At 65.8% G+C, this 55,924-nt stretch carries 58 protein-coding genes (1 of these 58 cut by a window edge); 27 read left to right on the top strand and 31 right to left on the bottom strand.

Going from position 1 to position 55,924, the window contains the following annotated elements; all coding sequences use genetic code 11:
• Together AC5Y4N_RS17525 and AC5Y4N_RS17520 are read left to right on the top strand one after the other, a co-directional pair.
• A protein-coding gene (locus tag AC5Y4N_RS17525) for a precorrin-2 C(20)-methyltransferase (RefSeq protein ID WP_499908142.1) crosses the window boundary here: on the top strand, positions 1-343 show its 3' portion. It extends 1,127 nt beyond the left edge of the window; 343 of the gene's 1,470 nt are visible here — the last part of the coding sequence; the start codon falls outside the window, past its left edge; the stop codon is at positions 341-343.
• A gap of 245 nt (positions 344-588) precedes the next feature.
• Positions 589-1,680 carry a GGDEF domain-containing protein gene (locus AC5Y4N_RS17520; protein ID WP_499908141.1) on the top strand — a complete coding sequence of 364 codons (1,092 nt, stop codon included), beginning with the start codon at positions 589-591 and terminating at the stop codon, positions 1,678-1,680.
• A 344-nt stretch (positions 1,681-2,024) separates the two neighbouring features.
• Here AC5Y4N_RS17520 and AC5Y4N_RS17515 read toward each other — a convergent pair whose 3' ends face one another.
• The 4 genes from AC5Y4N_RS17515 to dprE2 are packed head-to-tail and all read right to left on the bottom strand — an operon-like array spanning position 2,025 to position 5,414.
• Positions 2,025-2,762 (bottom strand): cobalt-precorrin-6A reductase, encoded by a 738-nt coding sequence (locus AC5Y4N_RS17515; RefSeq protein ID WP_499908140.1) that lies wholly within the window; start codon positions 2,760-2,762, stop codon positions 2,025-2,027.
• Entirely contained in the window at positions 2,762-3,514 is a 753-nt protein-coding gene (gene cobM, locus AC5Y4N_RS17510) for a precorrin-4 C(11)-methyltransferase (RefSeq protein WP_499908685.1), read from the bottom strand. The genes AC5Y4N_RS17515 and cobM overlap by 1 nt, the downstream gene beginning before the upstream one ends.
• Positions 3,511-4,674, bottom strand: a complete 1,164-nt coding sequence (cbiE, locus tag AC5Y4N_RS17505) for a precorrin-6y C5,15-methyltransferase (decarboxylating) subunit CbiE (RefSeq protein WP_499908683.1) — start codon at positions 4,672-4,674, stop codon at positions 3,511-3,513. The genes cobM and cbiE overlap by 4 nt, the downstream gene beginning before the upstream one ends.
• A complete protein-coding gene (gene dprE2 / locus AC5Y4N_RS17500) occupies positions 4,671-5,414 on the bottom strand; it encodes a decaprenylphospho-beta-D-erythro-pentofuranosid-2-ulose 2-reductase (protein WP_499908139.1) in 744 nt (247 codons plus the stop codon). Before dprE2 ends, cbiE begins: the two co-directional genes overlap by 4 nt.
• 36 nt (positions 5,415-5,450) lie before the next feature.
• Between dprE2 and AC5Y4N_RS17495 the strand changes: the two genes are divergently transcribed.
• Complete coding sequence (locus AC5Y4N_RS17495; protein WP_499908138.1) at positions 5,451-5,867, top strand: F420-dependent biliverdin reductase; 417 nt, start codon at positions 5,451-5,453, stop codon at positions 5,865-5,867.
• A gap of 2 nt (positions 5,868-5,869) precedes the next feature.
• Here AC5Y4N_RS17495 and AC5Y4N_RS17490 read toward each other — a convergent pair whose 3' ends face one another.
• Both AC5Y4N_RS17490 and AC5Y4N_RS17485 read right to left on the bottom strand, forming a co-directional pair.
• Entirely contained in the window at positions 5,870-6,988 is a 1,119-nt protein-coding gene (locus tag AC5Y4N_RS17490; protein ID WP_499908137.1) for a M24 family metallopeptidase, read from the bottom strand.
• Between the two features lie 71 nt (positions 6,989-7,059).
• Complete coding sequence (locus AC5Y4N_RS17485) at positions 7,060-7,968, bottom strand: short-chain dehydrogenase/reductase (RefSeq protein ID WP_499908136.1); 909 nt, start codon at positions 7,966-7,968, stop codon at positions 7,060-7,062.
• Between the two features lie 53 nt (positions 7,969-8,021).
• Here AC5Y4N_RS17485 and AC5Y4N_RS17480 point away from each other — a divergent pair, with 53 nt between their 5' ends.
• Positions 8,022-8,981, top strand: a complete 960-nt coding sequence (locus AC5Y4N_RS17480) for a 5'-3' exonuclease (protein ID WP_499908135.1) — start codon at positions 8,022-8,024, stop codon at positions 8,979-8,981.
• Here the strand turns inward: AC5Y4N_RS17480 and AC5Y4N_RS17475 are convergent, their stop codons facing one another.
• Genes AC5Y4N_RS17475 through pafA form a run of 7 tightly spaced genes read right to left on the bottom strand, consistent with a single transcriptional unit; the run spans position 8,982 to position 17,038 of the window.
• Positions 8,982-9,698: a DUF4333 domain-containing protein gene (locus AC5Y4N_RS17475; protein ID WP_499908134.1), complete on the bottom strand. Its 717-nt coding sequence runs from the start codon at positions 9,696-9,698 to the stop codon at positions 8,982-8,984.
• Positions 9,699-9,753: 55 nt separating this feature from the next.
• Positions 9,754-12,489 carry a DEAD/DEAH box helicase gene (locus AC5Y4N_RS17470; RefSeq protein WP_499908133.1) on the bottom strand — a complete coding sequence of 912 codons (2,736 nt, stop codon included), beginning with the start codon at positions 12,487-12,489 and terminating at the stop codon, positions 9,754-9,756.
• Positions 12,479-13,393 (bottom strand): twin-arginine translocase subunit TatC, encoded by a 915-nt coding sequence (gene tatC / locus AC5Y4N_RS17465; protein ID WP_499908132.1) that lies wholly within the window; start codon positions 13,391-13,393, stop codon positions 12,479-12,481. Before tatC ends, AC5Y4N_RS17470 begins: the two co-directional genes overlap by 11 nt.
• A gap of 34 nt (positions 13,394-13,427) precedes the next feature.
• Positions 13,428-13,673: a Sec-independent protein translocase subunit TatA gene (tatA, locus tag AC5Y4N_RS17460; RefSeq protein ID WP_499908131.1), complete on the bottom strand. Its 246-nt coding sequence runs from the start codon at positions 13,671-13,673 to the stop codon at positions 13,428-13,430.
• A 27-nt stretch (positions 13,674-13,700) separates the two neighbouring features.
• Positions 13,701-14,654 (bottom strand): helix-turn-helix transcriptional regulator, encoded by a 954-nt coding sequence (locus AC5Y4N_RS17455; protein ID WP_499908130.1) that lies wholly within the window; start codon positions 14,652-14,654, stop codon positions 13,701-13,703.
• A complete protein-coding gene (locus tag AC5Y4N_RS17450) occupies positions 14,651-15,640 on the bottom strand; it encodes a helix-turn-helix transcriptional regulator (protein WP_499908129.1) in 990 nt (329 codons plus the stop codon). The genes AC5Y4N_RS17455 and AC5Y4N_RS17450 overlap by 4 nt, the downstream gene beginning before the upstream one ends.
• 39 nt (positions 15,641-15,679) lie before the next feature.
• Positions 15,680-17,038, bottom strand: coding sequence for a Pup--protein ligase (gene pafA, locus AC5Y4N_RS17445; protein WP_499908128.1), 1,359 nt, complete (start codon positions 17,036-17,038; stop codon positions 15,680-15,682).
• Between the two features lie 237 nt (positions 17,039-17,275).
• Here pafA and AC5Y4N_RS17440 point away from each other — a divergent pair, with 237 nt between their 5' ends.
• The 7 genes from AC5Y4N_RS17440 (at position 17,276) to AC5Y4N_RS17410 (ending at position 24,824) form a co-directional block, all read left to right on the top strand.
• Entirely contained in the window at positions 17,276-18,793 is a 1,518-nt protein-coding gene (locus AC5Y4N_RS17440; RefSeq protein ID WP_499908127.1) for a type I restriction-modification system subunit M, read from the top strand.
• Positions 18,790-19,986: a restriction endonuclease subunit S gene (locus tag AC5Y4N_RS17435; RefSeq protein WP_499908126.1), complete on the top strand. Its 1,197-nt coding sequence runs from the start codon at positions 18,790-18,792 to the stop codon at positions 19,984-19,986. The genes AC5Y4N_RS17440 and AC5Y4N_RS17435 overlap by 4 nt, the downstream gene beginning before the upstream one ends.
• A gap of 147 nt (positions 19,987-20,133) precedes the next feature.
• Positions 20,134-20,382 carry a type II toxin-antitoxin system Phd/YefM family antitoxin gene (locus AC5Y4N_RS17430; protein WP_499908125.1) on the top strand — a complete coding sequence of 83 codons (249 nt, stop codon included), beginning with the start codon at positions 20,134-20,136 and terminating at the stop codon, positions 20,380-20,382.
• Positions 20,379-20,777 carry a type II toxin-antitoxin system VapC family toxin gene (locus AC5Y4N_RS17425; RefSeq protein ID WP_499908124.1) on the top strand — a complete coding sequence of 133 codons (399 nt, stop codon included), beginning with the start codon at positions 20,379-20,381 and terminating at the stop codon, positions 20,775-20,777. Before AC5Y4N_RS17430 ends, AC5Y4N_RS17425 begins: the two co-directional genes overlap by 4 nt.
• A gap of 82 nt (positions 20,778-20,859) precedes the next feature.
• A complete protein-coding gene (locus AC5Y4N_RS17420) occupies positions 20,860-21,114 on the top strand; it encodes a type II toxin-antitoxin system Phd/YefM family antitoxin (protein WP_499908681.1) in 255 nt (84 codons plus the stop codon).
• On the top strand, positions 21,111-21,368 hold the full coding sequence (locus AC5Y4N_RS17415; RefSeq protein ID WP_499908123.1) for a Txe/YoeB family addiction module toxin: 258 nt from the start codon (positions 21,111-21,113) through the stop codon (positions 21,366-21,368). Before AC5Y4N_RS17420 ends, AC5Y4N_RS17415 begins: the two co-directional genes overlap by 4 nt.
• A gap of 99 nt (positions 21,369-21,467) precedes the next feature.
• Positions 21,468-24,824: a DEAD/DEAH box helicase family protein gene (locus AC5Y4N_RS17410; protein WP_499908122.1), complete on the top strand. Its 3,357-nt coding sequence runs from the start codon at positions 21,468-21,470 to the stop codon at positions 24,822-24,824.
• Here AC5Y4N_RS17410 and AC5Y4N_RS17405 read toward each other — a convergent pair.
• Complete coding sequence (locus AC5Y4N_RS17405; RefSeq protein WP_499908121.1) at positions 24,821-25,594, bottom strand: endonuclease/exonuclease/phosphatase family protein; 774 nt, start codon at positions 25,592-25,594, stop codon at positions 24,821-24,823. The genes AC5Y4N_RS17410 and AC5Y4N_RS17405 overlap by 4 nt on opposite strands.
• Before the next feature lie 115 nt (positions 25,595-25,709).
• On the opposite strand from AC5Y4N_RS17405, the gene AC5Y4N_RS17400 reads away from it, so the two are divergent.
• On the top strand, positions 25,710-27,383 hold the full coding sequence (locus AC5Y4N_RS17400) for an alpha/beta hydrolase (RefSeq protein WP_499908120.1): 1,674 nt from the start codon (positions 25,710-25,712) through the stop codon (positions 27,381-27,383).
• Positions 27,384-27,393: 10 nt separating this feature from the next.
• Here AC5Y4N_RS17400 and prcA read toward each other — a convergent pair whose 3' ends face one another.
• The 6 genes from prcA to arc form a co-directional block, all read right to left on the bottom strand.
• On the bottom strand, positions 27,394-28,113 hold the full coding sequence (gene prcA, locus AC5Y4N_RS17395; protein ID WP_499908119.1) for a proteasome subunit alpha: 720 nt from the start codon (positions 28,111-28,113) through the stop codon (positions 27,394-27,396).
• A complete protein-coding gene (gene prcB / locus AC5Y4N_RS17390; protein ID WP_499908118.1) occupies positions 28,110-29,009 on the bottom strand; it encodes a proteasome subunit beta in 900 nt (299 codons plus the stop codon). Before prcB ends, prcA begins: the two co-directional genes overlap by 4 nt.
• Positions 29,006-29,200, bottom strand: a complete 195-nt coding sequence (locus tag AC5Y4N_RS17385; RefSeq protein WP_499908117.1) for a ubiquitin-like protein Pup — start codon at positions 29,198-29,200, stop codon at positions 29,006-29,008. Before AC5Y4N_RS17385 ends, prcB begins: the two co-directional genes overlap by 4 nt.
• A gap of 86 nt (positions 29,201-29,286) precedes the next feature.
• Positions 29,287-30,798, bottom strand: coding sequence for a pup deamidase/depupylase (gene dop, locus AC5Y4N_RS17380; protein ID WP_499908116.1), 1,512 nt, complete (start codon positions 30,796-30,798; stop codon positions 29,287-29,289).
• 134 nt (positions 30,799-30,932) lie between these two features.
• Positions 30,933-31,745, bottom strand: a complete 813-nt coding sequence (locus AC5Y4N_RS17375; RefSeq protein ID WP_499908115.1) for an SAM-dependent methyltransferase — start codon at positions 31,743-31,745, stop codon at positions 30,933-30,935.
• Positions 31,746-31,747: 2 nt separating this feature from the next.
• Positions 31,748-33,568 carry a proteasome ATPase gene (arc, locus tag AC5Y4N_RS17370; protein ID WP_499908114.1) on the bottom strand — a complete coding sequence of 607 codons (1,821 nt, stop codon included), beginning with the start codon at positions 33,566-33,568 and terminating at the stop codon, positions 31,748-31,750.
• A 146-nt stretch (positions 33,569-33,714) separates the two neighbouring features.
• Between arc and AC5Y4N_RS17365 the strand changes: the two genes are divergently transcribed.
• From AC5Y4N_RS17365 to AC5Y4N_RS17355, 3 genes are read left to right on the top strand one after another with little or no spacing between them, the layout of a single operon-like run.
• Complete coding sequence (locus tag AC5Y4N_RS17365; RefSeq protein WP_499908113.1) at positions 33,715-34,218, top strand: MTB12 family secreted protein; 504 nt, start codon at positions 33,715-33,717, stop codon at positions 34,216-34,218.
• Positions 34,215-34,766 (top strand): lipoprotein LppK, encoded by a 552-nt coding sequence (gene lppK, locus AC5Y4N_RS17360; RefSeq protein ID WP_499908112.1) that lies wholly within the window; start codon positions 34,215-34,217, stop codon positions 34,764-34,766. Before AC5Y4N_RS17365 ends, lppK begins: the two co-directional genes overlap by 4 nt.
• A gap of 7 nt (positions 34,767-34,773) precedes the next feature.
• Positions 34,774-35,070: a DUF503 domain-containing protein gene (locus AC5Y4N_RS17355; RefSeq protein ID WP_499908111.1), complete on the top strand. Its 297-nt coding sequence runs from the start codon at positions 34,774-34,776 to the stop codon at positions 35,068-35,070.
• Positions 35,071-35,080: 10 nt separating this feature from the next.
• On the opposite strand, the gene AC5Y4N_RS17350 is transcribed toward AC5Y4N_RS17355, so the two are convergent.
• On the bottom strand, positions 35,081-35,905 hold the full coding sequence (locus AC5Y4N_RS17350; RefSeq protein ID WP_499908110.1) for a tRNA (adenine-N1)-methyltransferase: 825 nt from the start codon (positions 35,903-35,905) through the stop codon (positions 35,081-35,083).
• A gap of 74 nt (positions 35,906-35,979) precedes the next feature.
• On the opposite strand from AC5Y4N_RS17350, the gene AC5Y4N_RS17345 reads away from it, so the two are divergent.
• From AC5Y4N_RS17345 to AC5Y4N_RS17320, 6 genes are read left to right on the top strand one after another with little or no spacing between them, the layout of a single operon-like run.
• Positions 35,980-36,810 carry a RecB family exonuclease gene (locus AC5Y4N_RS17345; protein WP_499908109.1) on the top strand — a complete coding sequence of 277 codons (831 nt, stop codon included), beginning with the start codon at positions 35,980-35,982 and terminating at the stop codon, positions 36,808-36,810.
• Complete coding sequence (locus AC5Y4N_RS17340) at positions 36,807-37,589, top strand: thioesterase family protein (protein ID WP_499908108.1); 783 nt, start codon at positions 36,807-36,809, stop codon at positions 37,587-37,589. Before AC5Y4N_RS17345 ends, AC5Y4N_RS17340 begins: the two co-directional genes overlap by 4 nt.
• Before the next feature lie 50 nt (positions 37,590-37,639).
• Positions 37,640-37,951: an ArsR/SmtB family transcription factor gene (locus AC5Y4N_RS17335; protein ID WP_499908107.1), complete on the top strand. Its 312-nt coding sequence runs from the start codon at positions 37,640-37,642 to the stop codon at positions 37,949-37,951.
• Positions 37,948-38,454: an SRPBCC family protein gene (locus tag AC5Y4N_RS17330; RefSeq protein ID WP_499908106.1), complete on the top strand. Its 507-nt coding sequence runs from the start codon at positions 37,948-37,950 to the stop codon at positions 38,452-38,454. Before AC5Y4N_RS17335 ends, AC5Y4N_RS17330 begins: the two co-directional genes overlap by 4 nt.
• A complete protein-coding gene (locus AC5Y4N_RS17325; protein ID WP_499908105.1) occupies positions 38,454-39,089 on the top strand; it encodes a flavodoxin family protein in 636 nt (211 codons plus the stop codon). Before AC5Y4N_RS17330 ends, AC5Y4N_RS17325 begins: the two co-directional genes overlap by 1 nt.
• Before the next feature lie 50 nt (positions 39,090-39,139).
• The gene (locus AC5Y4N_RS17320) at positions 39,140-39,649 is read left to right on the top strand and encodes a universal stress protein (protein ID WP_499908104.1); all 510 of its coding nucleotides are present in this window, start codon (positions 39,140-39,142) and stop codon (positions 39,647-39,649) included.
• A gap of 10 nt (positions 39,650-39,659) precedes the next feature.
• On the opposite strand, the gene AC5Y4N_RS17315 is transcribed toward AC5Y4N_RS17320, so the two are convergent.
• The 4 genes from AC5Y4N_RS17315 to AC5Y4N_RS17300 are packed head-to-tail and all read right to left on the bottom strand — an operon-like array spanning position 39,660 to position 42,666.
• A complete protein-coding gene (locus tag AC5Y4N_RS17315) occupies positions 39,660-41,027 on the bottom strand; it encodes an FAD-containing oxidoreductase (RefSeq protein WP_499908103.1) in 1,368 nt (455 codons plus the stop codon).
• Entirely contained in the window at positions 41,024-41,506 is a 483-nt protein-coding gene (locus AC5Y4N_RS17310) for a DUF4126 family protein (protein WP_499908102.1), read from the bottom strand. Before AC5Y4N_RS17310 ends, AC5Y4N_RS17315 begins: the two co-directional genes overlap by 4 nt.
• A 26-nt stretch (positions 41,507-41,532) precedes the next feature.
• Positions 41,533-42,384, bottom strand: coding sequence for an ATP phosphoribosyltransferase (hisG, locus tag AC5Y4N_RS17305; protein ID WP_499908101.1), 852 nt, complete (start codon positions 42,382-42,384; stop codon positions 41,533-41,535).
• Positions 42,385-42,666, bottom strand: a complete 282-nt coding sequence (locus tag AC5Y4N_RS17300) for a phosphoribosyl-ATP diphosphatase (protein WP_499908100.1) — start codon at positions 42,664-42,666, stop codon at positions 42,385-42,387.
• An 88-nt stretch (positions 42,667-42,754) separates the two neighbouring features.
• On the opposite strand from AC5Y4N_RS17300, the gene AC5Y4N_RS17295 reads away from it, so the two are divergent.
• The 3 genes from AC5Y4N_RS17295 (at position 42,755) to AC5Y4N_RS17285 (ending at position 44,589) form a co-directional block, all read left to right on the top strand.
• On the top strand, positions 42,755-43,039 hold the full coding sequence (locus AC5Y4N_RS17295) for a hypothetical protein (protein WP_499908099.1): 285 nt from the start codon (positions 42,755-42,757) through the stop codon (positions 43,037-43,039).
• A gap of 761 nt (positions 43,040-43,800) precedes the next feature.
• On the top strand, positions 43,801-44,025 hold the full coding sequence (locus AC5Y4N_RS17290) for a hypothetical protein (RefSeq protein ID WP_499908098.1): 225 nt from the start codon (positions 43,801-43,803) through the stop codon (positions 44,023-44,025).
• A 12-nt stretch (positions 44,026-44,037) separates the two neighbouring features.
• Positions 44,038-44,589 (top strand): DUF7956 family protein, encoded by a 552-nt coding sequence (locus AC5Y4N_RS17285; RefSeq protein ID WP_499908097.1) that lies wholly within the window; start codon positions 44,038-44,040, stop codon positions 44,587-44,589.
• A 74-nt stretch (positions 44,590-44,663) separates the two neighbouring features.
• Here the strand turns inward: AC5Y4N_RS17285 and AC5Y4N_RS17280 are convergent, their stop codons facing one another.
• Positions 44,664-46,127: a sugar porter family MFS transporter gene (locus AC5Y4N_RS17280; RefSeq protein WP_499908096.1), complete on the bottom strand. Its 1,464-nt coding sequence runs from the start codon at positions 46,125-46,127 to the stop codon at positions 44,664-44,666.
• A 175-nt stretch (positions 46,128-46,302) separates the two neighbouring features.
• On the opposite strand from AC5Y4N_RS17280, the gene AC5Y4N_RS17275 reads away from it, so the two are divergent.
• Positions 46,303-46,653, top strand: coding sequence for a hypothetical protein (locus AC5Y4N_RS17275; protein WP_499913886.1), 351 nt, complete (start codon positions 46,303-46,305; stop codon positions 46,651-46,653).
• 2 nt (positions 46,654-46,655) lie between these two features.
• Here the strand turns inward: AC5Y4N_RS17275 and AC5Y4N_RS17270 are convergent, their stop codons facing one another.
• Positions 46,656-47,339 carry an HAD family hydrolase gene (locus tag AC5Y4N_RS17270; RefSeq protein ID WP_499908094.1) on the bottom strand — a complete coding sequence of 228 codons (684 nt, stop codon included), beginning with the start codon at positions 47,337-47,339 and terminating at the stop codon, positions 46,656-46,658.
• A gap of 7 nt (positions 47,340-47,346) precedes the next feature.
• Positions 47,347-50,907 (bottom strand): methionine synthase, encoded by a 3,561-nt coding sequence (metH, locus tag AC5Y4N_RS17265; protein WP_499908093.1) that lies wholly within the window; start codon positions 50,905-50,907, stop codon positions 47,347-47,349.
• Positions 50,908-50,987: 80 nt separating this feature from the next.
• Between metH and AC5Y4N_RS17260 the strand changes: the two genes are divergently transcribed.
• Entirely contained in the window at positions 50,988-51,860 is an 873-nt protein-coding gene (locus AC5Y4N_RS17260; protein ID WP_499908092.1) for a PAC2 family protein, read from the top strand.
• Positions 51,861-51,863: 3 nt separating this feature from the next.
• Here AC5Y4N_RS17260 and AC5Y4N_RS17255 read toward each other — a convergent pair whose 3' ends face one another.
• From AC5Y4N_RS17255 to AC5Y4N_RS17245, 3 genes are read right to left on the bottom strand one after another with little or no spacing between them, the layout of a single operon-like run.
• Positions 51,864-52,745 carry an SDR family oxidoreductase gene (locus AC5Y4N_RS17255; RefSeq protein WP_499908091.1) on the bottom strand — a complete coding sequence of 294 codons (882 nt, stop codon included), beginning with the start codon at positions 52,743-52,745 and terminating at the stop codon, positions 51,864-51,866.
• A gap of 10 nt (positions 52,746-52,755) precedes the next feature.
• Positions 52,756-53,994 carry a cysteine--1-D-myo-inosityl 2-amino-2-deoxy-alpha-D-glucopyranoside ligase gene (gene mshC, locus AC5Y4N_RS17250; RefSeq protein WP_499908090.1) on the bottom strand — a complete coding sequence of 413 codons (1,239 nt, stop codon included), beginning with the start codon at positions 53,992-53,994 and terminating at the stop codon, positions 52,756-52,758.
• Between the two features lie 24 nt (positions 53,995-54,018).
• A complete protein-coding gene (locus tag AC5Y4N_RS17245; protein WP_499908089.1) occupies positions 54,019-54,777 on the bottom strand; it encodes a 3'(2'),5'-bisphosphate nucleotidase CysQ in 759 nt (252 codons plus the stop codon).
• A 278-nt stretch (positions 54,778-55,055) separates the two neighbouring features.
• Between AC5Y4N_RS17245 and sdhC the strand changes: the two genes are divergently transcribed.
• Entirely contained in the window at positions 55,056-55,871 is an 816-nt protein-coding gene (sdhC, locus tag AC5Y4N_RS17240; protein WP_499908088.1) for a succinate dehydrogenase subunit SdhC, read from the top strand.
• The last annotated feature ends 53 nt before the right edge of the window (positions 55,872-55,924 follow it).

Genomic DNA, 55,924 nt, shown 5'->3' with positions numbered 1-55,924 from the left:
GTCGGACCGGCTCAAGCCGTGGGAGGTGATCGAAGCCCGGCTGATCGCGGCCGCGCAGGCCGACTTGGTGCTGGCGATCTACAACCCGGCGTCGAAAAGCCGCACCTGGCAGGTAGCTGCGATGCGGGATCTGCTGTTGGGCTACCGCGATCCGGGCACACCGGTGGTGGTCGGGCGCGACGTGTCGGGACCGCACGAAGACGTGCGTGTGGTGCAGCTAGCCGACCTCGACCCCGCGTGTGTCGACATGCGCTGCATGCTCATCGTCGGTTCGTCCCAAACCCAGTGGTACTCAAGCGATTCCGGGGATCGGGTGTTCACCCCGCGCCGCTACCCAGCCTGACGCGTACGGGCGACATCATTGCGCGGTCCAAGCCGGGGCGCTCATGTGATTGTTGTCTTGACCGGCGCGGAAGCCACTGAATATGTTGGCTACCTCGATGGTATGCAGCGGTGTAGCCCTGTCTGAGTGAGGCGCGATGGACCATGACCTACGTGGCCAAGGGGTCCGTCAGCTGCCTGGTGAAGGACCGCGCTGGACTGATGGACCCAAGCCGTCGATCTGATTCGGTTGAGAGCGGGCCATCGATGATTCGTCGGTGGGCGAGCGCACCGACGACAGTGGCCTCGGGTCAGGCCACTCAATTCGACTGGGTCACGCAGTTCCTTCGAGAGCGGGGATTGCTGCGGGCCGCGCAGAAAGTCATGGCCGTCGTGAACTCGTCGGCGGCGTTGGTGGCGCTCAGCCTCATGGTCGGCTGGACGCGCAAGAATCCGACCTTGCTCATCTTCGGGGGTTTGGCGCTCGCGTACATCGCGGTCCGGACGGCGTTTTGGCTGACCCGGTGGCCGACGCGCCGACAGTCGGCGACCTTCGTCATCCTCAGCATATTCTGGGTCGCCCTGCTGAGCCTGCTGCAGTGCAAACCCGCTATGGGGGCGTTGGCCTGTACGGCCCTGGCGGTCACTGGCAGCTACATCGCGTTCTTCCACGGCACGAAGGTGTTGACGCTCAACTTCGCGGTGGCCGTCTGCGCCGGCCTGGTCGCCGCGTGGCGGCTGTCCCGTGACTCCGGCTTCGCGACAGCGGCGTGCGCGCTGTGGATGATTTGGTTCCTGAACTTTTCGGTGCCCCTGGCCATCCGGGGTGCGATCAATGCGATGGGCCGGTTCGCCACGCGCTGCGAACAAGACCCCCTCACCGGCCTGCTGAACCGCCGTGGATTCATCGGCACGCTCACTCGCGAGTCGGCTCGCCGCACGATGTCGGACGGTTACCTGACCATGCTGATGGTCGACATCGACAACTTCAAGCGCATCAACGACAGCCATGGCCACGTTGCGGGCGACCGCACTCTGGTGTGCGTCGCCGATACGCTTCGCCGCCATAGTCCATCCGACGCCACGGTCTGCCGGGCCGGCGGCGAAGAATTCCTGATCGCGATCAGAAGCTCCACCCCGGCGGCGACCGAGGTTGCCGCCGACCTCTGCGCCGCCATTGCAGCGCTTCCGCACCGGATCACCGCAAGCATCGGTGCCGCCTGCGTCGATCTGCGCACCTTGCGATACCCAATCACCGGTGCATGCGTCGATCAGCTGATCGCGACAGCGGACTCGGCGATGTACGCCGCCAAACGCAGCGGCGGCAATCGTGCGATGCACACGTCACGCCGTGCCTGAGCCGGTGATGTGAGTGCCCGAAATCGGGTACTCGCATCTGCTGGGCTTTTCACCAGCAGGACCCACCGGGGGTGTGACATGTCATCCAGTCGTCTCACAGCACGCCGAGTTGCTGCAGCCCTTGCGATCGCGGGCGCTGCGGTCGCGGCGCCGGGCGTCGTTACGGGTACCGGCGGCATCGGGGTCGGCCAAGCAGCTCCGGGGTCCGATTGCACCACCGACACGACCCTGGGCGACAACTCGGTGTGATGCGCACCGGAGGCTCCGGCCCCCTCCGGTGCACCGAGCGAACAGGACCTGACCGATTCCTCCGACAACGGCGCCGGGCAAGGGGCGGGCCCGCGCTAGCAGCGTGCCGGTCTGATGTTGCGCAGCCAGGTGAGCGCCTCGTCGACGGTGCCGACGGCAGGCACTCCCGCAGGAAGCGCTGGCCGGTCGATCATCAGAACAGGAATGTAGAGAGCGGCCGCGGCATCTAGTTTGGCGCGCGTGTGGTCACCGCCGCTGTTCTTGGTGACGAGGGCGTGGATGCGGTGCTCGCGCATCAGTGCGAGTTCGTCGTCGTAGTGGTACGGCCCGCGAGACAACAACAGGTGGTGGCGCATGGGCAGCGCATCCGGACGCGGTGCAACGACGACGCGGATCAAAAACCACGCAGTCGAATCCGCGAACGCCGCAATGGTGGAGCGGCCACTGGTGAGGAAAACACGTGAATACCGTTCGCGCTCAATAACTCCAGCCGCTTCGGCCGCCGACGCCACCGATATCGCACCGCTGCAATCCCACGGCGGCCGGGACAGAATCAGATGCGGCAGGCCCAGACCGGCACACACGTCGGCAGTCCGCGCGGTCATCGTGGCGGCGAACGGGTGAGTGGCGTCGACGACCGCGTCGATCCGGTTCTCCAGCAGCCACTGCCGCATCGCCTCGGCCCCACCGAACCCGCCGATGCGCACTTCGCCGGCAGGCAGCGCCGGGTCGGGCACCCGCCCAGCCAGCGAGCTGATCACATCGACGTCGGGATGCAGCCGCTGGGCAAGCGCCCGCGCCTCCGCCGTGCCGCCGAGCAACAGCACCCGCATCAGTGCCTCCCGGTGCGCCGCCGCGCCGGCGAGTAGAGATAGCTGTCGGTGAAACCTTCGGCGGCGAGCACGTCCCCGACGACGATCACCGCCGTGCGGGTGACGCTGGCGGCGCGCATCATCTCGCTGATCCCGCCGAGTGTGCCGTGCAGCGTCTGCTGTTGCGGCCAGCTCGCGAAAGCTACTACGGCACAAGGCGTTTCGCGTCGGTAGCCACCGGCTATCAGCTGCTGCACCACGGTGTCTATCTGCGCGGCGGCCAGATGCAGCACGAGCGTCCCCCGGCCCGACAGACTTGCCAGGTCCTCCCCGGGCGGCATCGCCGTCGACAGCGTGGCCACCCGGGTCAGCGTGACAGTCTGCGCGACGCCGGGGACCGTCAGCTCCCGGCGCAGGACGGCCGCGGCGGCCGCGAACGCCGGTACCCCGGGCACGATCTCGTAGTCGATGGCGAGCGCATCGAGCCGGCGACACTGTTCGGCCACCGCGCTGTAGAGAGAGGGGTCGCCGGAGTGCAGACGGGCGACGTCGTGGCCCGCGGCGTCGGCCGCCGCGAGTTCGTCGACGATCTGGTCGAGGTTCAGCGGACCGGTGTCCACCACGCGGGCGCCCGGCGGGCACTGCGCCAGCAGGTCGTCGGGCATGATCGACCCGGCGTACAGGCACACCGAGCAGCGCTGGAGCAGCCGCAGGCCCCGCACGGTGATCAGATCCGCCGCGCCCGGACCTGCGCCGATGAAATAGACGGTCACCTCTTCGTCACCACCCATTGCGTGATCGGCATCGCCGGTCGCCACCCGGTGAATCTTCCTAGCGGCTCGCCCGCGTAGTGCTGAAACCGCCGCAGCTCGCCGCCAAACTTCGAGTACCAGTGCAGCACAACAGCTTCGGACTCGGCAGTGACTGCGTTGGTAACCAGCCGGCCGCCGCTGAGGAGTCGCTCGAAGCAGGCCTCCACCATTCCCGAGCGGGTCAGCCCGCCGCCGATGAAAATCGCTGACGGGTCGGCGGCACCGTCGAACGCGTCCGGCGCAGCGCCGCGGACCTGGACGTCGACGCCACTGCCGATCGCGTTGAGCTCGACGAACCTGCGGCGCCGCTCGTCGCGCTCGAAAGCGACCGCGGTGCAGTCGGGCCAGCGCAGCGACCACTCGACCGCGATGCTTCCCGAACCGGCGCCGACGTCCCACAACCGCTCCCCCGGCCGCGCCGCCAGCGCCGCCAGCGTGAGCGCCCGGATCGTCTGTTTGGTGATCTGGCCGTCGTGAGCGAAGACGTCGTCGGACAAGGGCGAAATTCGCTCGTCCGGAAGATATTGAATGGCAACGACATTGAGGTCGTCCACGTCTTGGGGGTGGTCGGCCGCCCAGTCCCGGGCGGTGCTGTCGCGGCGGCGTTCCGCGGGACCGCCCAGCTGCTCGAGCACCGTGAACACCGAGTCCCCGCGGCCGCAGGCGTCGAGCCGCGCCGCCAGCTCGAACGGTGTGGTCCTGTCGCGCGACAGCACGACCGCGCGACCACCGCGGCGTACCGCGGTGTGCGGCTCGGCGGTCACAAGGCTGATCACCTCCGTGTCGTGCGCGGTCCAACCCATTCGGGAACAGGCGAGCGCTGCGCTGGACACGTGCGGCAGCACCTTCACCCGCTCAGGACCGAAGAGCCGCATCAGTGTGCCGCCGACGCCGTGCAACATCGGGTCGCCGCTGGCCAGCACATGCACGTCGGCGGGCAATGCCCGCAGCGCCGGCAGCATCGGGGACGGCCAGTGCCGCAGCTGCGCCGTGACGGACGTGTCGAGCAGGTCGAGTTGACGCCGCGACCCGTAGATCGTGTGGGCACGGCGAAGCTCGCCCCGGGCGGCCTCTGACAGGCCGGCCATGCCGTCCGCGCCGATGCCGACGACGACGATCACCTCGGCATTCTCCGCCACACCCACCGCGGCAGCAGCCGCATCCCGAAGAACACCGGCCGTAGCACCCACGGCACCCAGACCTCGCCGCGGCCCTTCGCCAGCGCCCGCACCGTCGCGGCGGCCACCTGCTGCGGTGTACTGGAGAACGGCGCCGGCGTCATGCCCTGCGTCATCCGGCCGATCACGAAGCCGGGCCGCACCACCAGCACGTGCACCCCTGAACCGAACAGCGCGTCGGCCAGCCCTGAGGTGAACCCGTCGAGTCCCGCCTTGGCCGACCCGTAGACGTAGTTGGCTCGACGCACCCGCACGCCCGCCACCGAGGAGAACACCACCAGCCGACCTCGACCGGCCGCACGCATCGCGTTGGCCAGATGCGTCAGCAGGCTGACCTGCGCGACGTAATCGGTGTGCACGATCGCCACCGCATGCGAGGCGTCGCGTTCCGCACGCTGCTGGTCGCCGAGAATGCCGAACGCCAGCACCGCGGTGCCGATCGGACCGTGCTCGGCGACAAGGGATTCCACCACCCGACCGTGGCTGTCGAGGTCGTCGGCGTCGAACTCGACGGTATGCACCGCTTCGGCGCCGGCGGCGGTCAGTGCGTCGCACTGCTCGCGCAGGCGCTGCGGGCCGCGGGCGGCCAGCACCACGGTTGCGCCGGGCGCGAGCCGCACGGCGAGCTCGGTGCCGATCTCGCTGCGGCCGCCGAAGATCACCACCAGGTCCGTGTCGCCCACGCGTGGAGACTATCGCCTGCGCTAGCGTGGTCTGCGATGGCAAACTCGTCGACCACGCGATTGAACGCCGACGCGCTGGCCTTTCTCAGCGAGCGCCATCTGGCCATGCTGACCACACTGCGCGCCGACAATTCGCCGCATGTCGTTGCCGTCGGTTTCACATTCGATCCCAAGACGCACATCGCCCGGGTCATCACGTCAGGTGGATCCCAGAAAGCGGTCAACGCCGAGCGTGGCGGCATCGCGGTGCTGAGTCAGGTCGACGGCGCACGGTGGTTGTCGTTGGAGGGCCGGGCCAAGGTCAATACCGACGCCGACGCGGTCCGCGACGCCGAGCTGCGGTACGCGCAGCGCTACCGCACCCCGCGCGAGAACCCCAAGCGGGTGGTCATCGAAGTACAGGTGGAGCGGGTGCTGGGCTCGTCGAACCTGCTGGACCGCTCCGGCGGGTAGTGCTATACGGGCACGACAGCGAGCTCGTGCGGTCGGTGGTTCACCGGCTCTGCGCCATAGGACGTCACGATCACGATGTCCTCGATGCGCGCGCCCCACCGCCCCGGGAAGTAGATACCGGGCTCGACCGAAAACGCCATCCCCGCCCGTAGCGGTAAGCGGTTGCCGGCCACGATGTAGGGCTCCTCGTGTACCGACAGCCCGATGCCGTGTCCGGTGCGGTGCACGAACGCCTCCCCCAGCCCGGCCTGCGCCAGCACCCCGCGAGCGACGGCGTCCACTTGTTCGGCGGTGACGCCCGGGCGCACCGCGGCGACAGCCGCCTGCTGCGCGCGTTGCAGTACCGAATAACGTTGCGCCACTTCCGGGTCGGGCTCACCGAGGCTGTAGGTGCGGGTGGAGTCGGAGTGGTAGCCCGGTTCGTAGGCGCCGCCGATGTCGACGACCACGATGTCGCCGGCCTGCAACACCCGGTCCGAGCATTCGTGGTGAGGATCAGCACCGTGCGGGCCGGAGCCGACGATGACGAACGCTACCTCCGAATGTCCTTCGGCCACAATCGCTTTTGAAATATCGGCGGCAACGTCGGCCTCGGTGCGCCCCGGCGCCAGGAACTCCGGTACCCGCGCGTGCACGCGGTCGATCGCCGCACCGGCCTGCCGCAGAGCGTCGATCTCACTGTGGTCCTTGATCATCCGCAGCTGGCGTAGCACGTCGGTGGCCAGCACCGGTGTGACCCCGAGCAATCTGGCCAGGGGCAGCAAGTGCAAGGCAGGCATGGATTCAGTGACCGCGGTCGCTGTCTTCGCAGCGCCGAGTGCATCGACCACCAGCGAGTACGGATCCTCGCCGTCGACCCAATCCCGGACCGGCAGGCCGAGTTCGGCGATCGCGGACTCTCTCAGCGACGCCAGCTCGAGCCGCGGCACCACCACGGTCGGCGCGCCGGTGGCGGGCAGCACCAGCGCGGTGAGCCGCTCGAAGGTCTGCGCCCGCGACCCGACGAGATAGCGCAGGTCATAACCCGGAGTGACGATCAGCCCCGCCAATCCGGCCGCCGCGGCGGCGTTGGCGGCGCCGTGCAGGCGGCGGGCGTAGACCTCGGAGCTGAATCGGCTCATGGCGAAAGGCTAGCGCCGCGCGTCCTCCAACTCGGTCAACGACAGCTCGAGTCCGCTCGCCAGCAGATTCGTCATCGTCCGTCGACAGCAGCCGCGACGTCGCGATTGTGCAACAACACATCGTCCATCACCGCGGTCGTCACCGGGCGCATCGCCAGCAGCGGCGCGACCCAGGACGGCGCGGCGACCCAGGCCGCGCGCCGTTCGACTCCATCGAGCACCACAGCGGCGGCGTCGCTGACCGGGATCGGGCGCGACAGGAAGCCGGGAAACGCCTGCCGCACCCTTGCTGCCTTGTCGTGGGAGAACACGTCGGCCGCCAGATCGGTGTCGATGAACCCGAGGTAGGCGATCCCCGATGTCACCCCGTATGGCGCGAGTTCGACGCGCAACGCCCTGCTGAGCTGCTCGACGCCGGCCTTGCTCATCGCGTACGGCGCTGCCAGCACGCCGTTGAAGAACGCATAGATAGAGCCGACGAACATGATGTGCCCGCGCCGCTGCATCAGCGCGTCGACGGTGGCCCGCGCGGTTCGCCACTGGCCCAGCAGGTCGACCTCGACCGTGCGCTCGAATGCCGACGGGTCGATGGTCGCCACCGGCTCTGACGGCGGCGCGATGCCGGCGTTGGCCACCACCACGTCGATGCCGCCGAACTCTGCGACCGCGCCGTCGGCCGCCGCGCGCAACGCCTCCACGTCGGTCACGTCGGCCTCGAACGCAGCGGCACGCGAGCCGAGTTCGTCAGCCAGCTCCTGCAGCGGCGACAGCCGACGGCCCACCAGCGCCACATGCGCACCGCGGGCATGGGCCTGGCGCGAAATCTCGGCGCCCAACCCGCGAGCGGCACCGGTGATGAACACCACCCGCCCGTCGAGGCTGAATTCCGTTGAGCCACCCAATAATCCGCCAACCAAGGGCAGTGATCGCCACAGCCTCGTCACGGTACGTGCCAACAGCCGGGCGGCGTCGTCGATCATGCCCACCTGAGTTGCCGCCTGATGCCATTTCTAACCGCTGGCATGATGACCGCATGCCAGCTCCCCTGCTTCTGCTCGACGGTGCGAGCATGTGGTTCCGCTCGTACTACGGGGTGCCGTCGTCGATCACCTCACCCGACGGCAAACCCGTCAACGCGGTGCGCGGCTTCCTCGACGCGGTGGCGGCGGTGATCACCCGCGAACGCCCGAGCCGGCTGGTGGTGTGCGACGACTGGGACTGGCGCCCGCAGTGGCGCGTCGACCGCATTCCGTCCTACAAGGCACATCGCGTCGCCGAGCCACTGCCGGACGGCGAACCGGACATCGAGGAAGTGCCCGACGACCTGACGCCCCAAGTCGAGTGGATCCTCGAGGTTCTCGACGCGTTCGGCATTCCCACCGCCGGCGCACCCGGCTACGAGGCCGATGACGTGCTCGGCACGCTGGCGGCCCGCGAGCGCCGCGACCCGGTGATCGTGGTGAGCGGTGATCGCGACCTGCTGCAGGTGGTCACCGACGAGCCGGTACCCGTGAAGGTGCTGTACCTGGGCCGCGGACTGGCCAACGCGACGATGTTCGGGCCGGCCGAGGTCGCCGAACGCTATGGTGTGCCTGCCCATCGCGCCGGGCCTGCGTACGCGGAGCTGGCGCTGCTGCGCGGCGACCCGTCCGACGGCCTACCCGGTGTGGCCGGCATCGGCGAGAAGAGCGCGGCGACGCTGCTGTCCCAGTACGGTTCACTGGAGGCGATTCTGGAAGCAGCGGAGGACCCGAAGTCCAAGCTGCCCAAGGCTTTTCGCAAGAAGATCCTGGCGGCCCGCGACTACTTGGAAGCGGCGGGGCCGGTGGTCAGGGTGGCCACGGACGCGCCTGTGCAGTTGTCGACGGACACCGACGAGCTTCCGCTCGCCCCCGTCCACCCGCGAAAGGTGGCGAAGCTGGCCGAGAAGTATGGCATCGGCTCGCCGGTGGGCCGTTTGCAGAACGCGCTCGACGCGCTGCCGGCCAGGTAACTATTTCGGTCGGCCGACCTCGTACGTGCCGCTGTCGTCCTGGAACGTCACGGTCACCTGCTTGTGCTGACCGTCGACGCTCGCGTCGCAGGTGAAGGTGTCGCCCTTCTTCACGGTGGGGTTCTGGCCGTTGTTGCACTTGACGTCGGTGACGTTCTTGACGCCGTAGCCGTTGGTCTGGTCGGTCAGCACCGACTTCACGCCGTCCTGGGCCTTGTTCACGTCGAGTTTGGTGGTGACGAAAAATCCCGGCTTCCAGAAACCCAGGACCAGCACGATGGCCACGACGATCACGGCAAGTACACCGACGACGGTGCCGAGGATGGCCAGCGAACGCTTGGAACCCTTCTGCCCCGGGCCCTCGCCGAAGGTCGCCGGGGCTTCGCCGTACTGCGGTGCACCCGGCGGCGGCGCGTACTGCGGCGGCTGGCCGTAGCCCTGGCCGTACGGCGGGTATTGGCCCGGCTGCGCGTATTGCGTCGGCTGCTGTGCCGCTTGCTCGGTGGGCGAGTACGGCTGCTGGCCATATTCCTGCCCTGGCTGCGAATACTGTTGGGGCGCACCGGGATACGGCTGGGCTTGGGGGTACTGCTGCGGCGAGTACGCGGGCTGCTGCCAGCCCTGTTGAGCGGTCGGCTCCTCAGCGCCCGACGGCTGCTGCTGCTCCGGCCGGCCCGACCATTGCTGATTGGGATCGTATCCCTGGGGTCCGCTCATCGCGCTTCCGTTCTCCTACCTCTCGCAGTAGTTGCCACCGTAGCGGTCACCCACCCTACCCGCCATCAACTGCGACGACGCCGCGCCGGATGTCGTCGATCGCGCGTTTCGCCGAGGTCTGCAAGCCCTTGTCGACGGCGGCGATCCGGATCTGGTCGAGCAGGTCGAGCACCTGGCGGCACCACCGCACGAAGTCGCCGGCGGGCAGCGGCGTTCCGGCGCCGGCCGCGTCAGAGGCCTCGAGCGCCGCGGTCAGATCGCCGGTGGTGGCCCAGCGGTACACCGCGGTGACGAACCCTTCGTCGGGCTCACGGCTCAGCTCGAGTCGGTGCCGCTGCTCGTCGGCGCGCAGCGCCCCGGCCAGTCGCCGTGTCTCGGCCAGCGCTCGCCGCAGCGGCGCGGTGGGTATCTCGGCGGCGCGCGGCGACGGTCCGTCGGCACCGCGGGTTTCGTAGACCACGGCCGACACCACACCCGCGAGTTCGGCGGCATTCAGTCCGTGCCATGCGCCGCTGCGCAGGCACTCCGCGACAAGGAGATCGCTTTCCGAATAGATCCGGGCAAGCAGCCGCCCGTCGTCGGTGACGCGCAGCTTGTCCTGTGTGCCGTTGTCGATGAACCGCCGCTCGGTGAGCAATCCGACGATTCGGTCGAAGGTGCGTGCCAGCGAATGCGTCGCCGTCGCGACCTTGCGGCGCAGCTGCTCGTTGTCCCGCTCGATCCGCAGATACCGTTCGGCGATGCGCATTTTGGCTTCGCGCTCGGGGATCCGATGCGCCGGGTGGTGACGGATTTCGTCGCGAAGCGCGCGCACTGCCGGATCGTCGCGGGGTTCGGTCCGGCGGCGGGCGTTGGCACCGGGCATCTTGAGGCCCGCGGCCGCCGAGCGCAACGCCGACGCCACGTCGCGACGGACCCGCGGCTGACGGTGCTCGACGCGCTTGGGCAGCGTCATCGAACCCAGCGGCGCTGCGGCATCACCGTAGTCCGCCGCGGATATTCTTCCTGCCCAACGGTTTTCGGTGAGAACGAGCGGCCGCGGATCCGTCGCGTCGCGGTCGGCCTCCAGCACCACCGCCAGTCCGCCGCGACGGCCCCGGCTGATCGAGATGATGTCTCCGCGGCGCAACGACGACAGCGCATCGCTGGCCGCCTGCCGGCGCTGCAGCCGAGACGACCGCGCCTGGGCGCGTTCGCGTTCACCCAGCTTGGCCCGCAGCCGCGCATACTCGAGCACCGCCGCGCTGTCTTCGCCGAGTTCCTTCGACAGCTGTTGCATGGTCTTGGTGTTGCGGTTGATCGCATTGACCAGTCCCACCACCGAGCGGTCGGCTTGGTATTGCGCGAACGACCGCTCGAGCAGCGCGTGCGCCTGCTCGGGTCCCATTTGGTGCACCAGGTTGATGGTCATGTTGTAGGACGGCGCGAACGAACTGCGCAGCGGGAAGGTTCGGGTGCTCGCCAGCCCGGCCACCTCGGCGGGGTCGACGTCGGGTTGCCAGAGCACCACCGCGTGGCCCTCGATGTCGATGCCGCGACGGCCGGCCCGTCCCGTCAGCTGCGTGTACTCGCCCGGGGTCAGCGGAAGGTGCTGCTCGCCGTTGAACTTCACCAGCCGCTCCAGCAGCACCGTGCGCGCGGGCATGTTGATGCCCAGCGCCAGCGTCTCGGTGGCGAACACCACCTTGACCAGCCCGGCGGTGAACAGCTCTTCGACGGTGTGCCGGAAGATCGGCAGCATGCCGGCGTGGTGGGCGGCGATGCCGCGCATCAGCGCGTCGCGCCACTCGTGGAAACCCAGTACCAGCAGGTCCGCGTCGGACAGCTCGGCGGTGCGCCGGTCGATCACCTCGGCGATGCGGGGTCGCTCGTCGTCATCGGTCAGCCGAAGCGACGACCGCAGGCATTGACCCACCGCCGCGTCGCACCCGGCGCGGGAGAACACGAACACGATCGCCGGCAGCAGCGCGTCGTGGTCGAGCACCGAGATCACGTCGGGCCGCGACGGCGTCCGGTACAGCCGCGGCCGCGGATTGCGCCCGCGCCCACGCGGCTGGAACTCGAGCAGCCGGTCGGCCTCGCGACGATTCGCGATGTGCTGCAACAACTCCCGGTTCACCAAGGGCGCGCGGCCCGCGTCGTCGGGGCCGCCGCCGCTGGAGTAGTTGAATAGGTCGAACAATCGTCTGCCCACCATCATGTGCTGCCACAGCGGCACCGGGCGGTGTTCGTCGACGACCACCGTGGTGTCACCGCGCACCGTCTTGATCCAGCCGCCGAACTCCTCGGCGTTGGAGACGGTGGCCGACAGGCTCACCACCCGGACCTCCTCGGGCAGGTGCAAGATGACTTCTTCCCAGACCGCGCCGCGCATCCGGTCGGCAAGGAAGTGCACTTCGTCCATGACGACATACGAAAGACCATGCAGCGCAGACGAATCCGCGTACAGCATGTTGCGCAGCACCTCAGTGGTCATCACCACCACCGGCGCGGTGGCGTTTATCGACTGGTCGCCGGTGAGCAACCCGATCTTCTCGGGACCGTAGCGGGATACCAGATCGGTGTGCTTCTGATTGGACAACGCCTTGATCGGGGTGGTGTAGAAGCACTTTCGTCCGGCCTGCAAAGCCAGGTGCACCGCGAACTCCCCCACCACGGTCTTGCCTGCGCCGGTGGGTGCACACACCAGCACACCGTGGCCTGCTTCCAGCGCCGAGCACGCCTTCAGCTGGAACGGGTCCAGCGTGAACGGCAACAGCGCGGAGAACTTCGCCAGCTCACTAACGGTCATGCGACGGCAGCGCCTCCGGCGCTTCTATCGGCGCGGCTTCGTCGTCGGCGACCGCCCAGCCCTCAGCCGCCTCGCGCTTGGCCTTGCGTTTGTCGTGCACGCGGGCGATCTGGATCGCCACCTCGAGCAGCACGGTCAGCGCCAACCCGAGCGCGAGCATGGAGAACGGGTCGGACCCGGGCGTCGCGAATGCCGCGAACACGAAGACGCCGAAGATCAGGCCCCGCCGCCACGACTTCAGCCGGGCGTAGGTGAGCACGCCGATCAAGTTGAGCATGATGATCAGCAGCGGAAACTCGAACCCGACCCCGAACACGAGCAGCAGGTTGATCAGGAAGCCGAAGTAGCGGTCACCCGACAGTGCGGTCACCTGCACGTCGCCGCCGACGGTGAGCAGAAAGTGCAGCGCCTTGGACAGCACGACGTAGGCGAGCACCGCGCCGCTGACGAAGAGCAGCGCCGCGAAGGACACGAACACGACCGCGAACCGGCGCTCGTTGCGGTACAGACCCGGGGTGATGAACGCCCACAGCTCGTACAGCCACACGGGACAGGCCAGCACGATCCCCGCGGTCAGCCCGACCTTCAGCCGGAGCATGAACTGGTCGAACGGGGCGGTCGCGAGCAGCCGGCAACCCCCGTCGGCGCTGATATCGGCACGCGCGGACGGTGGCAGCGAACAGTAGGGCTGGCGCAGGAATTCGCCGAGGCTCTCCAGGCCGAAGACTCCGTGGCCGTACCAGACGAACCCGAAGATCGTGGTGAGCGCGACCGCCGCCACGGAGATCAACAGGCGGGTGCGCAGTTCGCGGATGTGGTCGACCAACGACATCGTGCCGTCGGGATTGACCCGACTACGGCGACGGCGGGGGTCCAGCCGCTTAAGAACGCCGGGAATCTTCACAAGCGGTGATCATGTGCGCCAGACGGCGCGTCGCTCAAGCTGGTCGGCTGTGGTTCTGTTCCGGGGCCGGCGCGTCGACCCGCTCGGACTGCACAGGATTGGGCTGTGACGGGCTCTCCGACTTTCCCTCGTGCTGCAACTCGCGGATCTCTGACTTGAAGATCCGCATCGATTTACCGAGCGAGCGGGCGGCGTCGGGCAGCTTCTTGGCACCGAACAGCAGGACGATCACCGCGACGAGAATGATCAGGTGCCAACCTGTTATGCCGTTTGTCCACATGGGTTGCCTCCAGACGTTGCTTCGATGCTACCGCAGCGACTCGGCCTCATATGCCTGCAGCGCCGCAGCCGCCGCGCTGCGGACCCGCTCGGCCAGAGACGACGGGGCCAGCACTTTCACCGCCGACCCGAAGCCGAGTACCAGCCGGGCCATCCATTCCTCTGACGCGTAAGTCATCTCCGCCTCACACGAGCCGTCCGGCAGTTCGCGCACCATCCGCATCGGGAAGTAGTCGAACATCCAGGTGGCCGTCGGCGCGACGTGCAGGGTGGCCGACGGCAGGGACGGGTCGGCGTCGAACAACGACGTGTCCGGGCCGGCCTGCACGGCGGGCGGCGGTGGCGCCGACGGTTCGTCGAGCACCTGGGCGGAGTCGATGCGGTCGAACCGGAACAGCCGCACGCCTTCGGCGCTGCGGCACCACGCCTCCAGGTAGCTCTGATCGCCGACGAACACGATGCGGATCGGGTCGACGACGCGATGCGACGACGTGTCGTGCGAGGCCGAGTAGTAGTCGAGGGCCACGGCGCGGCGCTTGCGCACGGCGTCGCGAACTGCCGCCACGGCCGGGGTGTCGGGGGTCGCCGTCGCGGTCGGCATCGCCCGGTGGCCGCCGGCCGCCGATTCGATCTTTGCGATCGCACTGCGCGCAGCTTCCGGGTCGACCATGCCGGGGATGTCGAGGAGTGCCCGCAACGCGACCAGCACTGCCGTCGCCTCGGAGGACGTCAGGCGCAGCGGCCGGTCCATGCCGGCCGAGAACGTCACCTCGATGCTCTCTTCGGAGAACGACAGGTCGATCAGGTCGCCGGGGCCGTACCCGGGCAGCCCACACATCCACAGCTGATTGAGGTCGGCCATCAGCTGCTTGGTGCTCACGCCGAGGTCGGCGGCCGCCTCTTCGGCGCTGATTCCGGGGTTGGCCTGGAAGTACGGGACCATGTTCAGCAGCCGAACCAGCCGCGTGGAGAGCTGGCTCATGCGCTGACCTGCGCTTGCGCTCGCAGTCGCGCGAGTACCTCGTCGCGCAGCGATTCGGGCTCCAGCACCACCGCGTCGGCGCCGTAGCCGGCGACCTCGCGAGCCAGCCGATCCATCGAGCCGATGTCGATGGCCAGCACGTCGCCCGGGCGGCCGTGCAGTGTCACCGACTCGACCACGGTGCCGGCCCGGCGCAGCGCGGTGGCGCGCTCGGCGGCCACCCACACCCGCGCCGCCACGCCGGTGGGCGCCTCGCCGACTGCTTTGGCGACGATCTCGCGCAGGTCGACGTCGTCGGGTTTGCGCACCGCGCCGACGGGCCCGATCGGGGTCACTTCCGCGCCGATGCGCGACAACCTGAACGTGCGCACCGCATCGCGGTCGCGGTCTTTGCCGACCAGATACCAGCGCCCGCGGTCGGTGACCACCCCCCACGGCTCGACCGTGCGGGTGGTGTACGGCTCGACGCGTGACGACCGGTGCTGGAACTGCACCGCCTGTCCGGAGTCGATGGCGCTCAACAGTATTGGCAATACCGACTCGGAGCCGCGGATGCCGGGCAGTGCGGCCGCCGAGGTGATCGAAACGGCGTCGCCGGCGTCGATATCGACGCCCGCGGCGCGCAATTTGAGCAGCGCACCCTGGGTCGCGGTGATGAGCTCCGGCGATTGCCACAGCTGGACCGCGACGGCGACGGCCGCGGCTTCGTCGGCGGTCAGTTCGATGTCGGGCAGCGCGTAGTCGTCGCGTCTGATGCGGTAGCCCTCAGTGGAGTCGAGATTGGACACGCGGCCGGTTTCCAGCGGGATGCCGAGGTCGCGCAGCTCGTTCTTGTCGCGCTCGAACATCCGCGAGAACGCCTCGTCCGTCGGGCAGTCGGCATAACCCAGCACGGTGGCGCGGATCCGCTCGGCGGTCAGGTAGTTGCGGGTGGATAGCAGCGCGATGACGAGGTTCATCAACCGCTCGACTTTGGAGATCCCCACCGTGTCAGCCTAATTGCGCGCGCCGCAATCGCGGCGCAGCTACATGCTGGCGATCAGCCGCTTGACCCGCTCGTCGACCGACCGGAACGGATCCTTGCAGAGGACGGTGCGCTGCGCTTGGTCGTTGAGTTTGAGATGAACCCAGTCGACGGTGAAGTCGCGGCCGGCTTCCTGGGCGGCGCTGATGAACTCGCCGCGCAACTTCGCGCGGGTGGTCTGCGGCGGGGTGTCGACCGCCTCGTCGATCTCCTCGTCGGTGGTGACCCGGGCGGCGAGGCCCTTGCGCTGCAGAAGGTCGAAGACGCCGCGGCCGCGCTTGATGTCGTGGTAGGCGAGGTCCAGCTGGGCGATCTTGGGATCGGACAGCTCGAGGTTGTAGCGGTCCTGGTAGCGCTGGAACAGCTTGCGCTTGATCACCCAGTCGATTTCGGTGTCGACCTTGGCGAAGTCCTGGCTTTCCACCGCGTCGAGCTGGCGGCCCCACAGGTCGACCACCTGCTCGATCTGCGCGTTGGGCTCGCGGGTCTGCAAGTGTTCGACCGCGCGGGCGTGGTACTCGCGCTGGATGTCCAGCGCGCTGGCCTGCCTGCCGCCGGCCAGCCGGACCGGCCGCCGCCCGGTGAGGTCGTGGCTGACCTCGCGGATCGCGCGGATGGGGTTGTCCAGGGAGAAGTCGCGGAATGCGACACCGGACTCGATCATCTCCAGCACCAACGCGGCGGTACCGACCTTGAGCATGGTCGTGGTTTCGCACATGTTGGAGTCGCCGACGATCACGTGCAGGCGGCGATATTTCTCGGCGTCGGCGTGCGGCTCGTCGCGGGTATTGATGATCGGTCGGCTGCGGGTGGTGGCGCTGGAGACGCCTTCCCAGATGTGCTCGGCGCGCTGGGACAGGCAGAACGTCGCCGCCTTGGGTGTCTGTAGCACCTTGCCGGCGCCGCAGATCAGCTGCCGGGTGACCAGGAACGGCAGCAACACGTCGGAGATTCGGGAGAACTCGCCGGCGCGCACGATCAGATAGTTCTCATGACAGCCATAGGAGTTGCCGGCCGAGTCGGTGTTGTTCTTGAACAGATAGATGTCACCGCCGATGCCCTCGTCGGCGAGCCGCTGCTCGGCGTCGATCAGCAGATCCTCGAGCACCCGCTCCCCGGCACGGTCGTGAGTGACCAGCTGCACCAGGTTGTCGCATTCGGCGGTCGCATATTCCGGATGGCTGCCGACATCCAAATACAACCGAGCGCCGTTGCGCAGGAAGACGTTGCTGCTGCGACCCCACGAGACCACGCGGCGGAACAGGTAGCGGGCCACTTCGTCAGGGCTGAGCCGGCGGTGCCCGTGAAACGTGCAGGTGACACCGAATTCGGTCTCGATACCCATGATCCGACGCTGCACGTGATCGAGCGTACTTGTTACAGCGACAAGCTGACGTGTAACCCGCCGCCGGTTCGAGTAGACCTCTGCAGAACGTCACTCTCGAGGACGGACCGCTGACTGTCGTACATCCGGCTGATCGCTTCCCGCCTTCTTCGAGATCGCCGCGCAGCACCTGGCGGGTGGCGCATTTGTCGGACCTGTCGCTTATACAGTCCTGTTGGACTCGACGACGGCTGACGGGGCAGGTAAACGGCGATGCTCACAGGGGAAGTTCGTAACCAGATCGACCGCATCTGGGATGCGGTCTGGTCCGGCGGGATGTCCAATCCGCTGGAGGTGGTCGAGCAGATCACCTATCTGCTGTTCATCAAGCGGCTCGATGACCAGCAGTCGAGGGCGCTGGAACGTGCTCAACTGCTGGGCAAGCCGGTCGAGGGCAATCCGTTTCCGGTCGGCCGAGACGAGCTTCGGTGGTCGTTCATCAAGAACATGCATCCCGACGACGCCTACGAGGCCGTCGCCAACCAGGTGTTCCCGTACATCCGGGAGATGGGCGGCGACGATTCGACGTTCGCCGAGCACATGAAAGATGCCCGGCTGACGATCCCGAGCCCAGGGCTACTGGCCAAGGTGATCGACATGCTCGACGAGGTCCCGATGGAGGACCTCGACACCAAGGGTGATGTCTACGAATACCTGCTGTCGGAGATCTCCACCTCGGGCAAGAACGGGCAGTTCCGTACGCCACGGCACATCATCAAGCTGATCGTGGAGATGATGGCGCCCAAGCCCGGCGACACCATCGTTGACCCGGCGGCGGGAACCTGCGGCTTCTTGGTGGCGGCGATCGAGTACATGAGGGCCCATTACGCCGACGAGATAGCCGGTAAGTGGCGCAAGCACTTTCACAATGAGATGTTCACCGGATTCGACTTCGACCGGACGATGCTGCGCATCGGGTCGATGAACATGATGCTGCACGGGGTCGAACATCCCGACGTGCGTTATCGCGACTCGCTTGCCGAGGCGAACACTCACGATGCCGAGAACTACTCGATAGTGCTGGCCAATCCGCCGTTCGCCGGTTCGCTCGATTACGAGAATGTGGCCAAGGACTTGCAGCGAATCGTCAAAACCAAAAAGACGGAGCTTCTGTTCGTTGCGTTGTTCCTGCGGCTGCTGAAGATGGGCGGTCGCGCCGCGGTGATCGTCCCAGACGGCGTGTTGTTTGGTTCGACGAAGGCGCACAAGGAGCTTCGCCGCATGCTAATCGAGGACCACAAGCTGGACGCGGTGGTCAAGCTACCGTCCGGTGTGTTCAAGCCGTATGCAGGTGTTTCCACCGCAGTGCTGTTCTTCACCAAGACCGGTTCTGGCGGAACGGATTTCGTGTGGTTCTACGACGTCCGCGCCGACGGGTATTCACTGGACGACAAGCGCACGCCACTGCTGGACGTGTCGAAGCTCGGTCCACTAGCCGAGTTATCGGACGAGGAACATGAGAAGAACAACTTGCCGGATGTGCTGAAGCGATGGGCACTTCGCGAGACAGCGGAGCGGGACCGAGTGCGAACCGAGCAGTCTTTTTGCGTGCCGAAGGACCAAATCGCTGTCCAGGGCTACGACCTGTCGATCAACAGGTATAAGGAGATCGTCCACGAAGAGGTCGAGCACCGCTCACCCATCGAGATTCTCGATGAACTCGACAAGATTGAGGATGACATTCGTGCTGGAATGGCGGAGTTGCGCCGCATGCTTGCGGAGTCGGAATGACGAAGTGGCCAACGATCAGAGTCGGTGACATCTGCCAGCAAATCCGAGGCGTTTCGTACCCAAAGGACGAAGCAGTGAAGACACCTTCCCCTGAGGTAATCCCGCTATTGCGCGCCGGGAACATCACTTGTCGTGGGTTAACTTTCGACGACTTGATCTACGTGCCGATATCGAGAGTCAAGGCGGAGCAGCGCCTGCGACGGGGAGACATCGTCGTTGCGGCTTCTAGCGGCAGCCGTGACGTGGTGGGTAAATCAGCTCAAGTTGACGCTGATTGCATAGCGACGTTCGGCGCATTTTGTAAGGTGATTCGACCAGGCCCAAGAGTTGACGCCAGATACATCGGCCACTTCTTCCGCACCGACTTCTATCGGCGCACCGTTTCCAGTCTTGCCGCTGGCGCGAATATCAACAACCTACGCAACGAAGATCTCGACAACCTTGAATTACCGGTTCCACCTCTTCCCGAACAACGCCGCATCGCGGCTATCCTCGACTACGGTGACGGTCTGCGCGTCAAGCGGGGGGACGCAATCCGCACTGAAAACCAATTCCGGGATGCTGTTTTTGAAAATATGTTCAAACAGCACCACGGCGCAGGCGTGGTTCCCCTATCAGAAGTGTCTGAGATCGCTTCCGGGATTACGAAGGGTAGACGTCTGTCAGCCGATGCTAGGACGCGGCCCGTACCATACCTTTCGGTGGCGAACGTGCAGGACCGGGCGCTAGACCTAAACAGTGTCAAGACTATTGATGCTACGGAGGCGGAGATTAATAGATACCGTCTGCAAGCCCGAGATATTGTGCTCACAGAGGGTGGGGATGCCGACAAACTGGGACGCGGCACTATCTGGAAGGACGAGCTGCCGGAGTGCATACATCAAAATCATATATTCCGCGTGCGGGTGACGTCTGACCGAATGAACGCTGTTTACTTGGCGTGGCTCATAGGCAGTCGCTACGGAAAACGATACTTCCTGCGGTCAGCCAAGCAAACGACTGGCATTGCATCAATAAATTCCAGGCAGCTCCGTAATTTTCCCGTGGTCGTGCCGCCGATTCGCGAACAGCTTGCCTTCGAGCAGATACTCACTGCCACGGAGTTCCTGCATACCCGGCAGGCCGAATCCCTAACAAAACTCGATACGCTTTTCGCCTCGCTCCAAGCCAGAGCCTTCGCCGGCGAGTTATAGCGAGGCTATTCACGCGGGGCTACTCGATTACCGACGCCACGTCGATTGACAACCACGAACATGCGGCGCCCGTGACCCACGCCCACGCAAAGCACGCGGCTGTTATTTGGTGTAGCAGGTTGTAGCACAAGATGCTACGATTCGGCAATGGCGAGGACAATCGCGCAGCGTGATCTCCGAAACGACAACGCCAAGGTGATGGACGCCGTAGCCGCTGGCGAGACCTTCGTCGTGACGCGCAATGGCGAACCGGTGGCCGAACTTCGGCCGATACGGGTTGTTCGCCGCACATTCATCACTCGCGACGAGGTCGCCGCACTGGCCAGCGCAGCGGTGCGCATTGATCATCGTCAGTTCCGCGCCGACCTCGACCGATCGATCGACCAAAGTCTGTGAGCTCGTCCGGACTCTTGGACACATCGGTCGTCATCGACTGGCACGACCCGACGGTCATCGCAGCTATGCCAGACCAGGTGGCGATCTCTGCGATTACAGCTGCCGAATTAGCCGCCGGTCCGCTGTTGGCCGCGACGCCAATCGAGGCGGCCAAGCGCCAAGCTCGGCTCCAAGAGGTGGAGTCGAGACTAGAGCCAATTCCATTCGACGGGGCGGCCGTGCGAAGTTACGGACTCATCGTCGTCGCCGTCGTACGCGAAGGGCGAAAGCCGAGAAGCAGATTCGCCGATCTGCTGATCGCCGCGACCGCGCATGCCAATCATCTGGATCTCTACAGCCGAAATCCCGACGACTTCTCCGGCCTCGAAGGACTGATCCGCGTCATCGCGATCTGACAATCCCAAGTCGCTCAACATGGGCCACATGTCGCGCACGTACAATATCCTGTACGTTCAGCGAACATCTGGAGCCGCCACCATGAAAACGATGAGCTACTCATCTACCCGAGCCAACTTCGCCGCCGCCCTCGATTCTGTGGTGAACGACCGGGAGGAAATCGTCATCACCCGCTCCGGGAAGGAACCGGTCGTCCTTGTCGCACTAGATGATTACGAATCACTGAAAGAGACAGCCCACCTCCTGCAGAATCCGGCCAACGCCCGCCGGCTGCTGGCGTCAATCGAACGATTGGAGGCCGGCGAAGGCACGCAGCATGACCTCGTCGATCCGTGAGGTTGGTGTGGGACGAGTCCGCCTGGGACGATTACGTGTATTGGCAGCAGCAGGATCGCAAGCTCGTACGCAGAATCAATCAACTCATCGCTGATATACGACGCAACGGGAACGAGGGCATCGGAAAGCCCGAACCGCTCAAGCACGGGTTGCACGGCTACTGGTCGCGACGTATCACCGCCGAACACCGTCTCGTGTACAAGATCGTCGGCGACGAGATCCGCATTGCACAATGCCGACTTCACTACACCTGAGATCGACGCCTTCCTGTCGGCCGCCATCTGTAATGTGCTGCGGCTGCGCGTTTGACGACGGCAAATGTGTCAAGATCGCCCTCGGGAGGAGGACAGGCGGTGAGCGGTAACTTCGGGTTCCTGCAGAAGCAGTGGCCGCAGCTCTACGCCGAGGCGCGCAACGCCGAACGTGACGCGCTTTTCGACCCCCGCACCACCTGCTTCTACGCGCGGCGCGCCGTCGAGCACACCGTCGCATGGATCTACCGTGTCGAAGGCTTCCCGGAGCCCTACAAGAGCGACCTCGCCGCCCGGATCCATCAACCCGAATTCGTCAACCTCGTCGGACCGGCGCTGCGCCAGAAGTTCGACCTCATCCGCAAACTGGGCAACATCGCCGTCCACGAGCACAAGCCTCTCCCTAAGGACAAGAGCCAAGTCGTCCTCCGCGAGCTCTTCCACATCATGTCCTGGCTGGCCCGCACCTACGGCAAGGACGCGGCCAGCAAGCCCGATCCCGCCGCCCAGTTCAACCCAGCGTTGCTGCCTAAGCCCGCCGGGCAGGCCGTCGCCAAGTCGATCGCGCAGATCACGAAGCTCAACGACGAACTGAAGACAAAGGACGCTGCGCTGACCGCCGCGCAGGCTGCGCAGACCACACTCGAAGCAGAACTCGCCGCCGCACGCGCTGAGCTGGCCGCCATCAAGGCGGCTAATCAGGCCAAGCCCGATACCCACGACTACGACGAGGCCGCTACCCGCACCGAGTTCATCGACGCCGATCTTCTCGAGTCCGGCTGGACGCTTGCCGACCAACGGGACCGCGAGTTCCCGGTGCACGGCATGCCCGACGGCAAGACTGGCTACGTCGACTACGTCCTGTGGGGTTCCGACGGTAAGCCGCTCGGCCTCGTCGAGGCCAAGCGGACATCCAAAGACGCGCACGCTGGCCAGCATCAAGCCAAGCTCTACGCCGACTGCCTAGAACATATGTACGCCCAGCGTCCGATCATCTACTACAGCAACGGTTTCCAGCATTTCATCTGGGACGACACGCAATACCCGCCGCGGCCGATCAACGGCTTTCACACTCGTGACCAACTCGAACTGCTGATCCAACGTCGCTTCACCCGTAAGCCATTGGCGGGCACTGACATTCCGCGCCACATCGTCGACCGCCCTTACCAGGAGCGTGCGATTCGTCGAGTTCTCGACCGATTCGAAACCGAGAACCAGCGCGAAGCCCTGTTGGTCATGGCCACCGGGGCCGGTAAGACGCGCACCGTCATCGCGCTTGTGGACATTCTCGCGAGGGCCAACTGGGTCAAGCGCGTGCTCTTTCTTGCTGACCGGGTCGCATTAGTCAAACAGGCCGTCAACGCATTCAAGGCCATGCTTCCCGAATCGAAGCCGGTGAACCTGCTCACCGACAAGCACACCGATAGCCGGGTGTACGTCGCGACCTATCCGACAATGATGGGGCTGATCAACCAAACCGAGGGCGGCGCAAGACGATTCGGCCCTGGCTACTTCGACCTGGTCGTCATCGACGAAGCCCACCGCTCGGTCTACCAAAAATACCGGCACATCTTCGAACACTTCGATTCGCTGTTGCTCGGACTGACGGCCACGCCCAAAGAGGAAGTCGACCGCAATACGTACCAGCTCTTCAACCTCGAAGATGGCGTTCCCACCGACAACTACAGCCTCGACGAAGCTATCCAAGACGGCTACCTTGTGCCACCGCGCGCCGTCACCGTCCCCCTCCAGTTCCCACTGCGCGGGCTTCGCTACGACGATCTCTCCGAAGAAGAGAAGGACGAGTGGGACGCCACCGAATGGGGCGAAGACGACGCTCCTGATGCGGTTGACGCCGACGCCGTCAACAAGTGGCTCTTCAACGCCGACACCGTCGACAAGGCACTGGAAGTTCTTATGCGCCATGGTCACCGTGTCGCCGGCGGAGATCGACTGGCCAAGACAATCATTTTTGCGCGCAACAACGCGCATGCTCTCTTCATCGCCGAGCGCTTCAACGTCCACTACCCCGAATACAAAGGAACATTCGCGCGGGTCATCACCCACGCTGTCGAATTCGCCGACTCATTGATCGACGACTTCTCACAGCCTGACAAGTCACCGCACATCGCGATTTCGGTCGACATGCTCGACACCGGCATCGACGTCCCGGAGGTCGCCAATCTCGTCTTCTTCAAACCGGTCCGGTCCAAGTCCAAGTTCTGGCAGATGGTCGGCCGCGGCACGCGGTTGCGCCCTGACCTTTACGGCCCTGGCTTGGACAAGAAGGACTTTCTGATCTTCGACATCTGCGCCAACTTCGAATACTTCGGCCAAGAACTCCCGACGTCGCACGGCATCGTGCCAAAGCCGTTGTCCGAGCGGCTCTTTGCCGCCCGCGCGGAGCTGGTGGGGTCGTTGGACAAGCAGAAGGCCTATCCGCAGCTGCGAGCCGACATCGCACATGTGCTGCAGAACCATGTGCAAGGGATGCGCCTGGACAACTTCATCGTCAAACCTAAGCGCGCCGTCGTCGAGAAGTACTCCGATCCAAAGAATTGGGAGTCCCTTGCCGAGGCGCAGCTGGCCGAAATCATCGCCGATCTCGCGCCGCTGCCCACCACCGTGCAGGACTCCGACGAAGCGGCTAAGCGATTCGACCTGATGGTGGTTCGGAGCCAGATCGCCGTGCTTTACGGCCACGGACAAGAGCCACACGAAGCAAGTATCCGCGCAGTCGCCGATGGATTGTTGGAGCAGCTGAGCATCCCGGAAATCAAGAAGCGTGAGCAGCTGCTGCGCGAGGTGGCCAGCGACGAATGGTGGCAAGACGTCACTCCCCCGATGCTGGAACAGGCCCGTCGACAGTTGCGTTCGATCGTCGGCTTGCTCGACAAGAAAACCCGGCCGGTGATCTACACGGACTACGAAGACACACTTGGAGAAGTCACCGAAGTGGCCATGCCAGCGGTCGCCACATTCACTGACGTCGACCGCTTCAACGCGAAGATCTACGATTTCCTGGTCCGTCAACCGGACAACCTCGCGCTGCAGAAGTTGAAGAAGGCGCAACCGCTCACTGAAGCGGACCTGGAATCGCTCCAAGAGCTGCTGATCTCCAGCGGAGTCGCTGATTCTGCCGATCTCCATCGAGCGGTGCACGCGGCCAACGGCTTTGGCCGGTTCATCCGGTCATTGATCGGACTGGACCGTGCAGCCGCGACCGCCGCTTTCGCGGAATTTCTCGACGGCAAAAATGCGACGGCCGACCAGATCCAGTTCATCCAGCTTGTCATCAACTACCTCACCCGGCACGGCAGCATGTCACCAGATCTGCTGTTCGAGCCGCCGTTCACCGACAACGCCCCCAAAGGAATCGGCTCGGTCTTCGACCCCGACCGGGCACGCGCGGTCATCGAGGTGATCCAGCAACTCAACGCCTCTGCCGACGCCGGTTAGGCCAACTCCAAGTTCGCGACGACACTCGCATGATCGGAGGCGCCGACCTTCCGGGGTTCATGGAGTATCGCGGCATCGACGATCGCGTCCTGCAGCGCAGGCGATACGAAGATGTAGTCCAATCGAAAGCCGTTCAGATCTAGGGTTTCACCCGTCGTCTTGTCTTTACGCTTCGAGTACCACGTGTAGTCGCGTTGGTCGGGGTGCAGATGCCGCCATGTGTCGACGAAACCTAACTCGATCAGATCCTTCATATATTGCGAGTTCTTGAACATCGCGCCCTCGGCATCGATCCGTAACCCAGTGTTGAAGTCGCCCATGATGATCGCTCGGCGGTCGCGATGGGCGCGGGCATAGGTGAGCGTCCGCTGCCAGAACAGTTCTTTGCGCCGGGCCCCGGAGATGCCGTAACCATCCTCGAACTTGTTGTCGGGAGCGCCGGGGATGTGCAGAGCGAGTATGTCGGCGTCGAGCTCATCAAGGCGTATCGCAAGCCACCTCTCTCGGTCAAGGTCGAACATGTCTTGCGCTGCGGCGCTATCGATCTGCCACTTCGCCGCCACGAGCAGACCGTTTTGCTTCCCTACCGGGTTCGATGTCGCGATGAACGGATAGCCGAGCCGATTGAGCTGGATGCGCAGGGACGGTTCGTTGCCCGCGCGGAATTCGGTGAGCGCCACGAGGTCGGCGTTGACGTCTTCGATGTGCTGTGCAATCTCCGAGATCCGGCTCCCGCCGCCGTGGCTGATGTTCCAGTTGAGAATGCGCACTTGTCAACTCCCGAAGGTGATTAGCCGATCGGACAGTGACTGTAGCGAGCGGGTACGACACAGTCCGTTGTGGATAACGTCTGCAAGCACCGACGCAGAAGTGCCAGCATGAGGCATGGGGGGAAGGCCGACGCTGTCGCAGGCACAGTCATGGCGTCCGGATTCGTTGCGACAGGCCGCCGATGCGTGGGACGGCGCTGCCACCGATGTGCATCGTGAGTTCGACGTCGTCGTGCAAGGTCTCTGCGACACCCACGATTTCTGGACCGGCGACGCCGCCAACGCCGCCCGTCAGCGCGCCGCAGATGTGTCCGCTGATGCCGCACGGCTGGCGCGTGCACTGGTAGCCGCGGCGGTCGCTGCACGTGACGGCGCCGACGCCGTCGCGGCTGCCCGAGACGACGTGCTCGGCACTGCCGGCGCGGTGCGATCCCAAGGGTTCGCGGTGGCCGACGACGGAACCGTCACCCCGCCGGCCCAGCCACCGCCGGCGGTGCTCAACCACTGCGGCGGCGACATGCGGATCGCCACAGAGGTGCTGCGTGACGGCGCCGCCGCGTTCACCCGCGAAATCGTCGAGAAGCTCGACGCGTTGGCCGCAGCCGACGACGACGCCGCCCACGACATCGACGACGCGTTCCACGGCGTCACTGCTCCGGCGCCCACCACCGCCGCCGGCTTGAGCGACAACCCAACCGCCAACTGGCCGACGCTGACCCGGGACGGCATCGCCGCACAAATCGGCGCGATGACCCCTGAGCAGCGTCGCCAGCTCGTCGACACCCACCCGCAGCAGGTCGGCAACACCGACGGGGTGCCGTGGGACATGCGCGTCGCCGCCAACCGCGTCAACATCGAGCAGGCGGTCCTCGATTCGCGCCGCGAGCTCGACTCCACCCAAGACCCGGCCAAACGAGACGCGGTGGCGAAGCGCATCGGGTTCTACCAAGGTCTACTCAGCGAAGTGCCCGACCCCACCGGTCGCAAGGGCCGAGTCGACCGGCAGATCCTGGCCTTCGATCCCGCGCGCTCGTCGCTGATCGAGCTGGTCGGCGATCTCGGCACCGCGAAGAACGTCGGAGTGCTGGTGCCGGGCATGAACACCACCATCGAGGGCTCGGCGGCCAACACCGAGACGGCCAACCGGTTCGTCAACGCCGGCCACGGCGACCTGGCGATGATCACCTACCTCGGCGGAGCGTTCCCACAAGGCGGGGTTCCCGACGGCATCGGTGACGCAATGGACACCCGCTACGCCACCGACATGGCCCCGCGACTGGTGTCGTTCAGCCAAGACGTCAACCGCGTCGCCGACAGCCTCGGTCGCGGCGTCGCAGTTACCTACGTCGGCCATTCCTACGGCGGCTCGATACTCGGCACCGCCGAAGCGATGGGGCTGACCGCCGACCGCACCATCTACGTCGAGGCGGCAGGCGCCGGCGTCCACGTCGACGACCTCGGCGACTGGCACAACGAAAACCCCTACGTGATGCGGTTTTCCATGACGGCACCCGGCGATTGGATCGCGCCGCTGCAAGGCCTGCCGTTCAACCCGCACGGTGCCGACCCCGACGAGATGCCGGGCGTGATCCGGCTGGCCACCGGCGACTACGACGACGGCAGGCTGATGGGCGGATGGCGCTCACACAGCGACGTACTCAATGAACCGTCCGACGCGTGGCGCAACATCTACGCCGTCATGACGGGCCAGCCGTACAGCGTCTACGTCGACCCACTGAGATTTCTGCCGCCGTGGGCCAGACCGCCGTGGCTGCGACCCACCGGATGACCGTCGGCCGTCAATCAGCTTGCGGCAGCATCGCTTCCAACGCCGGCCCGGTGATCCGCCGGAACGCGCGCCGCGGCCGGTTCTGATCCAGAATCGCCACCTCGAGCGTCGAGACGCCGAGTGTGCGCGGTTCAGCACCGGACCCGTTGCCGCTGGTGCCCGCCTCCAACGCCCGGACCGCGAAGCCGACCGCCTCCGCCAGGCTGGCGTTCTCGCGGTACGACTCCTTCAGCGCAGCGATGATCGGTTCCGTGGATCCGCCCATCACGACGAAATGCGGCTCGTCGTTGATCGACCCGTCATACGTAATCCGGTATAGCTCAGGCGGTTTCGTTTCGCCGTAGTGCGCGACCTCGGCGACGCAGAGCTCCACCTCGTACGGTTTGGCCTGCTCGGTGAAGATGGTGCCCAATGTCTGCGCGTATCGGTTCGCCAGCTGACGGCCGGTGACGTCGCGGCGGTCGTAAGTGTAGCCCAGCGTGTCGGCGAGCTGGATGCCGCCGCGGCGCAGATTGTCGAACTCGTTGAACCGGCCCACCCCGGCGAAGCCCACGCGGTCGTAGAGCTCGCTGATCTTCTGCAGCGACCGCGACGGGTTCTCGGCGACGAAAAGCACGCCGCTGTCATACGCCAACGCGAGCACGCTGCGCCCCCGGGCGATGCCCTTGCGGGCCAGCTCGGAGCGCTCACGCATCGCCTGCTCAGGCGAGATGAAGTACGGAAACGTCACGAGTCATCCCTGGCGTCGGTGGACGGGCCGCCCTTGGAACGCAAAGTGCTTGTCTCCGTTCGCTTTTCGATAACCTCGCGAGCCAGCTCGGCGATGCGCTGCTCAGGCACCTCCACCGCGCCGTCGGCGTCGATTGTCACCGCGGTCGGAAAGATGCCGCGCACCAGATCTGGCCCACCGGTGGCGGAGTCGTCGTCGGCGGCGTCGTAGAGGCTTTCCACTGCCACCCGCAGCGCCGAATCAGCATCGACCACTTGCGGATACAGCTTCTTGATCGACGACCGGGCGAACACCGAACCCGAGCCCACCGACTGGTAGCCCTCCTCCTCGATGTTCCAGCCGCCGGCCGCGTCGAACGACACGATCCGGCCGGCCGCCTGCGGGTTGGGGTCGTCGATGTCGTAGCCGACCAGAAGCGGCAGCGCCACCAGCCCCTGCATGGCCGCGCCGAGATTGCCCCGCACCATGATCGCGAGCCGATTCACCTTGCCGGCGAACGTCAGCGGCACTCCCTCGAGCTTTTCGTAGTGCTCGAGCTCCACGGCGTAGAGCCGGGCGAACTCCACCGCGATCGCCGCGGTGCCGGCGATCCCCGTCGCGGTGTAGTCGTCGGTGATGTACACCTTCTTGACGTCGCGGCTGGCGATCATGTTGCCCTGCGTGGCGCGCCGGTCACCGGCGATCACCACGCCGCCGGGATAGTTAAGCGCGACGATCGTCGTGCCGTGCGCCAGCGCAGCACCGGGTGTCGCCGCCTCGGCGGGACTCAACGCAGGCAGTAATTGCGGCGCCTGGCGACGCAGATGATCAGTGAAGGACGACAGGTCCAGTGGTACGGATGAAGCTCCGGAGATGGGATGGGGAATGGCCAGCTTTTCGCGATTCGGCCAGGTCACTGTCCGCCCTTCTGGACGTACGCACGGACGAAATCCTCCGCGTTTTCCTCGAGGACGTCGTCGATCTCGTCCAGCAGGTCGTCGGTGTCCTCGGCCAGCTTCTCGCGACGCTCCTGCCCGGCCGCCGCGCTACCGGTGAGGTCGTCGTCATCGCCGCCGCCACCGCCACGCTTGGTCTGCTCCTGAGCCATCGCTGCCTCCTGCATCGGTCATCGGCGGCCGGTGGGCCACCGGTTCTTCCACCCTACCGGTCAGAGCCTGATTTACCGGGACAAGCTCAGGTTGCGGTGAGCTGCTCCACAAGTTCGGCCGCGGTTTGCACCGACTCCAGAAGCGCGCCGACGTGAGCTTTGCTACCACGCAACGGCTCGAGCGTGGGAATGCGCACCAGCGAGTCGCCGCCCAGGTCGAAAATCACCGAATCCCAGCTGGCGGCAGCAATGTCGGCACCGAAGCGCCGCAGGCACTCGCCGCGGAAGTACGCGCGGGTGTCGGTCGGCGGGTTCTCCACGGCGTCGAGCACCTGCTGTTCGGTGACGAGCCGTTTCATCGAACCGCGAGCCACCAACCGGTTGTAAAGCCCCTTGTCCAGCCGCACGTCCGAATACTGCAGGTCCACCAGATGCAGCCGCGGCGCGGACCAGTTCAAATTCTCGCGGTGCCGGAACCCTTCGAGGAGCCGCAGCTTGGCGGGCCAGTCCAGCAGCTCTGCGCAATCCATCGGGTCGCGCTCGAGCAGGTCGAGCACGTGCGCCCAGGTCTCGACGATATGAGCGGCCCGCGGGTCAGGGTCGCGGCTGTCCACCAGCTTGGCCACCCGGTCCAGATAAATCCGCTGGATGGCGAGGCCGGTCAACTCCCGACCGTCAGCCAGCGCGACCGTCGCACGCAGCGTCGGGTCGCGGCTGATGACGTGCACGGCATGCACGGGCCGCGCCAACGCGAGATCGGACAGGTCGATGTTGAACTGCGGACCCTCTTCGATGAGGTCCAGCACCAGCGCGGTAGTGCCGAGCTTCAGATACGTCGACGTCTCCGCGAGGTTGGCGTCCCCGATGATCACGTGCAGCCGCCGGTACTTGTCGGCGTCGGCGTGGGGTTCGTCGCGGGTGTTGATGATGCCACGCTTGAGCGTGGTCTCCAGCCCGACCTCGACCTCGATGTAATCGGCGCGCTGCGACAGCTGAAACCCCGGCTCGTCGCCGGCCGGCCCGATGCCGACCCGGCCTGAGCCGACCACCACCTGCCGAGACACCAGAAACGGTGTGAGCCCGGCGATCACCGCGGAGAACGGTGTCTGCCGGCTCATCAGGTAGTTCTCGTGCGAGCCGTAGCTGGCACCCTTGCCGTCGACGTTGTTCTTGTACAGCTGCAGCTTCGCCGCACCGGGGACGCTGGCAACGTGGCGTGCGGCCGCTTCCATCACCCGCTCGCCGGCCTTGTCCCAGATCACCGCGTCCAGCGGATCGGTGCACTCCGGCGCCGAGTACTCCGGGTGGGCGTGGTCCACATAGAGCCGCGCCCCGTTGGTGAGGATCATGTTCGCCGCGCCCACTTCGTCGGCATCGACGATCGGTGGCGGTCCCGCGGACCGCGACAGGTCGAAGCCCCGGGCGTCGCGCAGCGGCGACTCGACCTCGTAATCCCACCTGGTGCGCTTGGCGCGCTGCAACCCCGCCGCCGCGGCGTACGCCAGCACCGCCTGCGTGGAAGTCAGGATCGGATTCGCGGTCGGGTCAGACGGCGACGAGATGCCGTACTCGACCTCGGTCCCGATAATCCGTTGCATGCCTTCAGCCTAAAGCGTGCTGTGAAACGGCAAGGTATCCCCATGCCGACGTCCGCCCCGACTCGCCCCGCCGCCGAGCGCTGGTTGCGGGACAACGGGTTGCCGTCGGTGCTGTCGCAGCGGAAAACTGACGGCTATGCCTTGGTCGCGATGATGAAATAGCCGCGCGGCGCGGGCACATCCAGCGGAACCGGCGGATGCTCCCACCGATGCCACCTCGTCCCGGGCTCTGCCACGTCGGTCACGGTGGCCGTCCCACCGCGGCCCGTTACGAGGGCTGCGGGGCTGTCCGTGCCGAACTTCCACTCCGCTCCGAGTTCGCGCATGTACTGCAACGTCGGCTGCAGGAAGGGCGCCTCGAACAGCAGCTCCCCGACGATGTCGTACAACAGCACAGACCCCGGCGCCGAGAGCTTGTCGATGCGCGTGAACAAGTCCTCGACCGCCGATTCGTCGAGGTATTGCAGCAGCCCCTCGACCAACCAGGCCGTGGGCGTCGACGGTGAAAAACCTTGAGCTTCAAGGGCATCGGGCCAGTCGTCGGCGAGGTTGACGCCCACCGCAACACGGCGGCAGCGCGGCTGCTCACCGGCGAGCCGATCCTCTTTGACGGTGATCACCTCGGGCTGATCGAGTTCGTACACCGTCGTGCCGAATCGCCACGGCAGGCGGTAGGCGCGCGCGTCCATTCCTGCGGCGACGATCACCACTTGCGACAGGCCGTCGGCCTGCGCGCGCAGCAGCGCTTCGTCCCAGAACCGGGTTCGGATGACGATCTGCGCCGAGCCGTCCCCGGCCATGGCCTCCGCGTCGGCCAGCAGTCGCCGCCCTTCGTCGCCCGCGAGTCGCTCGGCGAACGGGTCGGTGAACAGCGCGTCGTCCCTGGCGGATTCCCGTGCGCGCATCGCTGCCGCTATCAACGCGGTGGCGCCTACCGCCGAACGCATACCTACAGGTACTGCCCGAGGTTGCTTTCGGTGTCGATGGCACGGCTCGCGCTGCTGCTCTTGCCGGTGACCAGCGTGCGGATGTAGACGATCCGCTCGCCCTTCTTGCCCGAGATCCGTGCCCAGTCATCGGGATTGGTGGTGTTGGGCAGGTCTTCGTTCTCGGCGAACTCGTCGACGATCGAGTCGAGCAGGTGCTGGATGCGCAGGCCGGGCTGACCCGTCTCCAGCACGGATTTGATCGCATACTTCTTGGCGCGGTCGACGACGTTCTGGATCATCGCCCCAGAGTTGAAGTCTTTGAAGTACATGACTTCCTTGTCGCCGTTGGCGTAGGTGACCTCCAGGAACCGGTTGTCGTCGATCTCGGCGTACATCCGCTCGACGACCTTCTCGATCATCGCCTTGATGCACAAGGTGCGGTCGCCGCCGAACTCGGCGAGGTCGTCGGCGTGCAGCGGCAACTCCTCGGTGAGGTACTTGCTGAAGATGTCTTGCGCCGCTTCGGCATCCGGGCGCTCGATCTTGATCTTGACGTCGAGGCGGCCCGGCCGCAGGATCGCCGGATCGATCATGTCCTCGCGGTTGGAGGCGCCGATCACGATGACGTTCTCCAGCCCCTCGACACCGTCGATCTCGCTCAGCAGCTGGGGCACGACGGTGGTCTCCACGTCCGACGAAACCCCGGTGCCGCGGGTGCGGAAAATCGAGTCCATCTCGTCGAAGAACACGATCACCGGCGTGCCCTCGGATGCCTTCTCTCGCGCACGCTGGAAGATCAGCCGGATATGACGCTCGGTCTCGCCGACGAACTTGTTCAGCAGCTCAGGGCCCTTGATGTTGAGGAAGTAGGACTTCGCCTCGCGGGAGTCGTCGCCGCGGACCTCGGCCATCTTCTTGGCCAGCGAGTTGGCAACTGCCTTCGCGATCAGCGTCTTGCCGCAACCGGGAGGACCGTACAACAGCACACCTTTGGGCGGCCGCAGCATGTACTCGCGGTAGAGCTCCTTGTGCAGGAATGGCAACTCGACGGCGTCGCGGATCTGCTCGATCTGGCGGGACAGGCCGCCGATGTCGTTGTAGCTGACGTCGGGCACCTCCTCGAGCACGAGATCCTCGACCTCGGCCTTAGGGATGCGCTCGAAGGCGTAACCGGCCTTGGTGTCCACCAACAGCGAGTCGCCGGGGCGCAGCTTGCGCGGCCGGTCCAGGTCGTCGAGCGCGTCGGCGACCTCGGGGGCCATGTCTTCGGCGGCCAGCAGCGGCTCGGCCAGCCACACGATGCGCTCCTCGTCGGCGTGGCCGACCACCAGAGCGCGGTGACCGTCGGCGAGGATCTCACGAAGCGTGCTGATCTCGCCGACCGCTTCGAAATGCCCGGCCTCGACGACCGTCAGCGCCTCGTTCAGCCGGACCGTCTGGCCCTTCTTCAGCGACCGCACGTCGATGTTGGGCGAGCACGTCAGGCGCATCTTGCGGCCCGACGTGAACACGTCGACAGTGTCGTCGTCCTGCACCGACAGCAGCACGCCGTAGCCACTGGGTGGCTGGCCCAGCCGGTCGACCTCTTCGCGCAGTGCAAGAAGCTGCTGGCGCGCTTCTTTAAGAGTCTCCATCAACTTCGCGTTGCGTGCGGCGAGCGAGTCGATACGGGCTTCGAGTTGGTGCACGTCACGCGCACCACGCAGCCCGCCTTGGGCGTTGAGGGCAGCTTCGAGTTGTTCGCGAAGAGCTGCTGCCTCGCGGCGCAGTTCCTCGAGTTCGGCAGCGTCGTCGCTGGACATCGGTGTTCCGAACCGCTCGGAACGCTCTGCCTCGCTCATGTTGCGCTCCTCTCGGGCACCGTACGTTGGCGCGGTGGATACCCCAACGCTACCGGCGAATTCGCTTTCGTGTGCGGTCTAAAAACTGCGCGTGCCACTTTGACTGCTACCGTTACGGCTCAGCCGGGCGGAACGAAAGGACATTTGTGAGCCTGAAATCCCTAACCACTGGCATCGCAGCCGCCGCCCTGATCGGTGGCGTGGCCGCTGGTCTGACCTCGACGGCACCGATCGCAGTCACCGCGTCGCCGGGCGTCACACCCGTGGTTTTCGGCGCGCCGCTGCCCATGGACAGCGATCCTGCGCTCGCCGCCGAGCTGGCCGGCATCCTCAACCAGATCGCCAACGGCGCCACCGTCACTGAAAATTCAGCTTTGATCCAGGGCGGCGTCGGCATCCTCGAAGGCCACCAGGCCAACAAGGCCTTGGCGCAGGCGCGCCAGAAGGGCCAGCTGCCGCTGAATATTTCGGTGTCCAGCGTCTCGGCACCGGCGGCCGACGGTTCGGTCACCGCGCAAGTCACCGCGTCTGGTCCGCAGCTGGCTCCGGTCACCCGGCCGGTCGTGTTCGTTCCCGGCGGCCCTCAGGGCTGGATGGTGTCGAAGTCCTCTGCCATATCGCTGCTGCAGGCGGCGACGGCGGGCGGTTGATCCGTCTGACGGTGTGGCGGCGCTCGACGGCTCTGGCTGTGGTCGTCGCTGCTGTGGTTGCGTGGCTGCCCGCCTGTGGCAACGACAATCACCCGGCCGCGTCTGAGTCGTCGTCGCCGACCACGACCCAGACATCGGTGATCGCCGCTCCGCCGCCCGACGTCCCGCTGCCGCCCCCTGAAGCGCTCACCGACGTGCTGTACCGGCTCGCCGACACGTCCGTGCCGGGCGACCAGAAGGTCGCGCTCGTCGAGGGCGGTCCCAGCGCCGAGCAGCTGGACAAGTTCGGAAAAGCATTGCAGGACAGCGGCTATACCCCCGTCGGCTTCACCGCCGAGAACATCGCGTGGGCCAGTGACCCCGCCGGCAACGTCACCGCGGACGTCACGGTGCACAGCGAGAATCCGGCGATGACGAACGGCTTCACGTTCCCGATGGAGTTCAAGCCCGACGGTCACGGCGGCTGGCAGCTGTCGAAGACGACGGCCGACATCCTGTTGACGTACGGGCAGAATCCGGCGACTCCGTCGCCGTCGCCGACAGGCTGACGTTGCGATGTGGGTCGGGTGGCTGGAGTTCGATCTGCTGCTCGGGGACGTGCATTCGCTGAAGGAGAAACGCTCGGTGGTGCGGCCGCTGATCGCGGAACTGCGCCGGCGATTTTCGATCTCAGCGGCCGAAACCGGCGCGATGGAGCTGTATCGACGCGCCGCCGTCGGCGTTGCGGTGACCGCGGCCGACCGCGCGCATGTGGTGGAGGTGCTCGACGCCGCTGAACGACTGGTGGCCGCACGCCCTGAGGTCCAGCTGCTCTCTACCCGGCGCGGCCTGCACCGAAGCGACGACTTCTGAATCGCGGAGGTCAGCGGCGTTTGCGACGCGCAGGCGTCGGGGCGACAGCTCCCGGAGCGAGCCGACGAGTGCTGATCAGAAACGCAGTGTGACCGCGCATCCGGTGCTCCGGCCGTACCGCCAGTCCGACGACGTCCCAGTACCGCTGCAGCGTCTCCCACGACCTCGGCTCGGTCCAGCACTGTTGCTGGCGCAGCGCCTCGACTGTGCGCGACAGCTGCGTGACCGTCGCGACGTAGATTATGAGCACGCCTCCGCCCACTACTGCGTCGGCCACTGCATCGAGCACTTCCCACGGCGCCAGCATGTCCAGCACCACCCGGTCGACCTGCTCGCCGCGATAGTCGGCGACGTCGGCGATCACCAGATCCCAGTTCTCGGGCCGGTCCCCGAAGAACGTGACGACGTTGCGCTCGGCATGCACCGCGTGGTCGTCGCGTAGCTCGTAGGAGATCACCCGGCCGGTCGGGCCAACGGCGCGCAGCAGCGAACACGTCATCGCCCCCGATCCGGCGCCCGCTTCCAGCACCCGCGCGCCGGGAAAGACGTCGCCCTCATGCACGATCTGCGCCGCATCCTTCGGGTAGATCACTTGCGCGCCGCGCGGCATCGACAGCACGTAGTCGACGAGCAACGGCCGCATCGCCAGGAATTGGTCGCCGTTGGTGGCCTTGACGACGCTGCCTTCGGGCTGGCCGATCACTGCGTCGTGGGAGACGTAGCCGCGATGCGTGTGGAACTCCGCGCCGGACGTCAACACGACGGTGTAGTGGCGGCCCTTGGCGTCGGTGAGCTGCACGCGATCACCCACTTCGAAAGGCCCCGTACGACGCACGGCTGTCAAGCGTGCCAGCAGACGCGCCGCACGACATGCCCGGGGTTGTCGGTGCGTCGACCTACGCTGCCCCCATGAGCGCTCGACCGACCGGCCAGTTGTCCCGGCCGGCGTTGTCGCCGTCGCGCGCCGGCGATTTCAAGCAGTGCCCGCTGCTGTACCGATTCCGTGCCATCGACCGACTGCCCGAGCCGACCTCCGCCGCTCAACTGCGCGGGTCCGTCGTGCATGCGGCACTCGAGCAGCTCTACGCCCTGCCCGCGCCGGAACGCCGGCCCGCCGCCGCGATGTCGCTGCTCGCCCCGGCGTGGGACCGGGTGGTGGCCGCCGAACCGGAACTGGCTGCCAGCGTCACACCGGAACAACGCGATGCGGTGCTCGACGAAGCCCGGGCGCTGCTGTCGGGCTATTACCGGCTGGAAGACCCCACCCGGTTCGAGCCGGACAGTTGCGAACAACGCGTCGAGGTGGAGTTGGCGGACGGCACGCTGCTGCGGGGGTTCATCGACCGGATCGACGTCGCTCCCACCGGCGAACTGCGGGTGGTCGACTACAAGACCGGCAAGGCTCCACCGGAAGCGCGCGCGCTGGCCGAGTTCAAGGCAATGTTTCAGATGAAGTTCTACGCGGTGGCGCTGCTGCGGTCGCGCGGCGTACTGGCCACCCGACTGCGGTTGCTGTATCTGGCCGACGGTCAAATACTGGACTACTCCCCCGAGCTCGACGAGCTGTTGCGTTTCGAGAAGACGCTGATGGCCATCTGGCGGGCGATCCAATCGGCCGGTGCCACAGGCGATTTCCGGCCGAAACAGTCGCGGCTGTGTGACTGGTGTGCCCACCAAGCCCACTGTCCGGTGTTCGGCGGGACTCCACCGCCTTACCCCGGCTGGCCCCAGGTCGCATGAGCGGGTGTTACTACCGCCGGCTCGGGACCGACGGCGACTATGAGGTTTACCAGTCGACCGAATTCACCTGCAGCAATTGGGATCCGGCAATCCAGCACGGTTCACCACCGCTGGCGCTACTGGGCAACGCGATCATGCGGCTGGTCGATCCGCGTCTGCGCCTGGGTCGGCTGGTCCTCGACATCCTCGGCGCTATTCCGGTGGCGCCGGTGCGCGTACGCGCATGGGTTGATCGTCCCGGGCGGCGAATCTCGCTCGTCGCCGCGGAGATGACCCCGATCGACGACCCGCGTCCGGTGGCGCGGGTGACGGCGTGGGCGATCGCCACCAGCGACACCAGCGACATCGCCTCGGACCGGTATCCCCCGCTCGTAGAAGGCGACCAACAGCCGATGCCCCGCGACTGGTGGGGCATGAGCGGGTATCTCGGCAGCGTGGACTGGCGCCGCCAGGTCGACGACCCTTCGGGTGCCGCGATCTTCTGGCTCAGCCCCCGCGCGGATCTTATCGAGGGCGAAACAACCAGCACCCTGGACAAATTGCTGCTCGCCGTCGATTCCGCGAACGGCGTAGGCGCGGCGCTGGACTTTCACCGGTTCGTGTTCATGAACACCGACACCGCGGTGCACTTGCACCGATTGCCGGTCGGCGACGACTTCGCGCTGCGGGCGCGCGGTTCGATCGGTCCGGACGGTATCGGGGTCACCACCGCGGAGATCTTCGACCGCAGCGGGTTCATCGGCGTGTGCGCGCAGACGTTGCTGGTACAGCGGCGTTAGCACCATATATCTAGTTGCGTCTATATAGACGTTATGAAATACTTCGCGCCATGGATGTGTTCGAGGCGGTAGCAGAGCCCAACCGTCGCGCGCTTCTGGACGCGCTCGCCGACGGCGAGCGAACGGCAGGCGAGCTGGTGGCCACCTTGCCCGGGCTCACCCAGCCGTCGGTTTCGCGCCACTTGCGGGTGTTGCGGGAGGTGGGCCTGGTCGAGGTGCGGCCCGAGGCTCAGCGCCGGATCTACGCGCTGCGCGCCGAAGGCCTCATGCAAATCGACGACTGGATCAGCCGGTACCGCCGCTACTGGAGCAATCGCCTCGATGCACTGGAGCGTCATCTCGACCAGAGGCACGGCCGATGAGCGACCGCGACGGCCGCCTCACCATCGAAGGCGACCGAGCGGTGCTGACGTTCGAGCGGCGGCTGCCGCATCCGATCGAGGCGGTGTGGGCGGCCATCACCGACCCAGAGCAGCGCCGAAACTGGCTGGGCGACACCGTCATCGACGGCCGCGAAGGCGGATGGATCGACATGGTGCCCACTGGTCCGCCGCTGCCGCCGGAGCAGAAGCGAGTGACCGGCCGCATTCTCGTCTGGGACCCGCCGCATGTGTTCGAGCACGAGTGGAAACAGTCGGTGGTCGAAGACAGCGTGGTGCGATACGAACTCCACGACGACGGAGACGGGACTTTGTTGCGGTTCACCCACCGGGGACTCGGCGTGCCCAATGCCACCGGGTTCCTGCCCGGCACGCACGCCTTCCTCGACCGACTCGCAGCCCACCTCGGCGGCAGGCCGCTGCCCAATTGGTTGCAGCGCTACCAAGAGATCGCCGGGACCGATGTTCAACCGAAGGGGAGCTGATGTCGCACAACGGTTTACGCGCTCCGCAGCTGGTGATCGCCTACCACTCCGGCTTCGGACACACCGCTGTTCTTGCCGATGCGGTGGGCCGCGGTGCCCGAAAGGCAGGCGCCGTTACCACCATGATCGCGGTCGATGCCATGACCGACGACCACTGGGACCTCCTCGACGACGCGGACGGCATCGTGTTCGGCAGTGCCACCTACATGGGCAACGTGTCGGCGGCCTTTCAAGCGTTCGCAGAACGCACCGGCAGGCGTTGCGTCAACGGCACCTGGCGCGACAAGGTGGCCGCCGGGTTCACCAACTCCGGCGCCAAGAGCGGAGACAAGCTGCATACGTTGACGTCGCTGGCCGTGTTCGCCGCGCAACACCACATGCATTGGGTGAGCGTGGGCCTCGGTCCCGGGTGGAACAGCTCCGTAGGGAGCGAAAACGACCTCAATCGCCTGGGATTCTGGCTCGGCGCAGGCGCCGCTACCGACGTCGATGCCGACGCTTCTGCGGTTCACGACGCCGACGTGCGCACGTGCGAGCACCTCGGAAACCGGGTCGCGACGGTTACCCGCCAACTGCTCGCCGGACGCATGGCCGAACTGGCTGCCGGTCAACAAGAGACCATTGTCGGGCGCTGAGGGACTAAAGACTCCAGTTTCGCTTCGCTTCGACCAATAGGGTCAGCGGCATGCTGAAGCATTCGTCGCCCAAACCGGTCGTCGTTGGAATCGACGGGTCCCAAGAAGCGATCGCAGCCGCGCTGTGGGCCGTCGACGAGGCGCTCGCCCGGGACGTGCCGCTGCGGCTGGTTTACGTCAACCCACCGCCTACGCCCGGTGACGAGTTCCGCATTGCGATCGCCGAGCTGGCATTGCGGGTAGCCGAGAAAGCTGTTGCGGCACAGGACGATCCGGTCAAGGTGGAGACTGTTCTCGCTTCTGGTGCCGCGAACAAGGTCCTCGCCCGCGAATCTCGGTACGCCGACTTGCTGTGCGTCGGGGCGGTCGGCATGGGCCGGCTGGCCAGCACCACTCTCGGCTCGACGGCCGCGGCGCTCGTCGGGCGCGCCTCCTGTCGGGTCGCGGTCGTTGCCAAGCCCGTCGGGAAATCGACGCCGACGGCCGTCGTGGTCGAGCCGTCCAACGAAGCACCCGCCGACGTTCGTCGGGCGCTCGCGCGCGGTCGTCGGGTGGCCTAGCCGCCTGCAGCTAAAGCGGGGTCATCTCCTGCAGCATCGTCGGTAGCAGCTCGCTGACGGTCGGGTGGATGTGCATGGTCCGCGCCAGCGTGTCGTACGGCGCCTTGGCTGACATCACGTCGAGGATCGCGTGGATCACCTCGTCGCCGCCGACCCCTAGGATCGCCGCGCCGAGAATTTCGTGGGTGTCGGCGTCGACGACGACTTTCATGAAGCCTTGGGTCTCGCCCTTCTCCACCGCGCGTCCCACTCGTGTCATCGGCCGGGAACCCAGCAGCGCCTTGCGCCCGGATTGCTGAACCTGCGTGACGGTCTGTCCGGCGCGCCCCAACGGCGGATCGATGTACAACGCGTAGGTGGGAATCCGGTCGCTGACCCGCCGCGGGTCGTTGTCGAGCAGGTTGGCCGCGACGATCTCGAAGTCGTTGTACGAGGTGTGTGTGAAGGCGCCGCGACCGTTGCAATCCCCCATCGCCCAGATGTGGTCGACGTTCGTGCGCAATTGGTCGTCCACCACAATGAACCCGCGGCTGTCTGTCTGCACTCCGGCACGATCGAGGCCTAGATCGTCGGTGTTGGGTTGACGACCGACGGCGAGCAAGAGATGCGAGCCGACGATCGGCTCGGCGCCGTCCCGCGTAGTCACGGCGAGTCGCTCTCCATCGCGGCTGACGCGAATGTTGTTGGCGTTCAACGCAACCGCGATGCCTTCACGCTCGAGGATGTCCTTGATGGCGGCTGACACGTCCGGGTCCTCCCGGCCAGCGAGCCGCGCGCCGCGCTGCACAACCGTCACCTCGGCGCCGAACCGCCGGTACATCTGCGCAAATTCCAGCGCGATGTAACTGCCGCCGATGATGACGAGATGCTCTGGCACCTCGTCGAGTTCGAGGATCGAGACGTTGGTCAGGTAGTCGACGTCGGCCAAGCCGGGGATGTCCGGCACGGCGGCGCGCCCACCGACGTTGAGAAAGATTCTATCGGCTGAGATCAGTTCGTCGTCGACGCGCAAGGTGTGTGGATCTTCGAATCTAGCGTGCCCGCGAATGACGTTGCAGCCGTTCATGTCTGCCAACCAGGTCTCGACACCGGCCCGGTCGTCGAGCATGATCTTGTCCTTGCGGGCCTTGACCTTTGCCATGTCGACGGAGACGACGCCGGTGCCGACTCCGTAGTCATCGCCACGGCGGGCGAGATGTGCGGCGTGTGCCGAAGCCACCAGCGTCTTGGTGGGGATGCATCCGGTGTTGACACATGTTCCACCAATGTGCTTGCGCTCCACCACCGCAACGGTCTGGCCAGCGTCGGTGAGCCGGCCGGCGAGCGGCGGTCCAGCCTGTCCAGCGCCGACGACGACCGCGTCGAACCGCTGTGTCACAGAAGGCTGGCTAAGTAGGCGACGAGGAAGCCGCCGCCCACGGCGACGACGTCTTCGACGACTGCGATGGGCAGGTCGCGGCCACCGGTTCTCGCAGTCAAACGAGTACGCGCCTCGTAACCGCCGAGCGTGCCGAGCACAGCGCCGATGACCCCGGCCCCGAGTGCGGCGAAGGTGTGATGCCATGCCGAACCGAGGACCGCGCCCGCGAACGCGCCGGTGAGCAGTCGGGTGGCGAACTGGGGTGTGGTCTTGCGACTCGGGGTCTTGGGCAGCTGGTCGGTGACGAATTCCCCGACCGCCAGCACAGTGAGGACGGCGACCGTGATCGGATGTGCCATCCAAAACGACCATTTGTCGTCCACTGGAATCCAATTCAGGAACGCCGCCCAGCTGATCACCGCCGGGGCCGTCAGCGCTCGCAGACCGGCGACGACGCCGAGCAGGACGGCAAGTCCTAGTAACGCAGCCGTGCTCACCCCGGGGACGCTAGCACCGCGCCAGCTCAGAAGCGACAGAACCGGATATCGGACGCCAGAATCGCTTTGGCACCGATGCCGGCAAGCTGATCCATGATCGCGTTCACGTCTTTACGCGGCACCAACGCTCGCACCGCCACCCAGTCCGGGTCGGCCAGTGGCGCGATGGTCGGCGATTCCAGCCCCGGTGTGATCGCAGCCGCGCGGTCGAGCACCTGGCGCGGGCAGTCGTAGTCGAGCATCAGATATTGCTGGCCGAAAACGACGCCCTGCACCCTGGCGGCTAGCTGATCGCGCGCAGCCGCCGTGGTCTCGTCGGGCGTTTCACGCTCGATCAGCACGGCTTCCGAATCACACAGTGGTTCACCGAAAGCCACCAGGTTGTGGCTGCGCAGTGTGCGGCCCGATCCGACGACATCGGCGACCGCGTCGGCCACACCCAATTGCACCGAGATCTCCACCGCACCGTCGAGGCGGATGACGGTCGCGTCGATTCCCTTGTCGGACAGATCTTTTCGTACCAGGTTCGGATAAGCTGTGGCGATGCGCTTGCCGGCGAGATCGGCCACCGCCCAGTCGCGGCCAGCCGGCGCGGCGTAGCGGAAGCTCGAGGAACCAAACCCCAGCGCGAGCCGCTCCCGCACCGGTGCCTGGGATTCCTGCGCGAGGTCGCGGCCGGTGATGCCGAGGTCGAGATCACCCGAACCCACATAGATCGCAATGTCTTTGGGCCGCAGGAAGAAAAACTCGACGTCGTTGGCGGGATCGATGACCGTGAGATCCTTCGGATCGCTGCGACGCCGATAGCCGGCCTCGACCAGGATCTCGGTGGCCGGCTCGCTCAGTGCGCCCTTGTTGGGCACGGCAACTCGCAGCATCTACAGCTTCCGATACACGTCGTCGAGGGATAGTCCGCGGGCGATCATCAGGACCTGCGTCCAGTACAGCAGCTGACTGATCTCTTCGGCGAGTTCGTCGTCGCCTTGGTGTTCGGCGGCCAGCCACACCTCGCCGGCTTCTTCGAGAATCTTCTTCCCCAGCCCGTGGATGCCGCGCTCGAGCGCGGCCACGGTACCGCTGCCGGCCGGCCGGGTGCGCGCCTTCTCGCTCAGCTCGGCGAACAGCGCGTCGAACGTCTTCACGGGTCGCGATTGTTTCATGGGAGCCCACATCGGGTCACGCCGGTTTGCAGCGGAGCACCCCGAATTAGTGTCTTGAGCTGCTGGTTGCGGCTCTTAGGCTCGAAGCATGGACAAGATCACGGCCGACATCGCCGGACTGGACATCTTTGCGCGGCAGTGTCTGCACGAAGCGGAAGCGCTCGCCGCAACGTCAGCGGATATGGCCTTCCACACGACATGCCAGCCGACGACGGCCGCGGTCGCGGCATTGCACAACGTTGTGATCGCCGCTCACCGCACTCTCATCGAGAGGTTGGCCGCGACGAGCGAGCATGCGGCCACGACGGCCCGCGATTACGGGTCGATCGAAGAGTCTTCGGCGAGAGCATTGCGAACTTGCTGCCAACCCTGACGCAGATCGACAGCTGGGATACGAACCACCTTCTCGTCGCCGCCCAGCAGTTGGCCAGCACCGGCTCAGCCTGGGAGCGCGCTTTCACGAACGTGCATCGAGCGGCACATTTGCCCGGAGGCACCGAATGGGAAGGGGCCGCAGCCGATGCAGCACGGACGCGCGCGCACGCTGACCGCGGACAAGTTCTACGCGCGGTCGACTCCCTCAACGATGCGGCTGAAATTGCGCGCACCGGAGCAGACGAGGTCGCCATCGCCCGACAACGCGCGCTGAATGCAATTGCGTCTGCGCGTGCGGCTGGTTTCAGCGTCAGTGACGACCTCATCGTGTCGGATACCCGAGAATCGGCTTCGCCTAGCGAGCACCTCGCGCGGCAACAGCAGGCACGCACGTCGGCATATCGCATTTGGGTCAGCGCACGTGGATTGGCGGCAACAGATGCCTCCGTTGCCGCTCGACTCATGCCATCGGCGGTGGGCTTTCACCAGTTCACATTTCGTGAGGGCCCGTTGCCGGCAGAGCCCCCTCCGTCACCGGTGCCGTTTCCGCCTTACCAACCGAAGGTGTGGGGTGCATGCAAAGCCAGCTGTGCTGATCCGAACAAAGTCGTACGCACGTTCAATCGAGCGCCGCTCAGCGCCGGTTATCGCTCGCTGCCGGGCGGTGACAGCCAGCTCTACTGCGGAACCGACAAATTCGGGTTCGAGCACATCGCCGCTAAGCACGGTGACGATTAGCAGGCATTCACGTTCCCGTGGATGGGCAACTGGCGCAATGTTGCGGATTACACAATCGGCGCAGCCCTGGCATACCCAGAATCAGTAACGTATCGACAAGACAACGACACGTTCGCGGTGGAGCGAGCGATATTTCCCATCAACGCCAGAGGTGAAATCACCGGCCCGTCGACGTGGAAGGTTCATGTCGTGATTTCCGCGAGCGACGGCAAGATCATCACGGCATACCCGATAAGTACGAAGTAGCGGAGTTGGCTCATGTCAGATGAGTTACGTACCTATACTCAGCGCCTAGCCAAGATCACGGCCATCCTTGAGCCGTATCTCCACGTCAGTCGGTTCATCCTTTGGAGACCCGAGGCCGATCCGCTATATCCACTAGAGGAGCCCGAGGGGCTGGAATGCCGTTGGTTCGACCGTATTACCGGACAACCGAGAGCGAGTGTGTTCATCAGACCGATCGCTGACATCGCCACGACCTTGGCTGAACTGCGCGAGGAGGTCACCGGCGAGGGCCCCTACGAACCCGGCATGGCATCGGAGGTCAGCGGCCTGGGCCCTGGCGAGTTCGTTTTCCTTCGGCATTACGTCAACGACGTGGTAGGAATCGTCGGTCACTGCAGGATTTCCGTTCATGCACCTCACGACTTTCCAGACTTGACCCAACTCGTCGGTCCGGTCCTCGAAATCGCCCACACCGTCGGCTGCTCGCCCTATGAAGACGACTTTGTGCGACCCGAGTTTCCAAGCCAATGGCCGCAATTCAGCTGGGGCAGCGCGCCTTTCCCGCCGTTTCGCCCACCCGACTGATCTCGACTCTGCGTCCAGATCGCGAACGTTCGAGAAGAGGACGCTCTCACCGCAGAGTCGACGCATCGAATCTGTCAGGTGGGGGCTTGCTCGTGCCGCAAGACTTCGGCGTGCATGTCTTCTAGCGTCTTGCCCTTGGTCTCCTCCACCCACCGCCAGACGAACACCAGCGACAGCACTGCGCACAGTGCGTAAAACCCGTACGCAAGCCCCAGCACGTCGCGAAGCTGTGGGAATGTGAACGTGATGAGCCAGTTGGCCACCCACTGCCCAGCGGCGGCCAATCCCAGTGCGGCGGCGCGGATCCGATTCGGGAACATCTCGCCGAGCAGCACCCAGACCACCGGGCCCCACGACATGCCGAAGGCCACCACGAACAAGTTGGCGGCGATCAACGCGATCGGACCCGTCACGCCGCCCAGTTGCGGCTTGCCGTCGACCACCGCGGCAGTTCCGAAGATCACCGCCATCGTGCCCAGCGTGACCGCCATGCCCGTCGAGCCGATCAACAACAACGGCTTGCGACCTATCTTGTCCACCAACGCGATCGCGATCAGCGTGGTCAAGATGTTGGTGATCGACGTGATGACCGTGATCGTGAACGAGGACTCCTCGCCGAACCCGACGGCCTGCCACAGCACATTGGAGTAGTAGAAGATCACGTTGATGCCGACGAACTGCTGGAAGATCGACAGTCCGAGGCCTACCCAGACGATTCCGTAGATGCCACCTGTCGGCTTGCGCAGGTCTCGCCATGACGGCGGCTTCTCGGCGCGCAACGTCTCCTGGATTCGGTTGATGGTGATCTCCAAGTTCTTCGCACCGAGCAGGCGCGTCAGTACTCGACGCGCCTCCGGTACGCGATGTGTGGCAACGAGATAGCGCGGCGATTCGGGGATCGTGAAGGCCAGCGTGCCGTAGACGATCGCCGGAACGGCCATGAGCAGGAACATCCACCGCCAGGCTTCCAGCTTCAACCAGAGTTCTTCGCTGGCACCCCCGGCGAGTTTGGCGAGCACCCAGTCGATCGCCAGCGACAGGAAGATCCCGGACACGATCGCCAGCTGCTGAAGCGAGCCCAGCCGGCCACGAATACTCGGCGGCGACGTCTCGGCGATGTACGCCGGGGCGATCACCGACGCGACGCCCACACCGATGCCACCGATGATCCGGAACAGCACCACCAGCCACACGCTGGCGGCCAAGCCGGTGCCGATCGCGCTGATCAAGAACAGCACCGCCGCAAGCTTCATCACAGCAATGCGGCCGATCCTGTCGGCAATCCGTCCAGCGGTCACGGCGCCCAGAGCCGCGCCGAGCAGTGCGGAGGCCACCGCGTTGCCCAACGTGTAGTTGCCCACCTGGAAGTGCTTCTGGATCGAGTCGACCGCGCCGTTGATCACCGCGCTGTCATAACCGAACAACAGTCCGCCGAGGGCGGCCACCGACGCGATCCTGACAGCGCTTCGGCCGGAGGCGAACTCCTCCTCTTCGGAGAAGATCTCGGGTGAATCCCCCACCGGACCGTGACCAGTCATGAGACGCCTCTTTCGATGCGACGTTGTCAGGTCATTCAATCACCGCGCCGGTGTCCGGCGGTCCATTCTGGGGTATATCGGGCTCACGTCACCGCACGTCAGGAAGGACGACGACATGAAACGGCTTGCTCGTTGTGGTGTCCTGCTGGGGACGGCGCTGTGCATGGCGTCAGCGATGCCAACAGCCCATGCCGCGCCCGGCGAGTGGGCCGCCATCGCCTACGACCCCGACGGCCGCACCGGCTGGCCCAACGGTGGCTTCGCAGTGTGGGTCAACCATGCAGCGAGCGAGGTCGATGCGATCAACGCGACCCTGGGTGTGTGCAGCTCCGGTCCCGGCATGGGTGGCAGCTCCGCGCCCTGCGACCTGCTCGCAGTGGTGCAGGACGGCTGCGTGGCGCTGGTGTCGCTGGAAGGCGTCGCTCAGCCGGCCGCCGCCGTCGCCAAGACGGCTCAGGGCGCTGTCGACGCCGCGGCGGCTGGACATCGCGTCACCGAAGTCCAATACAACGAATGCACGTACTGAACTCAGGCTGTACGTTCGCCGAACTGGCTGTCCAGGTCGTCGTAGATCGCCTTCAGATCGGCAACGTCCAAGCCTGCGAGTGACGCGACGTGCCGTCGCCGCGGACCTCGTGGAACGTCGATGTCGTTGGGCACTACCAGCACTGGACAGCCAGCGCTTTCTGCCGACGCTGTACCCGTCGCCGAATCCTCGATGGCCAGGCAGTAAGCAGGCGACTCGCCCAGTAGTTGCGCGGCCAACTCGTACGGGTCAGGTGCGGGCTTGCCCGCCGCCACTTCGTCACCGCAGACCGTCGCGGAAAAATATTGGCGCCCAATGCTATTGAGCGCCTGCTCCGTCAGCGACCGGCGGGTGTTGGTGACCAACGCCATAGGTATCCGCTCAGAAGCCAACGCCTCCAGCAGCTCCCGAGCACCCTCGCACCATGGCAGCCCCTGGGCGAACAGCTCACCGGTGACGTCGTGCAACCAGTCCGCGTCCGCCGCCATCCGCACGGGATCGGGTTCCAGGCCGAGGTCGTCATAAACGATCCGCATGACGCCCTGCGCCGAACCGCCGACCGTCGACGCCCGAACCTGCGGTGTCAGCGTGCCGCCCAGACGCTGGTACAGCGCATGCATAGCGACGTCCCAGAGTTTTTCGGAGTCGACGAGGGTGCCGTCCATGTCCCACAGAACTGCGCGCATCCCAGACCTAGACGTTGAAGTACTTGGCTTCGGGATGGTGCAGCACGAACGCGTCCGTGGACTGCTCGGGATGCAGCTGCAGCTCCTCGGAGAGCGTGACGCCGATGCGCTCGGGCTCGAGCAACGCCACCATCTTGGTGCGGTCCTCGAGATTCGGGCAGGCCCCGTAACCGAACGAGAACCGTGCGCCTCGGTATCCCAGCTTGAAGTAGTCCTCGACAGACGTCGGATCTTCTGCGGCCATCGCGTGGTCGGTGAACGTCAGTTCCTCGCGGATGCGCCGATGCCAGTACTCGGCCAACGCCTCGGTGAGTTGCACACCGATGCCGTGAACTTCGAGGTAGTCGCGGTAAGAGTTCGACGCGAACAGCTCGTTGGCGAAGTCGGCGATCGGCTGGCCCATGGTGACCAGCTGCAGCGGCAGCACGTCCACTTGGCCGGTTTCGCGGGCACGCTCATGCGACCGGATGAAGTCGGCGATGCACAAGAACCGGCCCCGCTGCTGACGTGGGAACGTGAACCGGAACCGCTCGCGTGCATCAGGATTCGGCTCTTCGAGCACGATGACGTCGTCACCCTCGGACACCGCCGGGAAGTAGCCGTACACCACTGCGGCATGTGCCAGGATGCCGTCGGTGGACAGTCGGTCGAGCCAGTACCGCAGCCGCGGGCGGCCCTCGGACTCGACGAGGTCTTCGTACGACGGTCCCTCGCCGCCGCGCACGCCTCGCAATCCCCACTGACCCAAGAACAATGCGCGTTCGTCGAGCGTCTTGCTGTACTCGGCCACCGGGATGCCCTTGACGATCCGTGTGCCCCAGAACGGCGGCACCGGCACCTCGACGTCCTCGGCGACATCCGAGCGCGCCGGCACCTCGACCGGTGTCTCCTTTGCTTTGCGTTCGGCCGCAATGCGTTTGGACCGTTCGTGGCGCGCCTTGCGCTCGGCTTCCTTCTCGGCGGCAGCTGGGTCGACAGCGACGGTCTCGCCGCGCTTGGCGCTCATGATCTGGTCCATCAAGCGCAGGCCCTCGAACGCGTCGCGCGCGTAATGCACTTCGCCCTCGTAGATCTCGGCCAGGTCGTTCTCCACGTAGCTGCGGGTCAATGCTGCTCCACCGAGCAACACCGGGTACTTCTCGGCTACCCCGCGCTGGTTCATCTCCTCGAGGTTTTCCTTCATCACCACCGTGGACTTGACCAGCAGGCCCGACATGCCGACCACGTCGGCGCTCTTGTCTTGCGCCACTTCGAGGATCGTGTTGATCGGCTGCTTGATGCCGATGTTCACCACCTCGTAGCCGTTATTGCTCAAGATGATGTCGACCAGATTCTTGCCGATGTCGTGAACATCGCCCTTGACTGTGGCGAGCACGATGCGGCCCTTACCCACGTCGTCTTCGGCCTTCTCCATGTGCGGCTCGAGGTAGGCAACCGCGGTCTTCATCACCTCAGCGGACTGCAGCACGAACGGCAGCTGCATCTGGCCCGAACCGAAAAGCTCGCCAACGGTTTTCATGCCGGCGAGCAGATCGTCGTTGATGATCGCCAGCGGCGGTTTGAGCTGCATGGCCTCGTCGAGGTCGGCTTCCAGGCCGTTGCGTTCGCCGTCCACGATGCGCCGGGCCAGCCGTTCTAGCACGGGCAGCGCCGCGAGCTCGGCAGCGCGCGATTCCTTTGACGACGCCGCCGACACGCCCTCGAACATCCGCATCAGTTCCTGCAGCGGGTCGTAGCCCTCGCGCCGACGGTCATACACCAGATCCAGCGCGACGTTGCGCTGATCCTCCGGAATCCGGTTCATCGGCAGGATCTTGCTGGCGTGCACGATCGCCGAATCGAGTCCGGCCTCGCGGCACTCGTGCAGGAACACCGAATTCAGCACCTGCCGGGCCGCGGGATTCAACCCGAAGGAGATGTTCGAAAGGCCCAGCGTGGTCTGCACGTCGGGATGCCGCTTCTTCAACTCCCGGATCGCCTCGATGGTTTCGACGCCGTCACGCCGGGACTCTTCCTGACCGGTGCAGATCGTGAACGTCAGGCAGTCGATGAGGATCGACGACTCGTCGACACCCCAATTACCCGTGATGTCGTCGATCAGCCGCTCGGCGATTTGAACCTTCTTCTCGGCGGTGCGGGCCTGTCCCTCCTCGTCGATGGTCAGCGCGACCACCGCGGCGCCGTGCTCGGCGACCAGCTCCATGGTCTTGTGGAACCGCGACTCGGGGCCGTCGCCATCCTCGTAGTTCACCGAGTTGATGGCGCAGCGCCCACCCAGGTGCTCCAAACCCGCTTGCAGCACCGGGGTTTCGGTGGAGTCCAGCATGATCGGCAGCGTGGACGCCGTCGCCAGCCGGCTGGCCAGCGCGGTCATGTCTGCGACGCCGTCACGGCCGACGTAGTCCACGCACAGGTCCAACAGGTGGGCGCCGTCGCGGGTCTGCTCTTTGGCGATGTCCAGGCAGCGCTGATAGTCCTCGGCGATCATCGCCTCGCGAAAAGCCTTGGAGCCGTTGGCGTTTGTTCGCTCGCCGATCATCAACACGGACGCGTCCTGGGCGAACGGCGTCGCCGAATACAGTGACGACACGGCCGGCTCATAGGTCACGTGGCGCTCGGCGCGCTGCACATTGCGTACAGCCTCGGCGACCTGGCGGATGTGTTCGGGCGTGGTGCCGCAGCACCCGCCGACCAGCGACAGCCCGAACTCGGCGATGAACCCGGACAGCGCTTGCGCCAATTCCTCTGGCTGCAACGGGTATTCGGCGCCGTTGGCACCCAGCACCGGCAGGCCCGCGTTCGGCATCACGGACACCGGCGTGCGGGCGTGCCGCGACAGGTGCCGAAGATGCTCACTCATCTCGGCCGGGCCGGTGGCACAGTTCAGCCCGATCATGTCGACGCCCAGCGGCTCGACGGCGGTCAACGCCGCACCGATCTCGCTGCCCAGCAGCATCGTCCCGGTGGTTTCCATGGTCACATGCGTGAACACCGGGATGTGCCGGCCGGCCTGCGCCATCGCCCGTCGTGCGCCCAGCACCGCGGCCTTCAGCTGCAGCAGGTCCTGGCAGGTTTCGATCAGGATTGCATCGGCGCCACCGTCGAGCATGCCCAGGGCGGCCTGGATGTAGGCGTCGCGGATCGCGGCGAAGGTGGTGTGGCCGAGCGTGGGCAGCTTGGTGCCCGGACCCATGGAGCCGAGGACGTATCGAGCGCGGTCGGGCGTGCTCATCTCGTCGGCGACGCGGCGGGCGACCGCGGTGCCCTTCTCCGAAAGCTCGCGGATTCGGTCGGCAAGGTCGTAGTCGCCGAGATTGGACAGATTGCAGCCGAAGGTGTTCGTCTCGACTGCGTCGGCGCCGGCCTCGAAGTACGCGCGGTGAATGTGCTCGAGCACGTCCGGCCGGGTGTCGTTGAGGATCTCGTTGCAGCCCTCGAGCCCCTTGAAGTCGTCGAGGGTCAGGTCCGCAGCCTGGAGCATGGTGCCCATCGCGCCGTCGCCTACGACGACCCTCTCGGAGAGTGTCGTGAGCAGGTCGGTGTCATAGTTGCGAGGCGAAAGGGGCACGATAACAGGGTAGTCGGCCTAGCAAATTGAGTATTCGGTCAAGACGCTCGCGCCGGCGAAACACGCTCTACGCTGAACTTATGACCCCGTCCGAGGCTACCGGAGGTTTCCAACTGCCCGAATTGCATGACGCGGTCGTGGTAGCGGCGTTCGAAGGGTGGAACGACGCCGGCGACGCGGCCAGCGACGCCTTGGAGCACCTCGACACGATCTGGGAAGCCGAGCTGATCATCGAGATCGACGACGAGGCCTACTACGACTACCAGGTCAACCGCCCGGTGATCCGGCAGGTGGACGGCGTCACCCGCGAGCTGGTCTGGCCGTCGATGCGGATCTCACACTGCCGGCCACCGGGAAGCGACCGCGACGTGGTGCTGATGCACGGCGTCGAGCCCAACATGCGGTGGCGGACTTTCTGCGCCGAACTGCTGGCGATCGCCGACAAACTCAATGTGCAGACCGTGGTGATCCTGGGGGCGCTGCTTGCCGACACTCCGCACACACGTCCCGTCCCGGTGTCCGGTGCGGCGTACTCGCCGGAGTCCGCGCGGTTCTTCGGACTCGAGGAGACCCGTTACGAGGGCCCGACCGGAATCGCGGGGGTGTTCCAGGACGCCTGCGTGCAGGCCGGAATTCCGGCGGTGACGTTCTGGGCGGCGGTCCCGCATTACGTGTCGCAGCCGCCGAACCCGAAGGCGACGGTCGCTCTGCTGCGCCGGGTCGAAGACGTGCTCGACGTGGAGGTTCCGCTGGCCGACCTGCCCGCGCAGGCCGAAGAGTGGGAGGCGGCGGTCACGGAGATGACCTCCGACGACGAAGAGATCGCCGAGTACGTTGCTCAGCTGGAAGAGCGCGGCGACGCCCAGGTCGACATGAACGAGGCGCTGTCGAAGGTCGACGGCGACACGCTGGCCGCCGAGTTCGAGCGATATCTGCGCCGTCGCGGACGCTAGAAGCTAGGCGCGCTTCTCCAATGCTTCGGTGCGCGCGCTCATCGACCGGCCCAGCGCCGCCACCTCCGCGTCCATCTTGGCTACCAGGTGGGCTGACCGCTTGACCACCTGCGCCTCGACGGCGGCTGACGTCAGCATCGGCTTGAACCACCGCAGCACACCGACCCAGCCCGGGCAGTTGACGTGCGTTTTACGTCCTTCGATTCCTTTGACGAACGCGGCGGCGCACTTGTCCACCGGCGTGGTCTTGCTCATCGGCCCCGGCAGCGAATCGATCAGCTCCCGGGATGCCGACACGTCGGCCTTGGCTTCCCGGACCAACGGGGTGTCGATCCACGACATGTGCGCCGACCCCACCGCTACGCCGTGGGCGGCGACCTCCAGCCGCAGGCAATTGGCGAAGTGCTCGACTGCGGCCTTCGACGCGCAGTACGGAGCCATTCCCGGCGCCGACATATAGGCGGCCTCCGACGAGACGATCAGCACGTATCCGCGTCTGTCGAGCACCGACGGCAGGGCCGCCCTGACGGTGTTGAACACGCCGACCACGTTGACATCGATCAGCGTCCTGAAGGCTTGCGGATCGACCTCCAGCACCGACCCGTAGGTCGCGATGCCGGCATTGGCGATCACGGCGTCGATGCCGCCGAAACGGTCGACGGCACGACTGGCGGCCGTTTCCATCGCGTCGAGGTCGCGCACGTCGGCATTTTGGGTCAGCACCCGATCGCCGCCCAAGTCGCTGGCGACATCGTGCAGGGCGGCCTCGTCGAGATCGGTCAGCACGACCTTGGCTCCTCTGCGATGCAACAGACGGGCCACCGCTGCGCCGATGCCGTTGCCTCCGCCGGTGATGAACACCACCTTGCCGTTCACCGAGCTCATGGCGGTGAATTTACAGCTCGACCCCCAGCAGCGCGTCCGCAATCGCGCGAACAGTCGCCGGTGCGTGCGCGTCGCGGCCGCCGTACTCGAGCGCATCGGTGGCCCAACCATCAAGGGCGGCAAGGGCTTTCGGGGTGGCCAGGTCGTCGGCGAGGTATCGGCGAACGCGGCCGAGGACGTCGGTGGCATCCGGTCCCACCGGCAGGGCGACCGCTTGGCGCCAGCGGGCCAGTCTGGCCTGCGCGTCGGCGAGAACGTCGGCGCTCCACTCCCGGTCGGACCGGTAGTGCTCCGCCAACAGTCCCAGCCGGATTGCGGCCGGTTCGACACCGTCGGCGCGCAATTGGGAAACCAGCACCAGGTTGCCGCGGCTCTTGCTCATCTTGTGCCCATCCCAGCCGATCATGCCGGCGTGCACGTAGTGACGCGCGAAACGCCGCTCCCCGGTCACGCACTCGGCGTGCGCGGCCGAGAACTCGTGGTGCGGAAAGATCAAATCCGAGCCACCGCCCTGGATGTCCAGGCCGGTGCCGATGCGTGACAGCGCGATCGCCGCGCATTCGACGTGCCACCCGGGTCGGCCGGCCCCGAACGGCGCCGGCCAGCTCGGCTCGCCTTCCCGCGGGGCGGACCACAGCAGCGCGTCGAGTTCGTCGGCCTTACCAGGGCGGTCGGGGTCACCACCACGCTCGGCGAACAAGCGCCTCATGGTTTCACGGTCATAGCCGGACTCGTACCCGAACTGGGCTGTGGCGTCCGCGCGGAAGTACACGTCGGGATGGTCGGGATCGTCGACGATGTAGGCAGCGCCCGACGCCAGCAGTTTTTCGACGACCTCGACCACTTCCTCGATGGCTTCTGTCGCGGCGACGTACTCGCGCGGCGGCAGCACCCGCAGCGCGGCCATGTCGTCGCGGAACAGGTCGATCTCCCGGTCGCCAAGCTCCCGCCAACCCACACCGTCGCGGTGTGCTCGCTCGAACAGCGGATCGTCGACATCGGTGACGTTCTGCACGTAATTCACCTCGTGGCCGGCGTCGAGCCAGAGCCGATGAATCAGATCGAACGCCAGGTATGTCGCGGCGTGGCCCAGGTGTGTGGCGTCGTAGGGCGTGATGCCGCAGACGTACATCGTCGCGGTCGGACCTGCGGTGACCGGGCGAACCTGGCGATCAGAGCTGTCGTACAACCGAAGTTCTGGCCCGCGGCCCGGAAGCACCGGAACCGGGGCGGAGGACCACGATTGCATGCCGTCGAGAGTAAGCCGGGCCGGTTACCAGACGACTCGCCGGATCGCCTCCAGCAGCGTGGGCGCCACTTCTGGCCGACACATCAGGAAGTCCGGCAAGTAGGGGTCGAACTGGTTGTAACGCAGCGGCGAACCGTCCAAGCGCGACGCGTGCAGACCTGCGGCGAGCACCACGCCCGCTGGCGCGGCGTTGTCCCACTCCCACTGGCCGCCGGCGTGCAGATAGGCGTCGACGTCGCCGCGGACCACTGCCATCGCTTTGGCTCCGGCCGAGCCGATGGGCACCATCTCGATGTCCACCACGCTGCTCATCCAGTAGAGAAGCGCAGGCGGCCTGGTCGAGCTGACGGCGATCCGGATGGGCCGGCCGGCAACCGGGTCGCGCGCGTCGAAGGTGACGGTGTCGCTGCGGTACAGCTCGCCCTGGGCGGGTAGCGCAACGGCGGCGTCGGTGATCTCGCCGTCGCGCTGCCACAGCGCCACGTGTACCGCCCAGTCGTCACGGCCGCGGATCGAGAACTCGCGGGTGCCGTCGAGCGGGTCGACGATCCAGACGCGGTCCTTTTTCAGCCGGCGCAGATTGTCGTGTGCTTCCTCGCTGAGCACGCCGTCGTCGGGCCGTTCGTCGTGCAGCCGTTCGAGGATCAACGCGTTCGCACGCTTGTCGCCAACCGCCCCTAACTCCCACGGATCGCTGAACCCGTACTCGTCGCGGACGTCCAGGAGCAGTTTCCCGGCCGCGTCGGCGAGCTCGGCGGCCAGCGCCGCGTCGGAAAGGGGCACGCCTGCCAGTATTGCTGACCGCCCGGGGCGAGGACGCGGCACAATCTGCCTGACAGCATCGCGCCGACGCGCACTGGCCAGTGGCGGTGCGGGATTGCAAGTCGCTTCGGAAGGAACGCTGCACCGAAAACCTAGGTGCGTTTCCAGAGCCGACCGCAGAACACGGTGGGGGCAGTCCTAGGCTGTTGCCGACTGGTGTGTATCACGTGCGCAGGAGGCTGTATGGCTTCGTCAGCATGTTTCATGGCCCGCCTCTCACATCGAGGCTGGAGCTAGCCATGGGCGCGCCCACCGTGAGCCGGCGCACCGGAGTGTTCTCGTCCGGCCGTGCGGAGATGGCGCAGCGCACCCTGCGTACCGATCGCTGGTGGCTGCCGACAATCTGGACCGATCTGGGGCTTGGCGCTTTCGTCGTCTACGCGACCATCCGGTCCTTTTGGGGAAGCGCGTATTACGTGCACGACTACCACTATCTGTCGCCGTTCTATTCCCCCTGTCTCAGCGCGTCGTGTGTGGAAGGTACCCACGACCTCGGCGTGTGGTTCGGCGAATTTCCGCGGTGGCTTCCGCTTGGCATGCTGGTGTTACCGTTCGTCTTGGCTTTTCGTCTCAGCTGCTATTACTACCGAAAGGCCTACTATCGGTCGGTCTGGCAATCGCCGCCGGCATGCGCTGTGGCTGAACCACGTTCGCGCTACACCGGTGAGACGCGGTTTCCACTGATTCTTCAGAACAGTCACCGATACTTCTTCTACATCGCCGTACTTGTGGCGCTGATTCTCACGTATGACGTGGTCAATGCGTTTCGGTCGCCCTCCGGATTCGGGATCGGCATCGGCAGCTTGATACTGCTCGTCAACGTGATACTTGTGTGGGCCTACACCTTGTCCTGCCACTCCTGCCGTCATGTGACAGGCGGTCGTCTCAAGCACTTCTCGAAACATCCGATCAGATATTGGATTTGGACGCAGGTCAGCAAGTTGAATACCCGGCACATGCTCTTTGCGTGGCTATCTCTTGGCTCACTGGCAGTCACCGACTTCTACGTCATGCTGGTGGCCAGTGGAACGATCCCGGACGCCAGAATTCTCTGAGGGCCGCGCGGTTAGAAATCAATCAGTGGCATAGCGCAGCGACGGCGATCGAA

This window comes from Mycobacterium sp. NGS19, from assembly GCF_059813155.1.
This window is presented reverse-complemented; position numbering and strand designations above follow the sequence as displayed.

Bases quoted from the DNA above. Each gene is read 5' to 3' on its own strand.
- AC5Y4N_RS17375 (WP_499908115.1), bottom strand. From the start codon at position 31,745: ATGCGTTCGGCGGTAGGCGCCACCGCGTTGATAGCGGCAGCGATGCGC.
- AC5Y4N_RS17345 (WP_499908109.1), top strand. From the start codon at position 35,980: ATGAGCGCTCGACCGACCGGCCAGTTGTCCCGGCCGGCGTTGTCGCCG.
- AC5Y4N_RS17285 (WP_499908097.1), top strand. From the start codon at position 44,038: ATGTCAGATGAGTTACGTACCTATACTCAGCGCCTAGCCAAGATCACG.
- AC5Y4N_RS17385 (WP_499908117.1), bottom strand. From the start codon at position 29,200: ATGGCTCAGGAGCAGACCAAGCGTGGCGGTGGCGGCGGCGATGACGAC.
- AC5Y4N_RS17280 (WP_499908096.1), bottom strand. From the start codon at position 46,127: ATGACTGGTCACGGTCCGGTGGGGGATTCACCCGAGATCTTCTCCGAA.
- AC5Y4N_RS17455 (WP_499908130.1), bottom strand. From the start codon at position 14,654: ATGAGCCAGCTCTCCACGCGGCTGGTTCGGCTGCTGAACATGGTCCCG.
- arc (WP_499908114.1), bottom strand. From the start codon at position 33,568: ATGAGCGAGGCAGAGCGTTCCGAGCGGTTCGGAACACCGATGTCCAGC.
- AC5Y4N_RS17420 (WP_499908681.1), top strand. From the start codon at position 20,860: ATGAAAACGATGAGCTACTCATCTACCCGAGCCAACTTCGCCGCCGCC.
- AC5Y4N_RS17480 (WP_499908135.1), top strand. From the start codon at position 8,022: ATGCCAGCTCCCCTGCTTCTGCTCGACGGTGCGAGCATGTGGTTCCGC.
- hisG (WP_499908101.1), bottom strand. From the start codon at position 42,384: ATGCTGCGAGTTGCCGTGCCCAACAAGGGCGCACTGAGCGAGCCGGCC.
- AC5Y4N_RS17435 (WP_499908126.1), top strand. From the start codon at position 18,790: ATGACGAAGTGGCCAACGATCAGAGTCGGTGACATCTGCCAGCAAATC.
- AC5Y4N_RS17275 (WP_499913886.1), top strand. From the start codon at position 46,303: ATGCCAACAGCCCATGCCGCGCCCGGCGAGTGGGCCGCCATCGCCTAC.
- AC5Y4N_RS17330 (WP_499908106.1), top strand. From the start codon at position 37,948: ATGAGCGACCGCGACGGCCGCCTCACCATCGAAGGCGACCGAGCGGTG.
- AC5Y4N_RS17515 (WP_499908140.1), bottom strand. From the start codon at position 2,762: ATGCGGGTGCTGTTGCTCGGCGGCACGGCGGAGGCGCGGGCGCTTGCC.
- AC5Y4N_RS17295 (WP_499908099.1), top strand. From the start codon at position 42,755: ATGGACAAGATCACGGCCGACATCGCCGGACTGGACATCTTTGCGCGG.
- AC5Y4N_RS17430 (WP_499908125.1), top strand. From the start codon at position 20,134: ATGGCGAGGACAATCGCGCAGCGTGATCTCCGAAACGACAACGCCAAG.
- AC5Y4N_RS17490 (WP_499908137.1), bottom strand. From the start codon at position 6,988: ATGAGCCGATTCAGCTCCGAGGTCTACGCCCGCCGCCTGCACGGCGCC.
- AC5Y4N_RS17475 (WP_499908134.1), bottom strand. From the start codon at position 9,698: ATGAGCGGACCCCAGGGATACGATCCCAATCAGCAATGGTCGGGCCGG.
- AC5Y4N_RS17495 (WP_499908138.1), top strand. From the start codon at position 5,451: ATGGCAAACTCGTCGACCACGCGATTGAACGCCGACGCGCTGGCCTTT.
- AC5Y4N_RS17400 (WP_499908120.1), top strand. From the start codon at position 25,710: ATGGGGGGAAGGCCGACGCTGTCGCAGGCACAGTCATGGCGTCCGGAT.
- tatA (WP_499908131.1), bottom strand. From the start codon at position 13,673: ATGTGGACAAACGGCATAACAGGTTGGCACCTGATCATTCTCGTCGCG.
- AC5Y4N_RS17355 (WP_499908111.1), top strand. From the start codon at position 34,774: ATGTGGGTCGGGTGGCTGGAGTTCGATCTGCTGCTCGGGGACGTGCAT.
- AC5Y4N_RS17270 (WP_499908094.1), bottom strand. From the start codon at position 47,339: ATGCGCGCAGTTCTGTGGGACATGGACGGCACCCTCGTCGACTCCGAA.
- AC5Y4N_RS17260 (WP_499908092.1), top strand. From the start codon at position 50,988: ATGACCCCGTCCGAGGCTACCGGAGGTTTCCAACTGCCCGAATTGCAT.
- AC5Y4N_RS17485 (WP_499908136.1), bottom strand. From the start codon at position 7,968: ATGATCGACGACGCCGCCCGGCTGTTGGCACGTACCGTGACGAGGCTG.
- AC5Y4N_RS17440 (WP_499908127.1), top strand. From the start codon at position 17,276: ATGCTCACAGGGGAAGTTCGTAACCAGATCGACCGCATCTGGGATGCG.
- sdhC (WP_499908088.1), top strand. From the start codon at position 55,056: ATGGGCGCGCCCACCGTGAGCCGGCGCACCGGAGTGTTCTCGTCCGGC.
- AC5Y4N_RS17320 (WP_499908104.1), top strand. From the start codon at position 39,140: ATGCTGAAGCATTCGTCGCCCAAACCGGTCGTCGTTGGAATCGACGGG.
- AC5Y4N_RS17300 (WP_499908100.1), bottom strand. From the start codon at position 42,666: ATGAAACAATCGCGACCCGTGAAGACGTTCGACGCGCTGTTCGCCGAG.
- AC5Y4N_RS17290 (WP_499908098.1), top strand. From the start codon at position 43,801: ATGGGCAACTGGCGCAATGTTGCGGATTACACAATCGGCGCAGCCCTG.
- AC5Y4N_RS17470 (WP_499908133.1), bottom strand. From the start codon at position 12,489: ATGACCGTTAGTGAGCTGGCGAAGTTCTCCGCGCTGTTGCCGTTCACG.
- mshC (WP_499908090.1), bottom strand. From the start codon at position 53,994: ATGCAATCGTGGTCCTCCGCCCCGGTTCCGGTGCTTCCGGGCCGCGGG.
- AC5Y4N_RS17520 (WP_499908141.1), top strand. From the start codon at position 589: ATGATTCGTCGGTGGGCGAGCGCACCGACGACAGTGGCCTCGGGTCAG.
- AC5Y4N_RS17325 (WP_499908105.1), top strand. From the start codon at position 38,454: ATGTCGCACAACGGTTTACGCGCTCCGCAGCTGGTGATCGCCTACCAC.
- AC5Y4N_RS17255 (WP_499908091.1), bottom strand. From the start codon at position 52,745: ATGAGCTCGGTGAACGGCAAGGTGGTGTTCATCACCGGCGGAGGCAAC.
- AC5Y4N_RS17335 (WP_499908107.1), top strand. From the start codon at position 37,640: ATGGATGTGTTCGAGGCGGTAGCAGAGCCCAACCGTCGCGCGCTTCTG.
- dop (WP_499908116.1), bottom strand. From the start codon at position 30,798: ATGCAACGGATTATCGGGACCGAGGTCGAGTACGGCATCTCGTCGCCG.
- AC5Y4N_RS17340 (WP_499908108.1), top strand. From the start codon at position 36,807: ATGAGCGGGTGTTACTACCGCCGGCTCGGGACCGACGGCGACTATGAG.